Annotated in this window: 37 protein-coding genes and 1 pseudogene; 12 read left to right on the forward strand and 26 right to left on the reverse strand. The window is 63.0% G+C overall.

Translation table 11 applies throughout. The features are described 5' to 3' along the window. On the reverse strand, window positions 1-218 hold a 218-nt coding region (locus OU02_RS08960; RefSeq protein ID WP_034883251.1), incomplete at its 3' end, for a transposase-like zinc-binding domain-containing protein. A gap of 763 nt (window positions 219-981) precedes the next feature. Here OU02_RS08960 and OU02_RS09220 point away from each other — a divergent pair. Next, window positions 982-1,386 (forward strand): annotated as a pseudogene (locus OU02_RS09220) (flavodoxin); the annotation flags it as partial. Between the two features lie 137 nt (window positions 1,387-1,523). Here OU02_RS09220 and OU02_RS07565 read toward each other — a convergent pair. The 6 genes from OU02_RS07565 to OU02_RS07590 all read right to left on the reverse strand — a co-directional run bounded on the left by OU02_RS07565 (window position 1,524) and on the right by OU02_RS07590 (window position 9,759). Continuing rightward, window positions 1,524-3,017 (reverse strand): galactose-1-phosphate uridylyltransferase, encoded by a 1,494-nt coding sequence (locus OU02_RS07565; RefSeq protein WP_051918290.1) that lies wholly within the window; start codon window positions 3,015-3,017, stop codon window positions 1,524-1,526. Next, complete coding sequence (locus OU02_RS07570; protein WP_051918291.1) at window positions 3,010-4,113, reverse strand: phosphotransferase enzyme family protein; 1,104 nt, start codon at window positions 4,111-4,113, stop codon at window positions 3,010-3,012. Before OU02_RS07570 ends, OU02_RS07565 begins: the two co-directional genes overlap by 8 nt. A gap of 35 nt (window positions 4,114-4,148) precedes the next feature. Then, a complete protein-coding gene (gnpA, locus tag OU02_RS07575) occupies window positions 4,149-6,308 on the reverse strand; it encodes a 1,3-beta-galactosyl-N-acetylhexosamine phosphorylase (protein ID WP_033489685.1) in 2,160 nt (719 codons plus the stop codon). Between the two features lie 56 nt (window positions 6,309-6,364). Then, on the reverse strand, window positions 6,365-7,282 hold the full coding sequence (locus OU02_RS07580; RefSeq protein WP_033489722.1) for a carbohydrate ABC transporter permease: 918 nt from the start codon (window positions 7,280-7,282) through the stop codon (window positions 6,365-6,367). A 38-nt stretch (window positions 7,283-7,320) separates the two neighbouring features. Further along, window positions 7,321-8,187, reverse strand: coding sequence for a carbohydrate ABC transporter permease (locus OU02_RS07585; protein ID WP_238551995.1), 867 nt, complete (start codon window positions 8,185-8,187; stop codon window positions 7,321-7,323). A 246-nt stretch (window positions 8,188-8,433) separates the two neighbouring features. Continuing rightward, window positions 8,434-9,759 (reverse strand): ABC transporter substrate-binding protein, encoded by a 1,326-nt coding sequence (locus OU02_RS07590; RefSeq protein WP_080720528.1) that lies wholly within the window; start codon window positions 9,757-9,759, stop codon window positions 8,434-8,436. Between the two features lie 315 nt (window positions 9,760-10,074). On the opposite strand from OU02_RS07590, the gene OU02_RS07595 reads away from it, so the two are divergent. The 5 genes from OU02_RS07595 to OU02_RS07615 all read left to right on the forward strand — a co-directional run bounded on the left by OU02_RS07595 (window position 10,075) and on the right by OU02_RS07615 (window position 16,177). Beyond that, entirely contained in the window at window positions 10,075-11,592 is a 1,518-nt protein-coding gene (locus tag OU02_RS07595; RefSeq protein ID WP_051918293.1) for a hypothetical protein, read from the forward strand. A gap of 174 nt (window positions 11,593-11,766) precedes the next feature. Next, on the forward strand, window positions 11,767-12,915 hold the full coding sequence (locus OU02_RS07600) for an ROK family protein (RefSeq protein WP_051918294.1): 1,149 nt from the start codon (window positions 11,767-11,769) through the stop codon (window positions 12,913-12,915). Between the two features lie 46 nt (window positions 12,916-12,961). Next, window positions 12,962-13,942, forward strand: a complete 981-nt coding sequence (locus tag OU02_RS07605) for an ROK family protein (RefSeq protein WP_033489688.1) — start codon at window positions 12,962-12,964, stop codon at window positions 13,940-13,942. 74 nt (window positions 13,943-14,016) lie between these two features. Beyond that, complete coding sequence (nagB, locus tag OU02_RS07610) at window positions 14,017-14,805, forward strand: glucosamine-6-phosphate deaminase (protein ID WP_033489689.1); 789 nt, start codon at window positions 14,017-14,019, stop codon at window positions 14,803-14,805. An 82-nt stretch (window positions 14,806-14,887) separates the two neighbouring features. Beyond that, window positions 14,888-16,177, forward strand: coding sequence for an N-acetylglucosamine-6-phosphate deacetylase (locus OU02_RS07615; protein ID WP_051918295.1), 1,290 nt, complete (start codon window positions 14,888-14,890; stop codon window positions 16,175-16,177). On the opposite strand, the gene OU02_RS07620 is transcribed toward OU02_RS07615, so the two are convergent. The 13 genes from OU02_RS07620 to OU02_RS07680 form a co-directional block, all read right to left on the reverse strand. Beyond that, entirely contained in the window at window positions 16,178-18,517 is a 2,340-nt protein-coding gene (locus OU02_RS07620) for a glycoside hydrolase family 3 N-terminal domain-containing protein (RefSeq protein ID WP_033489690.1), read from the reverse strand. It abuts the gene before it with no gap. A 229-nt stretch (window positions 18,518-18,746) separates the two neighbouring features. Then, window positions 18,747-19,469 (reverse strand): HAD family hydrolase, encoded by a 723-nt coding sequence (locus OU02_RS07625; RefSeq protein ID WP_051918296.1) that lies wholly within the window; start codon window positions 19,467-19,469, stop codon window positions 18,747-18,749. A 175-nt stretch (window positions 19,470-19,644) separates the two neighbouring features. Next, window positions 19,645-20,208, reverse strand: a complete 564-nt coding sequence (locus OU02_RS07630; protein ID WP_238551998.1) for a heat shock protein transcriptional repressor HspR — start codon at window positions 20,206-20,208, stop codon at window positions 19,645-19,647. 5 nt (window positions 20,209-20,213) lie between these two features. Beyond that, window positions 20,214-21,257 carry a DnaJ C-terminal domain-containing protein gene (locus OU02_RS07635; RefSeq protein WP_033489694.1) on the reverse strand — a complete coding sequence of 348 codons (1,044 nt, stop codon included), beginning with the start codon at window positions 21,255-21,257 and terminating at the stop codon, window positions 20,214-20,216. Between the two features lie 127 nt (window positions 21,258-21,384). Then, the gene (grpE, locus tag OU02_RS07640) at window positions 21,385-22,044 is read right to left on the reverse strand and encodes a nucleotide exchange factor GrpE (protein ID WP_033489695.1); all 660 of its coding nucleotides are present in this window, start codon (window positions 22,042-22,044) and stop codon (window positions 21,385-21,387) included. Then, the gene (gene dnaK / locus OU02_RS07645) at window positions 22,044-23,906 is read right to left on the reverse strand and encodes a molecular chaperone DnaK (protein ID WP_033489696.1); all 1,863 of its coding nucleotides are present in this window, start codon (window positions 23,904-23,906) and stop codon (window positions 22,044-22,046) included. The genes grpE and dnaK overlap by 1 nt, the downstream gene beginning before the upstream one ends. A gap of 311 nt (window positions 23,907-24,217) precedes the next feature. Then, a complete protein-coding gene (locus OU02_RS07650; RefSeq protein WP_033489697.1) occupies window positions 24,218-25,258 on the reverse strand; it encodes a LacI family DNA-binding transcriptional regulator in 1,041 nt (346 codons plus the stop codon). A gap of 50 nt (window positions 25,259-25,308) precedes the next feature. Beyond that, window positions 25,309-26,076 carry a TraX family protein gene (locus tag OU02_RS07655; protein ID WP_033489698.1) on the reverse strand — a complete coding sequence of 256 codons (768 nt, stop codon included), beginning with the start codon at window positions 26,074-26,076 and terminating at the stop codon, window positions 25,309-25,311. A 40-nt stretch (window positions 26,077-26,116) separates the two neighbouring features. Then, window positions 26,117-26,890, reverse strand: coding sequence for an HAD family hydrolase (locus OU02_RS07660; RefSeq protein WP_051918297.1), 774 nt, complete (start codon window positions 26,888-26,890; stop codon window positions 26,117-26,119). Window positions 26,891-26,918: 28 nt separating this feature from the next. Then, window positions 26,919-28,970 carry a type I pullulanase gene (pulA, locus tag OU02_RS07665; protein ID WP_033489699.1) on the reverse strand — a complete coding sequence of 684 codons (2,052 nt, stop codon included), beginning with the start codon at window positions 28,968-28,970 and terminating at the stop codon, window positions 26,919-26,921. Window positions 28,971-28,972: 2 nt separating this feature from the next. Further along, window positions 28,973-29,827, reverse strand: a complete 855-nt coding sequence (locus OU02_RS07670; RefSeq protein WP_051592118.1) for a sugar ABC transporter permease — start codon at window positions 29,825-29,827, stop codon at window positions 28,973-28,975. Window positions 29,828-29,865: 38 nt separating this feature from the next. Further along, entirely contained in the window at window positions 29,866-31,269 is a 1,404-nt protein-coding gene (locus OU02_RS07675) for a carbohydrate ABC transporter permease (protein ID WP_033489700.1), read from the reverse strand. Between the two features lie 218 nt (window positions 31,270-31,487). Continuing rightward, window positions 31,488-32,753 carry an extracellular solute-binding protein gene (locus OU02_RS07680; RefSeq protein ID WP_033489702.1) on the reverse strand — a complete coding sequence of 422 codons (1,266 nt, stop codon included), beginning with the start codon at window positions 32,751-32,753 and terminating at the stop codon, window positions 31,488-31,490. A gap of 256 nt (window positions 32,754-33,009) precedes the next feature. Between OU02_RS07680 and OU02_RS07685 the strand changes: the two genes are divergently transcribed. Both OU02_RS07685 and malQ read left to right on the forward strand, forming a co-directional pair. After that, the gene (locus OU02_RS07685) at window positions 33,010-34,617 is read left to right on the forward strand and encodes an alpha-amylase family glycosyl hydrolase (protein WP_033489704.1); all 1,608 of its coding nucleotides are present in this window, start codon (window positions 33,010-33,012) and stop codon (window positions 34,615-34,617) included. A gap of 372 nt (window positions 34,618-34,989) precedes the next feature. Then, complete coding sequence (malQ, locus tag OU02_RS07690; protein WP_033489730.1) at window positions 34,990-37,200, forward strand: 4-alpha-glucanotransferase; 2,211 nt, start codon at window positions 34,990-34,992, stop codon at window positions 37,198-37,200. 356 nt (window positions 37,201-37,556) lie between these two features. Here the strand turns inward: malQ and OU02_RS07695 are convergent, their stop codons facing one another. The 3 genes from OU02_RS07695 to OU02_RS07705 form a co-directional block, all read right to left on the reverse strand. Next, entirely contained in the window at window positions 37,557-38,222 is a 666-nt protein-coding gene (locus tag OU02_RS07695) for a YesL family protein (protein ID WP_051918298.1), read from the reverse strand. A gap of 158 nt (window positions 38,223-38,380) precedes the next feature. Next, window positions 38,381-39,220, reverse strand: a complete 840-nt coding sequence (locus OU02_RS07700; RefSeq protein WP_033489705.1) for a carbohydrate ABC transporter permease — start codon at window positions 39,218-39,220, stop codon at window positions 38,381-38,383. Continuing rightward, complete coding sequence (locus tag OU02_RS07705) at window positions 39,217-40,071, reverse strand: carbohydrate ABC transporter permease (protein WP_033489707.1); 855 nt, start codon at window positions 40,069-40,071, stop codon at window positions 39,217-39,219. Before OU02_RS07705 ends, OU02_RS07700 begins: the two co-directional genes overlap by 4 nt. 326 nt (window positions 40,072-40,397) lie before the next feature. Between OU02_RS07705 and OU02_RS07710 the strand changes: the two genes are divergently transcribed. Next, on the forward strand, window positions 40,398-41,417 hold the full coding sequence (locus OU02_RS07710) for a LacI family DNA-binding transcriptional regulator (protein WP_033489709.1): 1,020 nt from the start codon (window positions 40,398-40,400) through the stop codon (window positions 41,415-41,417). A gap of 150 nt (window positions 41,418-41,567) precedes the next feature. Here OU02_RS07710 and OU02_RS07715 read toward each other — a convergent pair whose 3' ends face one another. Beyond that, complete coding sequence (locus OU02_RS07715) at window positions 41,568-42,899, reverse strand: ABC transporter substrate-binding protein (RefSeq protein WP_033489711.1); 1,332 nt, start codon at window positions 42,897-42,899, stop codon at window positions 41,568-41,570. Window positions 42,900-43,242: 343 nt separating this feature from the next. Between OU02_RS07715 and OU02_RS07720 the strand changes: the two genes are divergently transcribed. Continuing rightward, window positions 43,243-45,000, forward strand: a complete 1,758-nt coding sequence (locus OU02_RS07720) for a glycoside hydrolase family 13 protein (protein ID WP_033489712.1) — start codon at window positions 43,243-43,245, stop codon at window positions 44,998-45,000. A 25-nt stretch (window positions 45,001-45,025) separates the two neighbouring features. On the opposite strand, the gene OU02_RS07725 is transcribed toward OU02_RS07720, so the two are convergent. Then, a complete protein-coding gene (locus tag OU02_RS07725; RefSeq protein WP_033489713.1) occupies window positions 45,026-45,724 on the reverse strand; it encodes a histidine phosphatase family protein in 699 nt (232 codons plus the stop codon). 126 nt (window positions 45,725-45,850) lie between these two features. Here OU02_RS07725 and OU02_RS07730 point away from each other — a divergent pair, with 126 nt between their 5' ends. Both OU02_RS07730 and OU02_RS07735 read left to right on the forward strand, forming a co-directional pair. Continuing rightward, on the forward strand, window positions 45,851-46,234 hold the full coding sequence (locus OU02_RS07730) for a DUF4235 domain-containing protein (RefSeq protein WP_033489714.1): 384 nt from the start codon (window positions 45,851-45,853) through the stop codon (window positions 46,232-46,234). Window positions 46,235-46,347: 113 nt separating this feature from the next. Further along, on the forward strand, window positions 46,348-47,205 hold the full coding sequence (locus OU02_RS07735) for a nitroreductase family protein (RefSeq protein WP_152593170.1): 858 nt from the start codon (window positions 46,348-46,350) through the stop codon (window positions 47,203-47,205). Here OU02_RS07735 and OU02_RS07740 read toward each other — a convergent pair. Beyond that, window positions 47,130-47,381 carry a hypothetical protein gene (locus tag OU02_RS07740; protein ID WP_033489716.1) on the reverse strand — a complete coding sequence of 84 codons (252 nt, stop codon included), beginning with the start codon at window positions 47,379-47,381 and terminating at the stop codon, window positions 47,130-47,132. The two genes, OU02_RS07735 and OU02_RS07740, sit on opposite strands and share 76 nt — an antisense overlap. Window positions 47,382-47,491: the final 110 nt, after the last annotated feature.

Here is a 47,491-nt window from a genome sequence, read left to right on the forward strand (position 1 = left end):
CATCCATGCGGCGCTGGTCTCGCGCCGGGCCCCTCCTGCGTGTCGGCCGAGAGCAGCCAGTTGAGGAAGGCGCGCACGTCGTCCGCTTGCCGGTCATAGGCGCGGCTGCGGCTGGCGCCGCATCCCGTGTCTTTGCACCGCCATCGGGTCCTGCCCGCGTTGGTTTTGCCGTTCTTTTTCATCTGCCCGCCGCACCGCGGGCACCTTGGCGTCTCCATGCCACCATGGAACCGGCACTTTCGAACGCCTGTCAACCCATACGGCAGTAAGGAGGACAAGGCATTTCGGACACACATTCCGGCCGTCCTCGAAAGTGGGGGCCGGCACTTTCGAAACCACGAAACACCTTACGGGACAAAGGATGAGGCAGGATTACAGACACACATTTTGGCCTATAACCCGAATCTCAAATACCACCGACACCCCGGGATTCCGGATGATCACAGACGGCTGTCATGCTCCGCGGCCCCGAATATGACTTCTGTCTGCAAGCTCCAGAGATCTGTCATATATAACCGCCCATGCCATGACGTTCGTCTACAGACTCCAGAGATTCGTCATGCACAACCACCTCAATCACGACTTCCGTCTGTAGACCGGCGAGATTTGCCATCCTCGCCGCCCACACCATGACTTCCGTCTGGAATACGCGCACAGGATCCAACCTTCCTCGCTACGGGTAGTGCTTGTACGGATACCATCCCTCTACAATCGTTGAAAAATGGCGGATTATAGGGTGGGGTAAGCCAGAAAAGCACTACCCGTAGCGGCAACGCACAATCCGCAGCAGAGATAGATTGCGATTGCGCATATATTCTGCGCGCACATGCACATTAGTTTGCACGATGCGCGCATGAGACACTGGTCGTATGCATTGCGCATGCGGCAGATGCACTGGCGCAGAGACAAGAGACAGAGATACACAAAAACACATAGGGACACCAGGAAGGAAACCATGCAGTGGGGCAAGCGTCTTCTCACATGCGTCGCGGGCGTGGCGGCCATCATCTCGATGGCGGGGTGTGGCAGCGCCGGAAACGTCACATCACCGGCGGCACGCTGTTCGAGATTGAGCCGGCCGAATCATACACGAGCGACGACCTCAACTACAGCGACCCCGATAGCCGCGTGAGCAAGGAGCACGACGACGAATCGCTGCGCGACGTGAAGTTGAAAACGACCGACGTGTCTGATTGGAGCAGCTACACGACCGTGTACATCGGCTACCCAATCTGGTGGGGCGAAGCGGCATGGCCGGTGAACAGCTTTGTGCACGGCAATGACTTCAGCGGCAAAACCGTGATCCCGTTCTGCACATCCGTCAGCTCCCCGCTGGGGTCCAGCGCAAGCGAACTGGCGAGGCTCGCCACAACGGGCGACTGGAAGGAAGGCCAGCGGTTCAGTTCATCGGCGAACACGCAGACCGTAGAAGACTGGGTCAAGCAGCAGGCATGCCCCATTGGCGCCGTTTCGCCCGCCACACCACGTCAGCGAACAATGCAACGCAGTCGCGGCGCACCGGCTCACGCCTGCACCACGAACCCAAGGCGTTCCACAAACCGCTCAAGGCCCTCGTGGCTGGGGAACACGGCGATGTTGCCGAGAATGCGGCGGCATATCTCCCCGAGCTCCTCGCGCACGGCCGCGCGCACCGCATTGCGATCGTGCGCATCAGCGCCTGAGCGCTCAAGTGCGGCGTGCACCGCATCCCACATGAGCTCGAACCCTGCCAGATCGGCCGGAAGTTCGCTCCCGGGAACAAGCGCATCTTCCAACGCACCCAGCTGCCCAACGAGACGGCCCGGCAGCACAAACAGCCCCATCGCCTCGATCAGCCCAATCGGCTCCTGTTTGATGAAAAAATACTCAGGGTGTGCATGGAACACACCAAGCGGGTACTGGTCGCTGACCGCATTGTTGCGCAGAATGAGGCTCATCTCGTAGGCCGGGGGCTCCCCCACTGCAGACACATATCGCGCGATCGGCGCAAGCGAGGACTGCGCGCTGCCATCCGGGCCGCGCGCGGCAATGCCGAGTGCGGGGTCGTCATACGCGACCCATGCCTCACGGATGCGTTCACACACCTGCATGATGCTTTCGCGGCGGCGCGAACGCACGCGCAATGCGCTCGCCGGCCAGTCGATGATTTCGAGCACGGCATCGTCCACCTCAGGGCATGCGAAGGTCTTCCATGCGGCGGCGCGCTGCATCGGCATGATTTCACCGCCTCCCTGGTAATGGTCGTGCGCGAGCACCGACCCACCGATGCGCGGCAACGCGGCGTTGCAACCGAGGAAATAGTCCGGGAACTGGTTGACGAAATCGAGCAGGTTGCCGAACGTCGATTCGTCCACACGCATCGGCGTATGCTCTCGGTTCACGCAGATGCCGTGCTGATGGAAATAGCCGTACGGCGAGAACTGCCAGAACCACGGGCTCCCGCTGAGCTCGACTTCGACGGTGCGCAATGAGCGCTTGCCGCGCGCCGCAAGCCCCTCGTTCTCGTGGCATATCGTGCACTGCGCGAAACTGCCGTCCACACTGTTGCCGCGCGCCGCCTTGCGCATGTCTGTGAACTCCGGTTTCGCCGTGTTGATCGTCACGACGAGCCCGGCGCTGTCGAAGCGCACATTGCGACGCAACTGGGCGAGTTTGACCGATCCGTTCGCCACGCAGTAGTCGTACAGCCACCGCATCGCCTCCATATTGCCGGCGGTGGCACGCACGTCGTCGTATTCGTCCTGGATGCGCGAGGGCGCAGCGGACAGCGTACCCATGACCTCGTCGCTCGCCAGCGCGCCATCGACGATGGCCTCGCCGTCTTGACCGGCGAGCGCCACGGCTTGCGCGCGCAACGATTCGTCGGCGTCGAACAGCTCGAGCAGCCGGTTGCGCATCCAGTCGCGGTCGCGTCCGTCGAGCAGCAGGCGCTCGCGGGCGTACGCGACGAGTGCGTCGATCACATGGAACACCGCGTCGCCGTCCTCACTGTTCACGTGCCCAGTCGGTTCAATCATCGCGGTCGCCTCCATCGCTCCCCTGCATGATGCTGCGTATCGCGCTGTGCATCTGCGGCATCTGCTCGCCCATCTCGCGTGCAAGCTGCATCTGCGTGTGGGCGCGCACCAAGTTGTGCTCGGGGTAGCGTGTGGCGAAGTAGACGTCGCCGGCCAGGTAATCGCCGAGGAACCGCATGCCGCATTCGAGCGTCATCAGTTGCGCGGCCACTGGCAGCAAGTCGAGTTCACGCGCGGTCGCCGAACCGCCGACCTCGCCGAGGAACCCTTCCGCGTAGGCGCAGAACAGCGGGAGGCTGAAATGCACTTTCGACAGGTCCTGCTCGTCTTCGAGGCCCGTCGAGGCGCCGAAGCGGATCGAGTCGCCGAAGTCGAAAAGCATCGAGCCGGGCATCACGGTGTCGAGGTCGATGATCGCACGAGGCTCCCCACTGCCCGCATCCATCAGGATGTTGTTGAGCTTCGTGTCGTTGTGTGTGACGCGCAACGGCACCGACCCGTCGGCGAGCGCATCCATGATCTGCGCATAGTCACCCGCATGATCGTCGAAGAACGCGATTTCGTCGCGCACGCCCGCCGCCCGACCGAGCGGATCGGCCGCGACGGCAGTCCGGAAGTCGGCATAGCGGTGCGGGGTGTCGTGGAAGTGCGCGATCGTCTCCGCCAGCTGCGCCGCGTCGAAGTCCGCGAGCCGGCGTTGGAACGCGCCGAACGCGGCGCCCGCCCGCGCGAATATGCGCGGGTCGTCGACGAGGTTGTACGATATGGTGTCTTCGATGAACCGGTAGACACGGAATGCGCCATCGTCGGTGCTGAGCCAGTCGTGGCCATCCTTGGTCGGCACGAGTTCAAGTGTCTCCTGGTCGTGTGCGCGCAGGAATGCGGTGACGAGTTCGATGTTGCGCATCAGGCTCGGCGTATCCGGGAACACGGTGGTGTTCATCTGTTGCAGGATGTACCGCGCGCGGTCGGTCTCCACGAGGTAGGTGACGTTGATGTGTCCGTCGCCGTAGGGCGCGATCGACATGATCTTGCCGTCGAGCGCGAACCGGTCCGCGACACGCAGCAGCGCGTCTGGTGTGGTGTTTCTGTCCATATGCCTGGCCTCCTTGCCAATGCGGCATGCTGGTATTAGTTGAGTTCTTGCCATGCGATCGCGGATGGCGCCAGATCGAAGTCGTCAATGGTGCCGTCGGCGCGCTGCACGCGTGTGGACTGCGCCTGGTCGGTGTTGTTGACGACGCAGTAGGTGTGTTCGTCCGGGAAGTACGCGACTTCGCATTCGGGGTTGGTGGAGCTCCACGCCGCATACCGGTCTTCGCGGTGGCTCGCGTAGAACAGCGCGCGCTCCAGCAGACGCGCGTTCGCGGCCGAATACGGCAGGCCGGAGATGTAGACACCACGCCCACGCCCGTAGTCGTTGACGGCGAGGCGCACACGGCCGTCCTTCACGTCAAGGAGCGTCACGTCTTCATTGATCGGATATGTGTTGAGCACAGGCTCCCCGAAATCCACACCGGCGGCCTCTTCGGTGATGAAGTTCGCATCCGCGACCGGCGGCCAATATTTGTCGACCGAAAGCGTCTGGAAGCGTTCCTGATCCACGCCGAGCACATCGGCGAGCTGGAAGAAACGCCCTTGCCAATCGGTGGAGCTTGGCTGCCCGACGCCGACGAACGCGCCACCGCCACGCACCCACCGCCGGATTGTTGAGACGAGCCGCGGGTCGCGCCACACATCGCCGCCGCTGAACGACGTGTGCTCCGGTCCGGCGTTGATGATGACGTCCACGTCACTGGCGATGCCTTGTTCGAGCACGTCGTCGAAACTGATGAACCGCACATTGACGCGCATGCCGGACAGTGCCTCAAGGATGCCGTAGTAGGAATACGTCTGCTGGTTGGGCAGCGCATGCGCGACCGTGAACGCCATCCAGCTGCGCATGCGGCCCCAGCAGTTAAGGATCGCGACATTGAGCTCGCCTTCGGCAGGCTTGCCGCCGGTGCGGTCGTGGATGTCGCGGAATTCGTCGGCGATGTGGGTCACCGTGTCGACGAACTTGGGGAACTTCGCGGCGAGCGAGAGGTAGCCGCCGTATCCCATGCGCGAAATCGGCGACCGCAGGATCGCCCGGCGCGCCTTGCGCCAGTTGTCGAGCCCTTCGATGCTGGGATCGTTGCCCTCGTGGAACGTGTCGGGGAAGAAATACGGCAGGAAGCGACCCTCCGTGTACCGCACACCGGGGATGTCGGAAATCATGCGCAGCGTCGTGCCGTCGCCGACGGATCCTACGACGGCGTCGAGGCCGAGTTCACTGAATCCCTCCATGTACGGCTCGGTGCCGATCCACTGGTCGCCGAGGAACATCATCGCCTCTTTGCCGGCGGCATGCGTCTCGTCGACGAGCTTCTTGACGTTCGCGCGCACGAACGTGGACAGGAACGCGATCCAGTCGCGCTGCGCCTTGCGTGGGATGCGCCACGTGGAGTTGTAGCAGCCTTCGTCCACGAAATCCTCGGGACGCAGGCGGTAGCCATGCAGCTGCTCAAAGTCGTCGAGCGCCTGTGGGGACACCGTGCATGCGCAGCCGAACCAATCGACGATCTTCTCGCGGTGGCGCTCATCGAAGATGAGCGTGAACTGGTAGAAGAACGTCGTGAACCGCACCACGTCGGTCTGTGGATTGTCTTTGAGCCACTGTTCGAAGGTCCGGAACACGAAGTCACGCGTCGCCGGATGGTAGATGTCGAACGGGATCTCGTGCTCCTTGTCTCCCCAATCGTTCGTCAGGTGGTTGTACATCTCGACCGGATCCCAGATGATGTATGCCAGGAACGAGACCGTGTATTCGTGCATCGGCTCCGTTTCGCGGATCGTGACCGTGTCATGCGCGGCGTCGAAATCCCAGCGCCCGGGATCGATGACGTCTCCGGTCGTGCGGTCGATGACCTCCCAATACCGGTGTGAATCGGCGTCACGGTTCGGCTGCAGCTGTTCGGCATAGAACCGCTCCATCAAGTCGACAGTGACCGTCTCCGATTCGGCGAGGACGCGCTGCGTGAGCAGATAGACCTGCGGTGTTTCGTCCATATGCAGGCTGATCCACTCATTGTGGGCGCGCGTGGGGAAATACGCGCTGTAGATTTTCTTGCCGAGTTGCTCGACGGCGGCGTCGAGATGCGTGCCGTCGGAATTGCGGATGGCGTCGGCACCCCACAATTGCGCAAGACGCTTGGTCTCCTCGGCGAAGTGTTCTTCGCTCGGCAGGGTGAAACGGCCGGTCGTGGTCATGGTGACTCCTTGAAACGGATGGGGATACAGGGACGGACGGTGATGGGGATGGCGACTCAGCCCTTGACGGAGCCGGCCGCAAGGCCGGCGCGCCAGAAGCGCTGCAGCGTCAGGAAGAGGATGATGACCGGCAGCACGCCAAGCAGTGCGCCCATCATCAATGCACCACGGTCGTTGAAGACGGCGAGCGAGACCATGCCATACAGGCCAAGTGTGACCGGGTAGAGGTTTTCGCTCGACAGCATCATCAACGGCAACAGGAAGTTGTTCCACGTCGCCACGAACATGAACAGGAAGATGGTGACCATTGCCGGGGCGAGCAGGCGCAGCACGATTGTGAAGAAGATGCGGGCCTCGCTTGCGCCGTCGATGCGTGCGGCCTCAAGCAGTTCGTTGGGCACCGAGCTCTGCGCGTAGACACGGCCCAGGAAGAAGCCGAATGGCGAGACGCAGCACGGGATGATGATCGCGAGCATCGTGTTGTCGAGGTGCAGGGTGTTGAAGATCGCGTACTGCGGGATCGTCAGCAATGCCGCCGGCATGAGCATCGCGGCCATGATGATGCCGATGATGGTGCCCTTGCCGCGGAAGCTGAACTTCGCGGTCGCATAACCCGCCATGACGGAGACGATGGTGCCGATGATCGCCGAGACACCCGAGTAGAACAACGAGTTGCCCACCCAGCGCCAGAAGTTGTCGCGCGTCCAACCGAGCAGTGTGGTGTAATTGGCCGCGATCGCATCGGGCAGTTCGCTGAGCGGGACCGCGAACCACAGGCCATTCGAGCCGGTGAGCTGAGCCGGGTTCTTCGTGGAGGCGATGATCGCCCAGTAGATCGGGAACAGGAAGTAGATCAGCGCGAACACGAGGATGATGATCGTCACGATCTTCGCGATCGGCTTCGGGCGCATCGACCTCGGCAGGTCGTTCTCCATGCGCTCGCGCATGCGGTCCGCTTTCTTCTGTGCGCGCATGGGGTTGCGGAACCTGGCGCGTGTGGTGTCGATGAAGCTCATGATTCATTCACCTTCCTTTCGACGAAAGCGTAGATCATGGCGAGCAGTCCGGCGATGACCGCCATGACGATCGCGATTGCGTTGGCCGGGCCGTCGCCCTTGGGGGTGAGGAAGCCGCGGGATGTATTGAACGCCATCATCATTGGCGTGTAGGAGGAAGAGATCGCCGGGTCGGCGGTCTGCATGACCTGCGGTTCGTTGAACAGCTGGATTGTGCCGACGATCGAGAGCAGCATCGCCAGCAACGCGGCGCCACGCACGTTCGGCAGCTTGATCTTCGTGGCGATCTGCCAGCCGTTCGCGCCATCGATGCGCGCGGCCTCATACAGCTCGTGGGGGATCGCCTGGAGGGCCGAAAGGAAAATCAGCATGTTGTAGCCGGTGAACGTCCACGTGGTGATGTTGACCATCGACGCGAGCACCACATTGTTCGCGAAGAAATCGACGTTGATGCCAAGGGCCGCGAGCCCTTTGACGATCGGCGAGATCTGACCGTTGTAGAGGTAGACCCAGATGATCGAGGCGATGACGCCGGGGATTGCGTACGGCAGGAAGTAGCCGAGGCGGAATCCGCTCACATGCTTGACGATGAGCGAGTCGAGGAGCATCGCGAGCACAAGCGCGCTGATGATCATGATCGGCACCTGGATGAGCGTATAGAGCAGCACCCTGCCCATGCCGGCCCAGAAGGCGCCGGATGTGATGACGTATTTGAAATTCTCGAGCCCGACGAACTTGTTGACGAGTTCGCCGCCGCCGTAGGCTCCTCCGCCGGTGGCGACCTGCTGGAAGAAGCTCGAGTAGATCGCGTAGATGATCGGGACGATGAAGACAAGCAGGAAGAGCAACACGAACGGCAGCATGAACAGCCAGCCGGTGCGTTCCTCACGCTTGGCGGCGGGAGACAGCTTCTCCCTCACCCTCTTCTTCTTCGTCTTCGCAGTGCCGCTTTCGACGGCCTGCGCGTGGCCGACAGACTTGGTGGGCGCCACTGATGAGGTTACCGTTACCATCGCGTTGCTCCTTTGCACAAGATGATCGGGAGGGGCGAGGCGGTGCGGCTCCGCCCCTCCGTCAGGTTGTTGGAAACCGTTACGGCCATCCGCCCTTTACTGGGCGACCGACAGTCCGTAATCCTTGAGTGTGTCGACCGATGCGGTCTGTGCCACGTCGAAGATGGTCTCAACCTTCGCCTTGCCATCCGCCGCGTCCGCCGCCTTTTCCTTCATGGCGGTGCCCACCGCGGAGAAGCCGGGGATGTACGAGAAGCTCGCGAGGTTGCCGTTCGCGGCCGCGAATTCCGCCATGACGTCCTGGCCGCCGTAGAATTCGGACCAGCTTGCCGGCGTCTTCGCGCTGCCCGTCGTGGCCGCCACGACGAGGCCCTGCGAGGTCAGGTCGTCAACCTGCGTGTTGAACCAGTCGAGGAACTTCATCGCCTCGGCCTTATGCTTGATGCCTTTGAGCGCCACGACGCCCGAGCCACCGTCAGGGCCGGTCTTCTCGCCGTTGTCGAACCAATCGCCGATCTGCGCAACGCGCCAGTCGCCCTTGCCCTTGTCGGCCATCGAGTCCATGAGCAGCGGGGCCTCCCATGCGGCGCCGATCGTACCGATGAGCTCGCCCTTCTGCAGCGAGGCGTCGAACGACGGGTCCCAACGCGGGTTCGTGGTGGCCGCCTTGTCGTCGAGCAGCTGCTGGTAGACCTTCGCCACGGCCTTCGAGCCGCTCGTCTGGGTGTCCACCTTCCACGCATCGCCCTCGATCGTGTACCACGGGTCGGAAGCGCCGGCAAGGCCGGAAAGCATGTTGCCCGCCTCATCCGCCTGGAAGGACATGATGTACTTGCCTTGGGCGGCGGCCTTCTTCGCGCTTTCCAGAAGCTCGCCCTGCGTCTTCGGCACGCTGATGCCGAGCTTGTCGAACTCCGTCTTGTTGTAGTAGTAGACGAGTGGGCCGGTGTCCTGCGGCAGGCCGAAGGTCTTGCCGCCGATGGTCATGTTGCCGTAAGGCCCCTCCGCGAAGTCGCCCTTGTACTGGTCGGCCTCCGCCGTCACGTCTTCCAGAAGGCCCTTGGTGAAGAGCTCGGGGATCTCGGAGTAGCCGGCCTGTGCCAGGTCCGGCGCGTTGCCCGCCTTGACGTCGGTCTCGAGCTTCTTGATGAGGTCGGAAGCGTTGCCATTGAAATGGATCGGCTTGACCTGGATGTTCGGGTTCTCCTTGTTCCAACGCGAGACGATCTGTTCGACTGATGTCATGCCGGACTTGTCCGGAAGGCGGTGGATGTAGGTGATCTCCACCTTGCCGCCGTTCGAGACCGAGCCAGATGACGAGCTACTCGACCCGCCCGACGAGGCCCCTCCGCAGCCGGAGAGCGCCATGCACGCCGCGGCCACCGCCGCGGCACCTGCCATAAGACCTTTATTCCACTTCATGCCCCTACACTCCTTCGTGATCAGACATGTGGGCGACTCCGCCCAACTTGTTGCTTTCCTACAATCACCGCCACTTCCTCGTGGTGATGCCACCACCATACCGAGTCGTTTCTTTTTTGTCAACTTCGCTTACTTTTAAGTTCTCTGTGGGCATAACTACTTCTCAATCGTCGTGTTACCAACGATTTTCAGCTACATACGGTAATGTCACCAATCTGTCCAAATGGTGTACACTTGAACCATCCATTCCCCTAGGCCGCACCCAATGGCGGGCACAGCGGCCGCATATTCGCAAGGAACCACAAGGAAGGCCCCATGACCGACTATTTCGTCTCTTCGGCACACGGCGACGACCACGCCTGCGGCACGCGGCAGGCCGATGCGTGGCGCACACTCGCCCATGCCGCGTCCGCCCCACTGCAACCGGGCGACGCGATCCTCCTCGAACGCGGTTCGCGGTTCGCCGGGGAAGCGCTCCATCTCCAGGGAGTCTCCGGCACGGCGCAGCTGCCGGTGACGATTGGCGGCTATGGCGACCCGCAGCTGCCGCCGCCGCTCATCGCCTGTGACGGCAGCGGCCGGTGGTTCGAAGACTACCGCGCGCCGATCGGCGGCTCCCCGCACCGCAACCGCGGCACCGTCTCCACGGCGGTCCTGCTGCGCGACTGCTCGTACGTGCATGTGCACGACCTGGAGATCACGAACCAGCGCGTCGGCCGCGCCGACGAACGCGCATACAACGACATAGACGCCATGGACCGCACAGGCGTGGCCGTCATCGCCGAAAACGGCGGCACATCACGCGGCATCACACTGGAACGGCTGTTCGTGCACGACGTGCACGGCAACATCTACGACAAACACATGGCGAACGGCGGCATCTACGTCATCGCGCACCTGCCCGCCGACCCCGCGCGCGTCGACACCGACATCGCGCGCTTCGACGACGTGCGCATCGCCGGCAACACCGTGCGCGACACGAGCCGCTGGGGCATCGCCGTCGGCTACACCGCCTACCTCAACGTCATCGACAACGGCGGCAGGAACGCCGACGGCTGTTGGGACAACACCTACGACTACGGGGACGGCACGATCGACGACCGGACGATCCGCAGGTACGGCGCCACGAACGTGGTCGTGGAGGGCAATGTGGTGGAACGCGCGGGCGGCGACGCGATCACCGTCATGTACTGCGACCGGCCGGTCGTACGGCGCAACATCGCGCGCGAGGCCGCGAAGGACATCCGCAGCGACGTCTACACGGCGACGGACAACGATCGAGTGGCCGCCGCGATCTGGCCATGGCGCTGCAAAAACGCGCTGTTCGAATACAACGAGGCCTACGATACGCTCAACGCGGACCACGGCAACGGCGACGGGCAGGCATGGGACGCCGACTTCGGTGACGGCACCGAATACCGCTACAACTACTCACGCAACAACTCGGGCGGATGCATCATGTTCTGCAACGAAAAGGCCGTCCGCTCCACATTCCACCACAACGTCTCCGACCGCGACCTGATGGGCGCGATCGACATTCCGCGCAACCCGGACGCCACCGTGGCGCACAACACGTTCATCATCGCGGAGGGAGCCGATCCGCTGCGACTTGACCGCGCGGACGGCACGGCGTCCGTGGAAGACAACATCTTCATCAACGCCGGCAGCGCGCCCAAGCACACGGATTGGCATCCGGAGGGGGCGCGCATCACCTACTCGGGCAACGTCACCATCGGCTTTGCGGACCAGCCCAGCGACATCGGCGCGCAACACGGCGAACCCCCGTGCACCAATCAACGACAGGACGGTGACAATTGCGGCAGACACCCCTGATGACTTAGACAGAACAGACCGAATATCGCTGCAATACTGTCATTTTCACGCTACAGCATAATTATGTATACTTGATTGACATAATAGACACATCTTGATATCCTAGGGCTATCGGCCGGACACCACCGCTGCGTCTGACCAATTGTACGGCCTCATTCGAGACAAGGAGCCACAATGAACCCTTCGCAGCTCGAACAAATCGTGCTCAACGCCAGCACGAAAACGGTGCCTTCCGACATCCGCGCGCGCAACACGATGGCCGTATTCAACCTGCTGTTCCCCACCGCCGCCGTCTCGCGCAGCGAACTGGGCAAAACGCTTGGCCTTTCGCGCATGGCCGCCACCGAGGTGACCGGAGAGATGCTGGACAACCACATCGTCCGCGAGGTCGGCGAAGACACACGCAGCGGGCGCGGCAAGCGGTCGGTCATGCTCGCGATCGACACGGCATTCTGGCGCATCATCACCGTCGATCTGTCGCAGCAGTACGTGGTGCAGGCCGCGCTCGTCGACCTCGGCGGCCGCATCATCGAACGGACGGAAGTGCCCGTCGAGCACGGCACCGACGTCTCGGTGGACATCATCACCGGGCTCGTCAACCGGCTTATCGCAGCGTGCACACAGCCGATTCTGGGTGTGGGGGTCGCGGTCCCGGGCGTCGTGGACCACAACGGCACCGTGGTGGACGCCGTGCAGCTCGGCTGGGAGCAAGTGCCGCTGCACGACGAACTGCGTGAGGCGCTCGACATGCCGGTGCTTGTAGGCAATGCGACGAACGCCGCCCTTGTGGCGGAACGGTTCTTCGGCGAAGGCGGCGACAACTCGATGCTCATCCGCATCGGCGCCGGCGTGGGCGCGAGCCTGTGTGTCAACGGGCAGATCGTGGACGGCTCCACGTGCATGGCCGGCGAAATCGGGCATGTCGTCGTCGACCCGGAGGGCCCCGCCTGCGCATGCGGCAAACGCGGCTGTCTGGAAGCATATCTTTCGACGAACAACCTGTACGCGCAGATCGCGGGCGACCCCGCGCAACGCACCGAAATCCTCATCGGGGCAGGCCAGCTGCTCGGCCGTGTCATGGCGATGCCACTCGGGCTGCTCAATCTGCACGACGTGGCGATCGACGCACCCGCGGACATCGGCGGCGAGACCTTCATCAATGCGATGCGCGGCGAATTGAGCGCCGCGCTGAACACGCAATACATGACGATCCCGGCACTGCACCGCTGCCAAGTGGGTGCGGACGCATCGCTGCGTGGGCAGGCCATCAACGTGCTGAGACTGCTTGTGCCGTACATTCGCGAGCGCTGCGCGCGCGAGTGAGCGGCCCGCCAACCACATCACCATCAGCCACAACAAAGGAGTTGTCATGGCATATCCAACCGGCTCGCCGCCACTGCTCATCGGCATTGACGTGGGCGGCACCAAAATCGCCGGTGCCGTCATCGAAGCACCGCGCGAACACACCTTCACCGACGTGCGCGTGCTGGCGCAATCCAGCCGTCCGGCCCGGCGGGGGCCCGATGCGCTGATCGACGATGTCGCCGCGCTCGTCAACACGCTCGTCACCCAGCTGCCCCCAGGCTCCGGCACTGTGGCCGCGATCGGCATCGGCACGCCGGGGGCCGTCGATGAGACCACCGGCGATGTGAACGACATCGCGAACCTGGGCATCGGCCATGTGCCGCTCGCGAGCGCCATACGCGCGCGCTGCGGCATGCCGGTGACCGTCGAGAACGATGTCAACGCCGCAGCCGTCGGCGCCGCACGCCTTGTCGAAGACGGGAGGGCCGCCGGCGAAACGATCGCGTTCCTCAATCTCGGCACGGGGCTCGCGGCGGGCATCATCCGCGATGGCGAACTCGACCGTGGCTCCAGCAACACCGTGGGCGAGATCGGGCACATCCCGGTCGAACCGCACCGCTGGCGGTGCGCCTGCGGGCAGGTCGGCTGCCTGGAGACCGCGGGGAGCGGCGGCGCGGCCACACGGCTGTGGCCATACGCCTCGCCACCGATGCCGGCGATCCTCGAAGCGGCGCGGAACACCGGCCATCCGCACCACAAGCAGGCTGTGGAGGTGCGTGACACGATCATCGCCGCGATCGCGGATGCAATCGACGTGCTCGCCGTGACGGTCGACCCCAACATCATCATCATCGGCGGCGGCATGGCGAAGACCGGCGCGCCGCTGCTCGACGCGATCCGCGCGGAGCTGCGCAGGCGCGGCAATACGAGCGGGTTCATCAACGCGCTCAACCTGCCGGCCCGGCTACGGCTTTCGCCGACCGACCTGCCGGTCGGCGCGATAGGGGCCGCGCTCGGCGCCATGCACGTACCGGCGGCCGCATAGCGCGGCAGCCCCACCACCCCACCTATTTCCTCATTCAATTCATTGCCATACACAGCAGGCCAAGGAGCATCATCATGGCAGAAGTCATCATCGTCCGTTCGCAGCAGGAAGCCGGCGCGATCTACGCGCACTGCGTCGCGAACCTCATCGCGCGCAAGCCGGATTGCGTGCTCGGCCTCGCCACGGGGTCAAGCCCGCTCGCCGCCTACACCGAACTCGCGAAGGAGATCAAGGAACGCCATCTGGACGTGTCGCATGTGTGCGGGTTCGCGCTCGACGAATACGCCGGACTCGACCCGTCCCACCCGGAATCGTACCGTAGCGTCATCACGCGCACGGTCGTCGAGCCGCTCGGGCTCACCCCGGAACTCGTGCATGTGCCGGACGGCAACCTCGACACAATCGAGCACGCCGGGCAGCAGTACGACGCGGCGATCGAGGCGGCCGGCGGTGTGGACGTGCAGATCCTGGGCATCGGCACGGACGGCCACATCGGGTTCAACGAACCGGGGTCGTCGCTCGCGTCGGGCACACGCATCAAAACGCTCACCGAACAGACGAGGGAAGACAACGCGCGCTTCTTCGACGGCAATGTCGACAATGTGCCGACGCACTGCATCACCCAGGGCATCGGCACCATCATGAAGGCGCGGCACCTCGTGCTGCTCGCATTCGGCAGCGGCAAGGCCGAAGCGATCGCGGAGACGGTCGAAGGCGGCGTCTCGTCGTTCTGCCCGGCGAGCGCGCTGCAGCTGCACCCGCACGCGACCGTCATCGTGGACGAAAAGGCCGCGTCGAAACTGCGCAACAAGGACTATTACCGCTACGCATACGCGCACAAGCCGGCGTGGCAGGGCATCTGAACGCGTACAGGCACGCACGCGCACCACGCAGCACTCCCGCACATAGAGACGGCATAGAGACCCAGAAACCAGAAGTGACACCATGCATCACGAGCACAGACCCGAACACGATGGCGTCCCGGCCAGCCCGCAGGAACGGCAGGCGACCGCCGAGCGCATCGCACAATCATTCGAACAGCCGGCGCAGGCGTTCGGCATCGCCAATGCCACGCGTATCGACGCGCGCGGCATAAGCCCCCGCAGTTGGGCCATCAGCGAGGGCGGCGTCATCAGCGAGACCGGCACGTCGGCGCAGGCGTTCGAGGAAGCCGCCGAACGCCATGGCATACCCGAACAAAACCGCATCGACGCGCACGGCATGCTGCTGACGCCCGGCTATGTGGACATCCACGTGCACGGCGCATGGGGCATGTCGTTCGACGATGGCGCAGACGGCATCCGCACCGCGCGCGCCGGGCACATGCTCCACGGCACCACAAGGCAGGTGTGCAGCCTCATCACCAATCCGCTGGACGTGATGGAGGCCAACCTGCGCAACGTACGCGAGGCGATGCGCACACGGCCGGACGTCCTCGGCGCGCATCTCGAAGGCCCGTTCATCTCCCCGCTGCACAAAGGCGCGCACGACCTGGCGTGCCTGTGCGACCCGACCCCCGAACGTGTTGCGGCACTCGTCGAGGCGGCCGACGGCTGTCTGCGGCAGATCACCATCGCCCCGGAACTGCCACATGCCATGCGCGCGATCGACACGTTCGCGCATGAGGGCGTGGTGTGCGCCGTGGGGCACACCGACGCCGACTTCGCGACCACCGAGCGCGCGTTCGACGCCGGCGCGCGGCTCTTGACGCATCTGTTCAACGCGATGCCGGGACTGCACCACCGCGCGCCCGGGCCGATCCCGGCCGCGGTGGAGGACCGGCGCGTCTCGATCGAGCTGATCAACGACGGCTTCCATGTGCAGGACCCCGTGCTCCGCTTGGCATTGGGGTTCGCACCGCACCGCACGGTGTTGGTGACCGACGCGATGGCGGCGACCGATTGCCCTGACGGCGCCTACACACTCGGCAAGCTCGACGTACGCGTCACGGACGGCCACGCACGCCTGGTGTCGAATGGCGCGATCGCGGGTTCCACGCTGCTGCTCGAGCACGCCGTGCAACGCGCCGTGCTCGAGCTGGGCATGGCACCCGCGGATGCCGTCGAGGCCGCGACGCTCGCGCCGGCGCGCGTGTTCGGCTTCGATGGGCCGAATGCCGTCACCGGCACACCGCTTGGGCTCGTGTGCCGCGGGTACGCCGCAGACATGCTGCTGCTTGACCCGTCAAGCTGGCAGGTGCGGCATGTCTGGTGCGCCGGGCGGCGGCAGCGCTGATCACCCCTCCACAACGTTGAAGATCGTCGTGTGCAGGTCGCTGTACCGGCTGGAATGCCCGATGAGGACCTTGAACTCGCCCGGTTCCACGATTCGCTCGGCGTCGCCGTTCACAATCGTGCACGCGCTCACCGGCAGATCGAACGCGACGCGGGCCGTCTCCCCCGGCTCGAGCGTGACGCGCCGGAAGTCCTTGAGTTCCTTGTCCGCCCATGTGTATGACGTCACGATGTCGCTGATGTACAGCTGCACGATCTCCGTGCCGGCCCGCGCGCCGGTGTTCGTCAGGTCGATTTCGACATGCACCACATCGTGTGCGGTGAACTCGGAGCCGTTCGTGATGCGTGGCTCGCCGTATGCGAAGGTCGTGTACGAGAGCCCCTCGCCAAACGCGAACGCCGGGTCCTGCGTCAGGTCCGCGTAACGGTCGCCATGCTGCCCGCGAATCTCGTTGTAGAAGACCGGCAGCTGCCCGGCATGGCGCGGGAACGTGATCGGCAGACGCCCACTCGGCTCGGTCATGCCGAAGATGATCTCGGCGATCGCTCGCCCGCCCTGCATGCCTGGATTCGCCGCCCAGAGGAACGCACCGAGCCCCTCGGTGGCGGATTCGTCGACGATGACGCCATTCGTGCCGATGACGCACGGCGGCAGCACCTGCGGCTTGGAGCTGATGAGCACGACGACGAGCGGCTTGTGTGTTTCACGTGCAACACTCACCATCCGTTCGAGCAATTGGTTCTGCCCGCCGAGCAGCTCGAGCGTCGCCGTCGAACACGTCTCGCCGGTCAGTTGCACAACGTCTCCGACGACCGCGATGACGGCGTCCGCACTGCGCGCCACGACTTCCGCCTCATCAAGCAATGCCTCGTCGAGGGGCGCGGCGACGGCGATGTCGGGGCGCGGCTGCCCGTCCGGGAACAGTTCACCTTCTGGATCGGGGACCAGTTCGACGACGTTCGCGCCGCGCGCAACCACGACATCGCAACCCTCAGGCGCGAGCTCGCGTACGCCGTCGAGCACCGTCGTGACCATCTCAAGCGGCTGTCCCTCGGGCATCCACGGCACCTGCCCCGAATTGCCGGCCCAGTCTCCCAGCTGGTTCTGCGCATCATCGGCGAGCGGCCCTACGACCGCGATCCGGCGCGGCATCTCGGCATCGGTGATGGAAAGCGGCAGCACACCGTTGTTGCGTAGCAGCACAACGGATTCGCGCGCGAGCTCGAGGTTCGCCTGCATGTGCGCGTCGGTGCCGATGGTGGCCGAGATACGCTCGCGGTCCGGCAAGCGCGGGTTTTCGAACAGCCCGAGCTGGAACTTGAGTGTGAGCAAGCGCGCGACGGCGTCATCGATCAGCGACTCGTCAAGCATGCCGCTGTTCACGGCGTCGATCGCGCCTTCGTAGAATCCGGGCGTCGTCATGATCAGGTCGTTGCCTGCCTTGACGGCATCGGCGGAAGCGGTCTCATAATCGGGCTTGATGTGCTGTTCCCACACGGCGCGCCCGACGTTGTCCCAGTCGGTCACCAACGTGCCGCGGTAGTCCCATTCGCCGCGCAGCTTGTCGCTGAGCAGCCACTTGTTGAAAGTGACGGGCGTGCCGTCGATCGCCTCGTACCCGAGCATGAACGTGGCGCACCCCTCTTTCGCCACGCGCTCGAAGGGCGGCAGGAACCAGCTTTCCAACGCGCGCTTCGTCAAGTCGGCCTCGGAGGCGTCGCGCCCGCCTTGCGTATACGAATAACCGGCGAAGTGCTTCGCGCATGCGAGGATGGCGTCTTCGTCGAAAGCGTCTCCCGCCTGCGCGTGCTTCTGGTATCCCTTCACCATCGCGGACGCGAGCTCGCCGATGAGCACCGGGTCCTCGCCGAAGGTCTCGTCGATGCGACCCCAGCGCGTGTCACGCCCGATGCACAGCACCGGCGAGAAGGTCCAATGCACCCCGGTGCACGCGACTTCCTCGGCCGTGATGCGCGCGGCTTCCTCCACTTTCCGCGCGTCCCAGCTGCACGCCATGCCGAGCTGCGAGGGGAAGATCGTCGCGCCTGGCCAGAATGAGTATCCGTGGATGCAGTCGTCGCCGACGAGCAGCGGGATGCCGAGGCGCGTCTCGTTACGCACGATTTGCGCGGCACGCACCAGGTTGTCGGGTGACGTGTGCAGGATCGACCCCACATGCCGTTTGACGATGAGCTCGTCGAGCTCGCCTGTGCGCGCGTCGAGCTGCATCATCTGCCCGACCTTCTCCTCAAGGGTCATGCGGCCCAGCAGGTCGCTCACCCGCTGTGCGATGGGCAGTGCTGGATTGAGATAATCGGCATTGGATTCTCGTGAAAACATGGTTCTTCCTCATCGAAGTGTCGGCAAACGCGGTTGCTCCCGAAGTACATTGCCGAGGATAGTCCTGTTTTCGCTGTTTTCGTCAGGCATTTCGCCGTTTTTGTCATTTTTTCGACGATTTTGTGACGAAAACGGCGAAATGCCTGACGAAAACAGCGAAAACAGTGACGGCAACAGCGAACAGGGGCGTATGGGAGAAGAGAACGACTGGGGCAACGCCGCTCCCCGCTCACGCGAGCGGCGCGAGACGGTCGTACATGCGCTGCACCATGCGGTTGAGCGATTCCGGCGTGATGTCGTCGTAGTTCTCGGTCGTGGTGTACCCCGGCCCAGGCACATAGCCGCCGGCCAGATACCCTGTCACCACAACCGTCGTCATGCCGGAGGCGGCAGCGGATGTGCGCCCGCTCATCGAATCCTCGAACGCTACACAGCACGGCAGCAGCGCGTCTGGGATGCCGAGCTTCGCTGCAGCGAGCTTATACGGCGCCGGGTCGGGTTTCTTCGCCACATCGTCGTCGCCGCACACATATCCGGCGAACGCACCCTCCGGCGCCTGCGCGATGAGGTTCTCGGCGAGGTCGCGCGGCGAGGTCGTCACAAGCATCGACGGGATGCCCGCATCGCGCAGCTGCTCGAGCAGACGGCGCACGCCGGGAATCCACGGCAGCTGCTTCTTCTCTTCGTCGGTCACGTATTGGATCATGCGCCGGCCGATCTCCTCGGGCGGCAGAGGGCATCCAAGATCGGCCATCTCCTGCGCGATCTGCGGCACGGGGCGCCCAGAGCCACCCTCGGCCAGCTGCTTCGTCCAGTGGCCGCCGTATTCGTGCACGAGCCGCAGCTCGCCCTCATGCCACAGCGGCTCGGAATCGATGAGCGTGCCGTCCATGTCCCAGAACACACCCTGCAATGCCTCGAGCTTGGCAGACCCGTTTTTCCGAACACTCATACGCACCTCGTTTCGCCACTGCCACCTGCGGGTATCATCTCTGCCAACAATACCCGCTGCACTGGGCGCAGCCCGCGTGCTGTACTTACCAACGCGCCGTTCGTTGCACAAACGATGCCGGCCGGGGCTTCAACTAGCCCCGGCCGGCATCTGCGTACCATGCACAATCGATATGTCAACGGGAAACCGTGTGCCAGAGCACAACGGATTTCGATTGTGCCTCCACCGGCCGGTAGCTCGCTCCGCCGGTCAGTTCCCGCGGAGATGTCTGGAGCCGGTGTCTCCAATGCCGTGCGCGCCGGCAGCGGCGCATCTCGGTGATGCGGCCGTCCATGTCTGCCGCGAACACGCTCCCGCCGGCTTCCACGCGCAGCGCGTGGATCTGCCGGCGCAACTGGCGGTTTTCCTCCTCAAGGTTGAGGATGCGCGCGATCCCGGTCAGGTTGATGCCGTCGCGTTGGCTCATGCGCTGCGACTGGATTAGCCGGTCCACATCGCGCAGTGAGTACCGGCGCGCGCCACCGCTGGTGCGCTGCGGTACCACGAGCCCGCTGCGGTCGTACTGCCGCAGCGTCTGCGGGTGCACGGCCGCGAGTTCGGCCGCACGCCCCACGCTGAACACGGGAAGGTCGATGTCGAATCCCACGCGCGACGCCCCATCAAGGTCGGCACGACCGGCCGCAATCGCCATCGCGCACATCTCGTACAGCCTGCGTTTCTGCTGTTCCATGCGCGACACCGGCATCAGGCCTCCCGCTCGTTCGCGATGTCGGCGGCGAAATCACCGCACATCTTGTCGAACTCCTTCGCCGCATGCTTCTCATGCATGCTCGGCTTCTTCGGCACGCGAATCTGTACGCGTCCCACAAGGTCGCCCGTCTTGCGCGGCGTCTGCACGCCCTTGCCCGAGATGCGCACTTCGTCTCCGCTCGAGGCGCCGGCATGCACCTTGAAGGTGACCTGTTCTCCGTCCATGTCTTTCGCGGTGACCTTCGCGCCATCGACCGCCTCACCCACGGTGACGGGCAGGTCCATGACCAGATCGACGCCGTCCATCGTGAACTTGGGGTCTTCCGTGACGGTGACCTGCAAATACATGTCACCGGTTTTGCCGCCGTGCTTGCCGGGCTTGCCCTTGCCGGCAAGGCGGATCTTCTGGCCGTCCTTCACACCGGCCGGAACACGCGTCTTGAACTTCTTGCCGTTGGCCTTGAGCGAGACCGTGGCACCCTTGACCGCCTGGCGGAATGTCAGCGTGATCTTCGAGTTCAGGTCGCCACCGTCCTCCGGCACCGGGGTCGGGCGGTAGCCTTGATAGGCTCCCTCGCCGTAATCGTCGTATCCATAGCCACGGCCGAAGCCTTCGCCACCGCCGGCACCGCCACCGAACATCGAGAAGATGTCGTTGAGGTTCGACGCGCCGCCATTCGTGGAGAAACGGATGTGCGAGCCGTTGCCGCCGGCGCCGCCACCGAACATCGAACCGAAGATGTCGGAGAAATCGGCGCCGTCGAAGCCGCCGCCACCGGCGCCACCGGCGAAGCGGGCGCCGCCCATGCCGAACTGGCGAATCGCGTCGTACTTCTCACGCGAATCCTTGTCTTTGAGCACGTCGTACGCTTCGGAGATGTCCTTGAACTTCTCCTCGCCTTCCTTCGTCTTGTTGATGTCGGGGTGGTACTTGCGCGCAAGTTTGCGGTACGCCTTGGTGATTTCGCTTTCCGTGGCGTCTTTGGAGACACCGAGGGTCTTGTAGAAGTCTTTATTCAGCCATTCATTCTCAGCCATATTGTGCCTCCTTTCGAGGTCTTATGTTGCACTGTTGGTCGTTGTAAGTCTGTGTATACGCGAACGTGGCCGTGGACCGGAATCGAATGCGGTCCACGGCCACGCTCGCCTGCATGTGCGGCAGTCGTCACTCCTGCGGTGAGGCGACCACCACGCGCGCCGCGCGAATCACGCGGTCGCCGATGCGGTATCCCGCCTCGACCACGGTGTCCACGGTCGCTTTCTCGGCCTGCGGATCCGGCTTGTGCAGAATGGCGTCGTGGCGGGTCGGATCGAAATCCTCGCCTTTCACGCCGAACTTCTCCACGCCGAACTTCTCGAAGGCCTTGTCGATCTTCGCGGCGACAGCCTGGAACGATTCGTCCATCTCGCCACCGTGTTCGCGGATGCGGTCAATGTCGTCGAGCGCGGGCAACTCCGCCGCAAGCACATCGATGATGCCCTGCTGGCGGGCACGCTCCATGTCTTTCTTGGTGCGGTTGCGGTAGTTGATGAACTCCGCACGCTCACGCTGCAACGCCTCGAGGTATTCAGCGGCCTCTTTCTTGGCCTGGCCGAGCGGGGTCAGCTTGCCATCCTTCGAGTCCGCCTCTTCGCCCTCTTCGGGCGCGGCGGCCTCGTCGGCCGGCTGTTCCTGCCGCACGCCTTGCTCCTCGCTGGATTGCGCATCGTTGTTCGCTTCGGGCTGCGCCTCGCCGGCGCCGTCCTCAGGGGCGACCTGCCCGGCCGCGAGTTCGTCGGCGTCGGGCAGGTCGTTGAGGTAATCGTCCTTGTTGAATTCGGACATTACTTGTTGTCCTTGTCGTCGTCCACGACCTCGGCGTCCACCACGTCGTCGTCGCCACCGTTGTCGGCGGCGCCCTGGTCGCCCGCGGCAGCCGCGCCTTCGGCGCCCTGCTGCGCGTACAGCGCCTGGCCGATCTTCTGGGCCGCGGTCATGAGCTTCTCCTGGTCGGCCTTGATCTTCTCAATGTCGTCGCCCTTGAGCGCGTCCTTGAGTTCGTTGACCGCGTCGGTGACCTCCTTGGCCACGTCGTCGGCGAGCTTGTCCTTGTTGTCGTTGACGAGCTTCTCGGTCTGGTAGGCGAAGGCTTCGGCCTGGTTGCGGGTCTCGGCCTCTTCCTTGCGCTTCTTGTCGTCGGCTTCATGGGCTTCGGCGTCGCGCACCATGCGGTCGATCTCGTCCTTCGGCAGCGCGGAGCCGCCGGTGATCGTCATCGACTGTTCCTTGCCGGTGCCCTTGTCCTTCGCGGAGACGTGCACAATGCCGTTGGCGTCGATGTCGAAGGTGACCTCGATCTGCGGGACGCCACGCGGCGCCGGCGCGATGCCGGTCAGTTCGAAGGTGCCCAGCGGCTTGTTGTCACGGGCGAATTCACGCTCGCCCTGGTAGACCTGGATCAGCACGGACGGCTGGTTGTCCTCGGCGGTCGAGAAGATCTCGGAACGCTTCGCCGGGATGGCGGTGTTGCGCTCGATGAGCTTCGTCATGATGCCGCCCTTGGTCTCGATGCCCAGCGAAAGCGGGGTCACGTCGATCAGCAGCACGTCCTTGCGGTCGCCCTTGATGACGCCCGACTGCACGGCTGCGCCGATGGCCACAACCTCATCCGGGTTCACGGACTGGTTCGGTTCCTTGCCGCCGTCGAGCTCCTTGACGAGCTCCTTCACGGCGGGCATACGGGTCGAGCCACCGACCAGGATCACATGGTCAATCTGCGAGACGGAGATGCCGGCGTCGGCCAGCACGTTGTTGAACGGCGTGCGGCAGCGGTCGAGCAGATCCTTCGTCATTTCCTCGAAGTGCGCACGGGTGAGCGTCTCGTCGAGGTGCACAGGCGTGCCGTCAGGGGTCATGGCCAGGTACTGCATGTTGATTGTGGTGGACATGGACGAAGACAGTTCCTTCTTCGCCTGCTCCGAGGCTTCCTTCAGACGCTGCAGGGCGATCTTGTCCTTGCTCAGGTCGACGCCGTACTTGTTCTTGACTTCGCCGACGAGCCAGTCGATGATGCGCTGGTCCCAATCATCGCCACCAAGGTGGTTGTCGCCGCTCGTGGCCTGCACCTGGATCGTCGAGAAGCCGTCGTCGTCCTTGCCAATCTCCAGCAGCGAGACATCGAAGGTGCCGCCACCGAGGTCGAAGACCAGGATGCGTTCGTCTTCCTTGCCTTTCTCCAGACCGTAGGCCAGAGCCGCGGCGGTCGGCTCGTTGATGATACGCAGCACGTTGAGGCCTGCGATCGTGCCGGCGTCCTTGGTGGCCTGGCGCTGGGCGTCGTTGAAGTACGCAGGGCAGGTGATGACGGCGTCGGTGACCGGCTCACCCAAGTACGCTTCAGCGTCGCGCTTGAGCTTCATCAAGATCTGTGCGGAAATCTCCTGCGGCGTCCATTCCTTGCCGTCGATGTCCACGGTCCAGTCAGTGCCCATGTGGCGCTTGACCGAGCTGATGGTGCGGTCGACGTTCGTCACGGCTTGGCGCTTGGCGACTTCACCGACGAGGATTTCGCCGGACTTGCTGAAGGCCACCACCGACGGGGTGGTGCGTGATCCTTCGGCGTTCACGATAACGGTGGGCTCTCCACCTTCCAGCGTTGCGATGCAGGAATTGGTGGTACCCAAATCAATACCGACTGCGCGTCCCATACTTGTTCTCCTTTGTTAGGTTCGCTTATTCATTAACAATGCTTGCTCAAGTCCCGTCAGGCGTGCTGCCCGTGCTCTCGCGTGGGCGGCCTTCTTGGACCTTCCAAAACTTGAGCCTACATCACTCAACTATTGGATGTCAAACTTTATTCCCGCTGCGGAAAAGATTTTCTCCACAATTCCCGGAACTGCGGAATCCCAACAAAAACGCCGCCTCAACAGTCTGTTTGAGGCGGCGTTTCAGCCAATACTCAGCGTGCGTTGGTAGCCATCCGACGAAGGTGGAGCATCAGGTCCATGCGATGAGACAGCTACCGCTCGAGCGGCCTGTCCGGTTCCAAGCGGGCGTCGGTGCCACGCAGCACGAGACGCGGCTCCACGATCGAATGCGGCTCATCGAGCGGCTCGCCGTGCAGCAGCTTGAGGCCCTTCTTCGCGGCGGCCGCCCCCATCGAGAACGGATCCTGCCGCATGGTGGTCAAATCGACCGTATCGGCATACGCGCTGTCGTCGAATCCGATGATCGAATAATCGCGCGGCGAATAGTACCCGTGCCGCTGCAGTTTGATGATCAGCGGAATCGCCATCATGTCCATCTGGCAGCAGATCGCGTCGGGGAATGTCTCCTCGGAAAGCACGGCGGCGAGCGCGGCATCCGCGAAATCGCGGCCGCGCGGCACCGACAGCACCTTCCAGTCGATGTCATGCGTGCTTTCCGCAGCCTCGCACGCGCGCATGAATCCACGCCCGCGCGCGTCGATTGACGCTTCGAGCGATTCCTCGGCCACCGAGCACGTGTAGACGATCTTGTGGTGCCCCAGATTGATCATGTGCTGTGCCGCGCGGAACATGCCGGCCTCGTCGTCGATGCTGATCGAGGCGTCGAACGCGCTGCTCGACGGCGTGTTGATGCCGATAATCGGCACATGCGTGCGGCGCAGCTGTTCGACTTCGTTCGGCTCGATTGCGAATGACGCCACGAACACCGCGTCCACATTGCGCAGCACCGGTAGATTCACGAAGAACGATTCGCGGTTCTTCGCGTCGTCGATGTGTTGGAAGAGCGAGATGTCGTACCCCGCGTCGTGCAGCACCGAATTGAGTCCGGCGAAGACCTGGGCGTTGAACCAGCTCGTCACCTCCTCGTTCATCAACAGCGCCACACGGAACGTCTGCCCCGATTTGAGCGCGGTGGCGGAACGGGAGATGTTGAAGTCGAGCATCGATGCCGCTTCCATAACCCGTTCACGTGTTTTTTCGGAGACGAGCTCCGGGCGAGTGAACGCACGGGAAACCGTGGAAATCGACACGCCGGCGATATGCGCTACTTCACGAATGCCTTTCTTGTGCACGATTGCCCCCTTTGGTGGTGAAATTGGTCAGTTACGTTGGATGGTTGGAATCAGAGCGCCATGCATGCGCAGGCGAGGAGGATGGCCGGGTAGACCGCGTAGAACACCCATGGCGTCCAGAAGTGGCGGTAGCCGAGCTCTCCATTGCGGTAGTGCAGGAACGCGACGCCGAAGCCGGGGGCGATGCCCGAGACGGCGCCCAGTGTCGCGGCGGTGAGCATCATCGTGTTCTCGCGCCGGTGCAGGTAGTAATAGATGACGCAGAAGCCCAACGTGAGCGAGCCGATGTTGAGAATCGCCTGGCTTTGCCCGACGCGCAGGAGCACGTCCCACAGCAGACCGATGATCACGAGGAGCACCGAAAGCGTGACGCGCACCCCGGTCTTCAGGTCTTCCACGGCGTCGAGTAGCACCATCACCACAAGCGCCACTACAAGGCCGAACACCGGGTTCTGCGAGCGGAAGTCGAAGAGGTGGTCGGGGCCGAAGGTGACCATGTCGTACGGCACTTCGCACACGAGCGCGAGGATGAACAGGCGCATGCCGTATTTGAACCAGCTTCGGGTCCTGTCGAAGCCCGTGTACAGCAGCCACGCGTAGATCGGGATGGCCACCCACGAGATCGCCTCGCATAGCACGACCACGGTGAGCACACCCATGTCGTCGGTCGAGGGTGCGCCAAGGAACCTCGGCACGAGGGTCATGCTCGCCGCGGACAGGAACATGAGCACATCGCCGATCACTTTCAGCTTGAACGTCGAAAGGCCTTTCGGCTTCGCTTTCTTCTCTTCGAGGTACTTCGCGTATCCGTCCATCATTCACTTCCTGTAGTTATCCGGCATGCCGGGCATGGCTCCGTCACGCTTGCCCCATTCCGTTGGCTCCGGATGCTTTGGCTTCGGCCTTATGGATGTAGTCGAGCAGGCCCTGATAGTCGGCGCCTTCGAACGACGCGACGGCCTGGTCGGCGGTCTCTCCGCCCGTGTTGTCGTCGGTGTGCAGGTAGACCGCGTCGATGCCGGCCTGCGCGGCGCCAAAGATGTCGCTCGCCTCGTCATTGCCCACCATGAGTGCGCACTGGGGCTCGACTTCCTCGCGGATGAGCGCGTGGCGGAAGATTTCGACCGACGGCTTGCGTATGCCTTCGTCGCTCGAGATGAGCACATCGTCGAATATGTCGTCGAGCCCGAGCAACTTGAGTTCGGGCCAGGTGTAGCTCGCCTGCGCGTTGCTGACGAGCACGACGCGCCGCCCTTCGCCCTTGAGTGTGCGCAGCAGTTCCTTCGCCCCGGGGAACAGCCGCAGTTTCGACGTCGAGGCGCGCCGGAACGTCCATGCGACCTTGCGCGCCTGATCGAGCGTGCCGTCGACCCAGCACGCGCGGAACAGCGCGCGGTACGCGGGCAGCAGATCCGGCTCGAACCAATCGCCACGGTCGCGTCGGGCGTTCGCGCGCACGACTTCGCGCGCGAACTGCTCGCGCAACCGCTCGTTCGTCGGGTATTCCGCGCCTCCCCGGTACAGTGCGGCGCGCAGCGCGGTCCAGGCGTCTTCGGATTGCTCATCCGTGTGGATGTCCACCAAAGTGCCGTACAGATCGAACAGCACCACAGGGTAACGGTTCGCGGTCATCGTTATCAACTCCAGTCAGTGTCGCGGCTCATGCGCCGGTGTTTGGCGTGCGCTTCCAGATGGTCAGTGCGCGCGCGGGCATCGGGAACACGCCGTCCGGCCGCACCGCCGCGAGCGTCGGACGCGCGGGGTCGGCGCTCGTCGAGTCGAGCACGCACGCCCAGGCCAGCGGCTGTGCGGACTGCGCACCGGCGGGCGCGGCGGGCAGGTCGTCGTGCGCGTCGTCGGCGTATGCCTGCTCGATCGCGCGCGCCTCGAGTGCGGCGTCGTTATGCCCGGGATTGATGAGCACGGCGGTGTCGTGCACGCGGTACGCCACGGTGTCGCCGGGCGCCTCGACCGCGATATGCTCGGCGCTGAACCAGTCGGGGTTCGCGCGGCGCAGTGCGACGAGCGTGCGGTAGAAGTCGAGCAGATCCCCCATGCGCGCGGCGCGCACCCAGTCGATCTGATTGACCTCTTTGCCCGAGTCGAACGAATTGTCGTTGCCGTGTTTCGTCTTGCCGTATTCCTCGCCCGAGAGCATGAACGGCAGGCCGGCGGCGGTGTAGATGATGCCGGCGGCGAGTTTGTTCGCCTCGAGCACGCGTTCCGTCTGCTCGCCCGGCTCGGCCTCATACAGCGCCTGCAGATCGACCGCGTCGTCCGCGCCGAACATGCTCATGCTCAGTTTATCCCACAACGTCAGGTCGTCGTGTGCCGAAACATACTGCACGATCTGACCGGCGTTGCCTTCGTTCGTCTCCGGCGCGCGCCATGCGTCGGCCGCCAGCTCGATGAGCGGCTTGTTCGTGTGGGCGTCGCCGTTCACGTAGCCTTTGAGTTCGCTGTAGAACACGTGGCCTTTGATCGCGTCGCGCGTGCGGTCGCAGAAGTGGCCGATGCGCGGGTCGAGCAGGCGCAGGCCCTGCGTGTCGGCCAGGTCGGTGCCGGCGAGCGTCGTCGTCGAAGCGGCGGCCCACGGCTCGCCGTACATGATGATCTCGCGGCCGCCCGGCAGCGCGTCGAGCGATGCGCGGATCGCGTTCATCGTCGTCACGTCGATGAGGCCCATGAGGTCGAAGCGGAAGCCGTCGATGTGGTATTCGCGCGCCCAGTAGGTCACGGATTCCACAATGAACCGGCGGAACATCGCGCGCTCGGTGGCCATGTCGTCGCCGCAGCCGGAGCCGTTGGACAGCGTGCCGTCCTCATTGCGCCGCATGAAGTAGCCGGGCACAGTGCGTTCGAACCAGTTGTCGGCCGAATACATGTGGTTGTAGACCACATCCATGATCACCTTGAACCCGGCCGCGTGCAGTGCCTGGATCATGCGCTTGCATTCGGTGATGCGCACGGCGCCGTCGTACGGGTCGGTCGAGAACGAGCCTTCCGGCACGTTGTAATTGAGCGGATCGTAGCCCCAGTTGAACTGGCGGGCATCGGATTCGTCGACCGAACCGTAGTCGTAGAACGGCAGCAGCTGCACCGCGGTCACGCCAAGCCGCTTGAGATAGGCGATGCCGGTGGGGAACGTGCCGTCGCCGTCGAGCGAGGTCTGTGTGTCGGTGAACGCGAGGAACTTGCCTTGGTGTTCCTTCGGGAAACCGCCGTGCGGGTTGTTGCTGAAGGAGCCCACGTGGGCCTCCCACACCATCGTCTCGCTCAGTGGTGTGTGCGGGCGCTCGTCGCCGGCCCAGCCTTCCGGGTCGGTACGCGGCAGGTCCACGACCATGCTGCGCCGGCCGTTGATGCCGGCCGCGCGGGCCCACGGGTCGGCCGAGCGGAACGAGGCGCCGTCGGCGAAGTCGACGATGAAGTCGTAGTACACGCCGTCCAGATTGCGGTCGAACGCGGCGGTCCATGCGCCATCGTCCTGCAACTGCATGGCAACGGACTCGATGAGCCGGTCGCCGGTCTGCTGCTGCGAACCGCATGTGAACAGCCTCAGCGTCACAGCCTTCGCCGAAGGTGCCCAGAGAGCGAACTGGGTGCCGGATTCAGTGACCTCGGCACCCAGTTGGCGTTCCAGACACAGCGGGAACGGTTCTGCGACACCCGGCTCCAGTCCTTCGGACAGAGGCTCGAATGCCTGGATCATGATTAGCCCTTCACCGCGCCCGACATGGATTCTTGGTAGAAGCGCTGCATCACGATGAACAGGATTGCGATCGGGATCGAGATGAGCACCGCGGCCGCCGCGAAGCGGCCGAACCAGCTGTTGATGTACTCCTTGTCAAGCATGAGCCACAGGCCCAGCGAGGCGGTGTAGTTGTCCTGCGTGCGGGCGATGACCTTCGCCATGACGAAGTCGAGCCACGGGGTCAGGAAGCCCACGATCGCCTGGTACACGATCATCGGGCGGCACATCGGGATGATGATCTTGGTGAACACCTGCCAGCGGGTGCAGCCGTCGAGCATCGCCGCTTCGTCGAGCGAAGTCGGGATCGTGTCCATGTAGCCCTTCATCACGTAGAAGCCCGCGCCGGTGCCGGCGGAGTACACGAGGATCAGCGCCAGGATCGTCATGCCGTCGCTTGTCAGGCCCATGGCCTTGAGGATGAAGTAGATAGCGACAACAGACATGATGCCCGGGAACATGCCCAGGATCAGCACGAAGTTCATGAACGAACGGCGGCCGCGGAAGCGCATGCGGCTCATGCAATACGCCACGGAGAGCACGAAGAACACCGAGATGATGCACACGAAGACCGCGATGATGAACGTGTTCATGAACATGCGCGGGAAGTTGAGCACCTTCGTTTCGGTGAACAGGCTGATATAGCTGTCGAGCGAGAACTCCGTGGGGAAGAATGTCTCCTGGTACGGGGCCGTGTTCTTGTTGAAGCTCTCGAGGAAGATCCACACGATCGGCAGCAGCCAGATGATGCCCAGCACCGTCAGCAACACATAGGTCGCGATGTCGGCCACAATGCGGCGCTTGCGCTGGTCATGCATGAATCCTTGGCTCTGCGGTTTGATTTGAGTGTGTTTACTCACCGGAATGCCTCCTCGTTCTTGTAGGAACCGCTGCTGCGGTAGGTAATCAGCGACACGACAGCCAGAACGATGAACGTCATGATGCCGATGACGGCGCCGAGGTTGTAGTCGCTGCGATCAACCGTGAGCTTGTACAGCCATGTGATCAACAGGTCGGTCTTGCCGGCCGAGTCGCCGACCGGGATCGGGTCGCCGCGGGTCAGCAGGTAGATGACGTTGAAGTTGTTCACGTTGCCGGTGAAGGTGGTGATCAGGTACGGGGTGAGCACGAAGATGATGTACGGCATCGTGATCCTGACGAAAATCTGCCACCAGTTCGCGCCGTCGATCTTGGCCGCCTCATAGAGCTCGGCCGGGATGTTCTGCAGGATACCAGTGACCTGCATGATCGTGTACGGGATGCCGACCCACAGGTTGATCACGATGACCGTGACGCGGGCCCATGTGGTGTCGGTGAAGAACGGCATCGGGCCGTTGATCCAGCCCCACTGCTCGAGGATGCGGTTCACCGCGCCCTGCGGCTGCAGCATCTGGTGCATGACGAGCAGCGAGACGAACTGCGGCACGGCGATCGACATCGAGAAGACCGCACGCCAGAAGCCCTTGCCGCGCGTTGTGTTGCGCTGGATGATCATCGCCAGGAACAGGCCGAAGAAGAAGTTCAGGAAGGTCGCGAAGAACGCCCAGACCAGGGTCCATGTGAGGACCGAGAGGAACAGGCGGCCGGAGATGATGCTGCCAGAGTTCGAGAACACGGCCTTGAAGTTCTGCAGACCGACCCAATCGAAGAGGACCAAGTGGTTGTGGTCGTAGCTCGTGAACGCCATCGAGATCATGAAGATCAGCGGCAGCACGGTGAAGATCAGGATGCCGGCCACTGGCAGGGCGAGCAGCAGGATGTTCGCCTTCGAGTCGAACAGCGTGTGGATGTCGTCCATGAACGACGGCGCGCGGCCGTTCTTGCCGCCGAGGCACTGCGCCTTGTAGGCGGAGCGGATCGCGAGCGACCACCACAGCAGGAACAGCAGGCAGATCACAAGCGTGCAGACGCCGTACAGCAGGATGGTGACCGAGTTGTCACCGGGGGTGTGCACGAGCTTGGCGCCCACCCATTCGGTGGATTCCTTGCGCCAGCCGAGCGACGGCAGCATCGACAGGTTGTGTGCACCCGAGAAAATCATGAATAGGATAAAGCCGACTTCGCCCGCAAGGAACAGCAGACCTTTGACGTACTGCTTATGGACGATGTTGCCCAGACCGAAAACCAGAATCGACAGCTTGGTGAAGATGTCGCCTTTTTCGAGCGCCGCCTTGAGCGTATATGGCGAGGGGGCCACATACTCCGCGCCCAGTTTCCGGCGGCGTTTGAGTTCTCGTTGTGAAAGGGTGACTGTACTCATCCCCTACCGCCTCTCTTCTTGTACTAACAGATGGTTGGTGCCTGCGGTTCCGGCGGCATTGCACTGGAACGGGCGTTCGCGCGGCTGTGCGGCAAGCGCCCGGGGCACGTTGTGGTGACTCCGAACATGATGTGTGCGGAAGGCTCAGAGTCTCAAACCTTCCGCACACTTGAGTTATTGCTGACTAGTATTCACCAAGGTGAACGCCCGGCTCAGAATCATTCAGCGCTCTGAGCGGCAACGTCCTTCTCGACGCTGTCGATGAAGGCCTGGGTCTTCTCCTTGTAGTTGTCAGCGTTGGTTTCCTTGCTGACGAGCGACTTGCCGAAGGTCTCGGCCGGGGTCCACCAAGCGTTCATGGCGGCGATCGTCGGCTGTACAACGGAGGTCTCGGCCAGGGTCTTCTGCTGGGCGGCGACGGCCGGGTCTTCCTTCATGCCTTCAAGATCGGTGAGGGTCTTGTCGGTCGGGATGATCTGACGCATCTCCCAGTGCTTCTTCTGGGCCTCGGTGGAGCCGAGGAACGCGGCGAACGCGGAAGCGGCCTCAGGGCTCTTGGCGTTCGGGTTGAAGGCGACGGCCTTGGAACCGGCGAGGGACTTCATCTGGTAGTCCTTGCCGTCGGCCTTGAAGGTCGGCATGGCGGCGGCGCCGTAGTTGTCGCCCAGGCCTTCCTTGACCTTGGCGGCGTCCCAGGAGCCCGAGAAGTAGGCGTCGACGGCGCCCGAGGTCAGGTTCGACAGGCCGGCGGTGCCATCGTCGTTGGTGAAGTTCGGGTTGGCAACCAGGTCAACGAGGTACTTCGAGACGGCATCGGCGTTTTCGAACTTGATGCCGGCCTTGGCATCGTTGCCGTTCTCACCGAACATGGTCATGCCGGCGCCCAGATAGAAGGCCGGGATGTACCAGGAATTCTGCAGCTGGTAGCTGACCTTGCCCTTGGAGAGCATGGTGTCGAGCGACTTGATGTCGTCCTCGGTGAACTTGGACTTGTTGTAGAACATGAAGTAGGTGTTGCCGGTGTACGGAACGCCGTAGATCTTGCCATCGGTGCCGGTGACGGAATCGACGATCGTCTGGTCGTTCTGCTCCTTGACCTGGGCGGCCACAGTGTCGTTCACCGGGGCGATTGCGTTGGCTTCCTGCAGGGTGCCAAGCTGGTCGTTCGCGAACATGAAGACGTCGGCGGCGGCAGACGGGTCGGTCTGCACGGTCTTGGCCGCGTCGCCTTCGGAGACCACGGAGTTCTTCCAAGTCACCTTGTACTCAGGGTGAGCCTTCTCGAAGGCCGCTTCCATATCCTTGAGCCAGTCGGCGTCCTCCTGCGGGGACCACACGCTCAGGTTCACGGACTGGGTCTCAGCCGGGGCGCTCGAGGAAGCGCCGCCGTTGCTGTTGTTGTCATTGCCACCGCAAGCCGCCATCGGGATGAGCATAGCCGCAGCAGCGGTGATCCCAACCGCCTTCTTCCAATTGATCATCATTGACCTTTCCTTTCCATCAATGCAATCGCATTTTGTCAATCCTCAACGCCACGCGGACATGCCTCGAACGGCGGCTTTCATGAAAAAGCCCCCACGGTGAAACACGCCAGGCGATGATGCTGTTCATCTCCAATCCGCGCAACGCTTCAGTGGTCTATACTGTATACCACACCTGCAAACGTTGTCAAAATTGTCCACCATGTGAGTGTCACTTTTTCGACAAATGAAACACGTTTGCACCGTTAAGGAGCGACTCATGAATCAACCACAACACACCCCCGCGTCTTGGCTTTCTCACGCGGCATTCTATCAGGTGTTCCCCGCAAGTTTCGCCGATTCCGACAATGACGGCATCGGCGACATCCAAGGCATCACCGAACACCTCGACTATATACAAGAACTGGGTTGCAACGCGCTGTGGATCAATCCCTGCTTCGCCTCGCCGTTCCGCGACGCCGGCTATGACATCAGCGATTACACGCGTGTCGCCGAACGCTACGGCACCAATGAAGACCTCGAGAACCTGTTCGCCGCGGCGCACGCGCGTGGCATGCATGTGCTGCTCGACCTCGTACCGGGCCACACGAGCAACGAGCATCCTTGGTTCATCGCGAGCGGCCAAGACAAACCGAACCTCTACACCGACCGCTACATCTGGACCGACACGTGGATCTCCGGCGGCGACGGGCTGCCGTTCATCGGCGGAGAAATGCCACGCAATGGCGCATACATCGTCAATTTCTTCGCATTCCAGCCCGCGCTCAACTACGGTTTCGCGCATCCTTCACGCCCATGGCAGAACGCCGCGCTCTCCGACCCTGCAATCAATACATGCGATGCCATGCTCGACGTGATGCGCTTCTGGCTGTCGCGTGGCGCGGACGGCTTCCGCGTGGACATGGCGGACAGTCTGGTCAAGGGAGACGACGCGGGCAAGCCGGCCACAATCGCCACATGGCGGTACATGTTCGGCCAGATCCGCGGGGAGTTCCCGCAGGCCGCGTTCGTGGCGGAGTGGGGCCGCCCCGAAGAATCGCTGCAGGCCGGATTCGACATGGACTTCTACCTCGACTGGCGCTGGGACGGCGTGCCGAACGGCTACAACCTGCTGCTGCGCAACACCGACACGCCGCTTGTGCACGACGGCGACAAGAGCTACTTCAACGCAGACAGCGGCGCGAGCATCCGCCCGTTCCTCGCCGAATACGAGCCGCGCCTGCGCGAAGCCGAGCGCGCGCACGGCTATTTCAACCTGATCACGTGCAATCACGACACCGCGCGCGTGGCGCCGCGCCTGAGCCCGCGCGAAATCAAGCTCGCCTATGCGACGATGCTGCTGATGCCGGGCGTCCCGTTCATCTATTACGGCGACGAGATCGGCATGCGCTACCGCGACCTGCCCACGCACGAAGGCGCCTACACGCGCACCGGCAGCCGCACACCGATGCAGTGGGACGCCTCGGTGAACGCCGGCTTCTCCGGCGCCTCGGCCAACGCGCTCTACCTGCCGGTCGATGGAGCCAAAGACGCACCGACCGTGGCGGACCAGATGGACGACGGCGATTCGCTGTGGCACACCGTGCACGCGGCGCTCCAGACGCGCCACGCCACGCCGGCCTTCCACCCGGACGCCGCATTCGAGACGCTGTTCGCGGCGGACGACAAGCGGTCCTTCGTCTTCAAGCGCAGCGCCGAAGGCGTCAGCGCAATCGTCGCCGTCAATCCGGGCCGCGAGACGGAGATCATTGAGCTGCCGGCCGGCGACGGTTCCGACGCGCGCACGATTACGCTGGAGGTGGGCGAACCCGCCCTTGACGGCACCACGCTCACACTGCCCCCGCAGTCCTTCGCCGTGCTGCAGTAGGTCCAGCCAACCGCACAAACCCATCCCAGCCCGCGTGCACCACCCGCGCATGCGGGCTTTTGCATGCACCGGCATGGGTCTGGCGCCTGCAATCGACCGCCGGGCCCATGCAGTGCGCCCCGTTCCACACCTCCACACAACGCTTTGGCTCTTGCAAACGTGGGAGAACGCAACGCGCCCAGAACACAGTCAGATTTCACTGTTGCCTTGCTTTTCCAGCTTGTTTGCTCGTGTCAACTATTTTGCAAACGCTTTCACAATGCGGTATACTGAAGCACAATCAGACGCGCGCGGAGCCAACGATGGACCACCGCGCACGCCAACCACCCTCTATGTTGACTACTTGCGTATTGCAGGGGAAAGAGAGCAATGATGGCCGAAGCCAACGCCGCACAGCAGGGGAACGCGCTCAAGGCGTCCGACAATCCCAGGGAAAGCGCAGAGCGTCTCGCCCGCCCGCTCATCCGCCTCGCCAATGCATGGGGCATCTCCACCTCGTACATCGACCAGCTGGGCACCTATGTGGAAATCCGCGACGAAGTGCTCGTCACCGTGCTGCAGGCGCTCGGCGTGGATGCCTCCACCGACGAGGCGATCACGACGGCGCTCGAAGACCGCCGGAAGTACGAGCACGAACTGCTGGCTCCCCCCACCATCGTCAAGTTCCTGGGCACCCCCAAGTCGGTGCAGCTGCACGTCTTCGGCACCGACCCGCGCGTCACGCTCATACTCGAAGACGGCTCCGAGTTCACCGGTGAATTCGGCGAGCTGGCGTTCCAGGCGGAGAGCGACGACGTGAACGTCTACACGCTCAGCCTCAACGACGACATCCCGGCCGGCTACCACACGCTCACGTTCACCGACCGCAAGCGCACCATCTCGTGCGCGCTGCTGTGCGCCCCCGCGCGCATCCCCGTGCCGCAGGCAGTGCAGGACCAGCAGCGCTGGGGCTGGATGGCGCAGATGTACTCGGTGCGTTCCGCCGGGTCGTGGGGCGTCGGCGACTACGGCGACCTGCGCATGCTCGCCTCCGACGCGGCCGCCAAATCTGGCGCCGACTTCATGCTCATCAATCCGATCCACGCGAGCGCGCCAATCACCCCGCTCGAGCCCTCCCCGTACCTGCCCGAGTCGCGCCGATTCCTGAACGTCACCTACATCCGCCCGCAGGACATCCCGGAATTCGAGGAGCTGGGTGAGCGGGATTTGGCCACTGTGCGCGACCTGCATGACCGCGTGGCGGTGAACAACACGAACCCGGACCCGATCGACATCAACGCGGCATGGGATGCCAAGCGCACGGCGCTCGAGATCATCTTCCGCCAGAAGCGCTCCGCCGAGCGCGAGGCGGCGTTCGCGGAGTTCCGCCGTGCAGCGGGCGACGACCTGCGCGCGTTCGCCTTGTGGTGCGTCGCGTTCGAGGTGTGGGGCGCACCGTGGGAGGAAGGCGTGGACTGGTTCTCCACCACGAACCGGGACAGCCCTGAGATCGCGCAACTCGAGCAGGACCATGCCGACCTGTACGAGTTCGCGTGCTGGCTGCAGTGGATCGCCGCCGAGCAGGTGTCGGCCGCGCAGCAGGCCGCGAAAGACAGCGGCATGGCGCTCGGCCTCATGCAGGACATGGCCGTGGGCGTGCACACCTACGGTTCGGACGTGTGGTGGAGCCCCGAACGTTTCGCCGTCGGCACGGTGACCGTGGGCTGCCCGCCGGACTTCTACAACCAGCAGGGCCAGGACTGGGGCCAGCCGCCGTTCGACCCGAACTACATGGAGTCGACCGGCTACACCGTCTACCGCGACATGGTGCACAACATGTTCGCGCATGCCGGCGCGATCCGCATCGACCATGTGCTCGGCCTGTTCCGCCTGTGGTGGATTCCCGCCGGCGAAGGCCCGCGCGGCGGCGCGTATGTGCGCTACAACTATGAGGCGATGCTCGCCGTGCTGACGCTCGAGGCCTCGCGTGTCAACGGCATGGTCATCGGCGAAGACCTTGGCACGGTGCCGAAGTACGTGTCGAGGGTGCTCGCCGACCACGGCGTGCTCGGCACCGTCGTCGAATGGTTCGCGCGCATCGACGATTCCCCCACCGCCGGCGACCCATACGCCATGCCGAGCACTTACCGCGAATATGCGCTGGCCTCGGTCACGACGCACGACCTGCCTCCGACCGCCGGCTATCTGCAGTACGAGCACGTCAAGCTGCGCGAGCGGCTGCATCTGCTCAGCGAACCGGTCGACGCGTTCATGGCCTCGGCGAAGGCCGAACAGCGCGCCATGCTCGACGTGCTCATCGAAGGCGGCTGGCTCAACGCCGAGGCCGCGCAGGATGTGCCGGGGCATATCGAAGAGATCGTCGAGGCGATGCACGCGATGCTCAAGGATGCCCCTTCGCTGCTGCTGCAGGCCGCGCTTGTGGACGGTGTGGGCGAAACCCGCACGCAGAACCAGCCGGGCACGTCCGATCAGTACCCGAACTGGCGCATCCCGCTGTGCGACGAGCACGGCAAGGTCGTGCCGACCGACGAGGTGTTTGATTCGCCGCGCGTGATGGCGCTGTCGAAGATCATGAACCGCTGATTCGCCGCGTGTGATAGCGCCGGCGACAATCACAAACCACTGATTTGCCGGTACCCCATATGCAAATGGCCTCCCCCTCAAGGGGAGGCCATTTGCATTGCTGTGCCATCTTCGTCGCCATACGCCTACCATGCCTACCATGTCTTCCGCTCCTCACCTCATCCCCTGTTTTCGCTGTTTTGGTCACGCATTTCGCCGTTTTGGTCATAAAAACATTGGAAAAATGACGAAAACGGCGAAAACAGTGACGGGAACGGCGAAAAGCGCGAGATACGGCTGGATGCGAGTGGCTAGCGGCTGGTGGCTAATGGCGGACGGCTAGTGGCTGTCGGCGGGGCTGGCTCCGGACTAGGCGGTCACTCGCCGTCGTGGCGGTGGTCCTTGACGCTCCATGCGTCTTCCTGCACATGCGTCGAGAACGCCTGCCCCGTGTATTTACGCAATACATATTCCTGGATCGGCACATGCAGCGAAAGCATCGACCCGTACCCGAGCACGACGAGGAGGAACAGCAGCTGCGGCAGTTTGAACCACAGGTAGATGAACAGGCCGAAGTAGACAGCGTCGACTGCGGCGAGCGCAAGGGTCGCGGGGAAATAGCTGACGCCGAAGATGTACGCGTTCGCCATCGTGCGCGCGGGCGGGTTATCGAAGCGCGCCTGCAGTGCGAACACCCATTCGAAGCCGATGACCCACAAGATCGTGAGCGCGATCTTCGGGATGAGCAGCGGCGTGATCTGCAGCACGACCCAGCTGTAGGCCAGTCCGGCGCCTACGAGCAGGTAGACGACCCACAGGATCGTCGCGCGCGCGAAGTCCTCCTTGAATGCGGCGAAGTAGTTGCGCGTCACATGGCCTTGCCCGATGAGCATCTTGCGCGTCGCCGTCTGCCCCGCGGACAATGCGGCGCCGATCGTGACGATGGGGAGGCTCGTCACCAGCATGAGGATGTTGATGACAATCGCGTCGGTGAGGTTGTTCCATGCCTGCATGAATTTGGAATCCGGGGAAAGCCAGTTCATTTCGCTCCTGCTTGTCTCGCGTGCTCGGTTCGAGCTTAGTGCGGGTAGCTGATTTCCGGCCGCCGCACCACATAGGCCGGAGGCCGGATGCCTCGGCGCTCCTGAAAGGGACCGCCGTGGCATCCGGCCTCCGGTTGTGTTGATTGATGGTGGAAAGATCAGCCCTTGACCGCGCCGGCCATGACACCTTTGACTATGTACTTCTGGCACAGGATGTAGAAGAGGATGATCGGGATGATCGCAAGCACGAGGCAGCCCATCATGGCGCCCATGTCGACGGAGCCGTAGCCGCCCTTGAGGTACTGGATCGCAACCGAGATCGTCTTGTACTTGTTGAGGTCAAGCGTCAGGTACGGCAGCAGGTAGTCGTTCCACACCCACATGGCTTCGAGGATGGCCACGGAGATGATCGACGGCTTCATGATCGGCACGACGATCTGGAAGAAGATGCGCGGCACGGAGGCGCCGTCGATCATCGCCGATTCCTCGAGCGACTCCGGGATGCCCTTGACCACGCCGGTGAAGATGAACACGGCGAGGCCGGCGCCGAAGCCCAGGTACACGAGGCACAAACCCCACGGGGTGTTGAGGCCCAGACGGTCAGCGAGCCACGAGAGCGTGAACATGAGCATCTGGAACGGCACGATCATGTTGAACAGGAACAGCGTGTAGAGCGCCTTGGCGGCCCAGTTGTTCACGCGCACGATCCACCATGCGCACATCGAGGTGCACAGCAGGATCAGCACCACCGAACCGACGGTGATCAGCACTGTCCAACCGAAGCTCGCGAAGAAGTTCGTGGTTTCGATGCCGCGCACGTAGTTGTCGAATCCGACAAAGGCGTCACCAGCCGGGAACGAGAACGCGTTGTCGCTGATGTAGGTCTTCGACTTGAAGGAGTTCATGACCACCAGGAAGATCGGGAAGACCCACGCAAGGGAGATCATGGAGAAGAATACGGTCCACAAGGCACCGTGCTTTACTTTTTCGCCGTTCACGCTGTGACCTCCTTGGACGTCGTGAGCTTGTTCTGCAGCAGGGCCACCACTGCCACCAGGATGAAGAACAGCACCGCCTTCGCCTGGCCGACGCCCTCGAATCCGGTACGGGCGTAGAACGTGTTGGTGATATTGAGCGCAAGGCCTTCGGACAGGCGCGAGGGGGCGCCGTTGGTCAATGCGAGGTTCTGGTCGTAGAGCTTGAATCCGTTGGTGACGGTCAGGAACGAGCACACGGTGATGCTCGGCATCATGAGTGGGATGATGATCCTGAACATGGTCTGCGTGCCGCTCGCGCCGTCGACCGACGCCGCTTCGAGCACGTCGGTGGGCAGCGACTGCATGCCGGCGATGTAGATGATCATCATGTAACCGATCTGCTGCCAGCACACGAGGATGACGAGACCCCAGAAGCCGTACTTCTGGTCATAGGTGAGTGAACGCTGCCAGTGGGCGAGCACGCCGTTGAGCAGCAGCATCCAGATGTAGCCCAAGATAATGCCGCCGATGAGGTTCGGCATGAAGAACACCGAGCGGAACAGGTTGGATCCGCGAATCGACTTGGTCAACAGGTATGCGATGGCGAATGCGACCACATTGATGACGATTGTGGTCACAATCGTCAACAGCGTCGAAAACAGCAGCGAGTGCAGGAACGTCTTGTCCTGCAGCGCCTTTGCATAGTTTGTGAAGCCGACGAATTCCGCATCGGTGACGGTGCTGAACTTGCAGAAGCTCAGGTAGATGCCGTAGATGAACGGCACCACGAAACCGATGATGAATGCGGCGAATGTCGGAAGCACAAATAACGCCCACCAACGGCGTATCGCCTTACCGGCCATACTGATCATAGTACGCCCACTTTCCTCGTTCTTTCCGTGCATACTTCCGTGTATGCGATCATGGCGTGCCGGCGTATGACTTCTGAGTCATTGGCATGCAAGCCCACCGGTGCAGATGACAGTACAACCATAACAATTCATGGCCGTGCTGTCAAACGTTTACATTTATGGTGTTTCAAATATGGAACTGCCGAATTTTCCTAGCAGGGAGAATGGCGCACAAGCGCTGAAAGTTCGCCATTCTAACTTATATGTGCTATACTGAAAACGTTTGTGAAAAAGCATATTGCACAAACGTTTTCATTGCATTCACTTCAACGACGAAGAGGGACGGTATGAGCACGAGCATTCAGGATGTGGCGCGCGCGGCCAACGTCTCCATCTCCACGGTATCGCGTTCCTTCACGCGGCCCGAGTTGGTGTCCAAAGCCACGCGAGAAAAAGTCCTGCACATCGCCGAGGAGCTCAATTTCTCCACGTCGCGCTCGGCCGTGGCGCTCAAAACGGGGCGCGCCCTGCGCGTGGCCCTGTTGGTGAGCGACCATATACGCCTGTGGTTCAGCGCCTCGGTGATCGAGGGGCTCAATCAGGTGCTGCACGAAGAAGGCTACGACATCTCGATATTCCAAATCTCGAGCATCGAGGAGCGCAAGGAGTTCTTCGAGATGCTGCCGGTGCGGCGCAACGCCGACGCGGTCATCGTCGTGTCGTTCGACATCGACAACACCGAGATCGCCCAGCTCAACTCCGCCGCCGTGCCGATTGTCGGCATCAATTCGGTACTGCCGCAGGAACGCGGCTTTTCTGCGTCGATCAACATCGACGACGTGCAGGGGTCTATCCTCGCGGCGCGACACCTCATCTCGCTCGGGCACCGAGACATCGCCTATGTGCGCACCGACCGCGACGTCTCGCTGCACTTCAGCGTGCAGCAGCGCTTCGACGCGTTCATGGAGTGCTGCGCGCATTCCGGCATCGCGCCGCAGGTCATCACGGCGCCCGAAGGCCCCACGCGCATCAGCCAGGTGGTCACCGAGCTGCTGAGCATGGACCGCATGCCCACGGCGATTGCATGCCAGGAAGACGGCATCGCGATTCCGCTGATCTTCCAGCTCATGCGCAACGGCTATTCGATTCCCGGCGAGATTTCGGTCATCGGGTTCGACAACAGCGTCTACGCGGCAGACATCGGCCTGACCACAATCAGCCAAGACCCGGTGGAGCTCGCGCATATCGCCGCACGCCTGACGCTGCAGCTGATCGACGGACAGACGCCGCGCGACCCGTTCCTCCTTGAGCCCGCGCAGCTCATTGTGCGCTCAAGCACCGGCCCGTGCCCCAAGACGCACGCATAACGCGGCGCCGCGCCCACAATCGAACAACGCTGAGGGCCCCATCAATCCGAAGATTGGTGGGGCCCTCAGCGTGATAGAAAAGAAGGATCCTAGAGAAGTCTAGAGGCTGTGGCCGGTTCCGGGGAACCCGGCCACAGCGGGGGCGCCGACTCAGTGGGCGGCGTCGTATTCAGTCTTCCAGTTGTTCACGAAGGCGTCCACAACGGCGTTCCAGTCGCCGGTACCCTGCGCGTAGTTGAGCATGGCCTGGCCGAGGACGTTCTTGTACTCCTCCGACGGCATCATCGAGAAGTCCCATGCGACCTGGGTCAGTGCGGTGTTCTGGATGCTCTTGTTGGCGTCCTGGATGAGCGGGTTGTCGGTCTTGACGTCGTTGAAGGTCTTGAACGGAGTGGTGAAGCCCATTTCTTCGCTCAGGGCCTTCTTGCCCTTGTCGGAGCTGATGACCCACTTGAGGAACTCAAGCGAGGCCTTCTGGTTGGCGTCGGAGGCCTTGGAGTTGATGCACCAGTAGTTCTCGGAGCCGGTGGCCAAGCCTTCGGTCTTGTCGTCGACACCGATGTAGATCGGGAGCATGCCCAGGGAATCGGCCTTCATGCCGGCCTTCTGCAGATCGCTCCAGGCCCAGGTGCCGTTCTGGTAGAACGCGGCCTTGCCCAGCGCGAACTCCGAGTTCGCGTCATCGCCGGTCTTCGAGCTCAGCTGGGTCTTCGCAGTGGTCGAATCGGTGATGTACAGGTCGAAGATGTTCTTGAAGTTGTCCATGTACATGTCCTTGATGGACGCCGGCGGAGCGGTGATGTTGTCCTTCTTGAACTGGTAGTACAGCGGGATGTTGGCCAGGTGGGTCTTGAAACGCCAGTCGGAGCTGGAATCGAAGCCGGCGGAGGTGAAGGCGCCTTCGATGCCAAGGTCCTTCTTCTTGGCCTGCATGTCGTCAGCCACGGCCTTGAGCTTGTCGAAGGAGTTGAGCTCGTCGGCGCTCTTGATCTTCGCGCCGTCCATCGCCATGTACTTGTTGAGCAGGTTCTTGTTGTAGATGATGCCATAGGACTCGATGACGTACGGGACGCCAACGATCTGGCCGTCATCACCCTTGAGGGCGAGCGACTGGTCGTTCATCTCCTTGTAGATGTCGGAGTCGGTCAGGTCGGCCGTGTAGCCCTTCCAGTTCTGGTAGCCCACCGGGCCGTTCACCTGGAAGATCGTGGGGGCTTCGCTCTTGGCGAGTTCGGACTTGAGCTGCTGCTCATAGGTGCCCGAGGCTGCCGTCTGCACCTTGACCTGCACACCGGTCTCGTCGGTGTACGCCTTGGCCAAGGCGGTCCACTGGTCCGCCGCTTCCGGCTTAAAGTTCAGGAAGTAGACGCTTCCCTTGCCATTGTCTCCCGAAGAGCCGGATCCACCGCCACATGCGGCGAGCGGGACGGCCATTGCCGCAACGGCAAGCATACCTACAGCTGTCTTCATCGTACGATTCATCTTCGAACCTTTCTCTGTACGCCCTGGGGACGCCGCACTGGTGTGCGTGTCAAAGAAGCTACTTTCCTCAACAACTTCTTTCGTAGACCATTGTGCACCAACTTGGCAAAAAATGCAAACGTAGGCACGCCGAACTGCATGAAAGCTCCACATTTTTCACTGGTGCGTCTGAAGATATGACCTATTTTCAATATGTTTGTTATGATTGCACTCGTATGAAAGCGTTTGCCAACGCGCCTCTATGCACGCTCCACCGGCACTGAACCAAGCCGTTCGAGCCGCTTCGACGACGGACAGACACGAGCCGGCCGGCCGCACCGCCGACCCCGTGGAAAGGACCAGCATGACCCTCAACAATACGCATGACGATTGGTGGAAGCAAGCCGTCGTCTACCAAGTGTACCCCCGCAGTTTCCGCGATGCGAACGGCGACGGGCTCGGCGACATCGCCGGCATCACGAGCCGCATTCCATACCTGCGCCAGCTTGGCGTGGACGCACTGTGGCTTTCGCCGTTCTACCCCTCCGAACTCGCCGACGGCGGCTACGACGTGATCGACTACCGCAACGTGGACCCGCGCCTCGGCACGCTCGACGATTTCGACGCGATGGTGGCCGCTGCGCACAGCGCCGGCCTCAAAGTGGTTGTGGACATTGTGCCCAACCACACGTCGAACATGCACCCGTGGTTCCAGGAGGCGCTGGCGAGCGCACCGGGCTCCCCCGCGCGTGACCGCTACATCTTCCGTGACGGCGAGGGCGCGCATGGCGAACTGCCGCCGAACAACTGGCAGTCGCTCTTCGGCGGCCCCGCATGGGAGGCCGCTGGCGACGGCCAGTGGTACTTGCACCTGTTCACGAAGGAGCAGCCCGACCTCAATTGGAAGAATCCCGACGTACATGAGGATTTCCGTACCACGCTGCGTTTCTGGTCCGACCGTGGCGTCGATGGGTTCCGCATCGACGTGGCCCATGGCTTGGCGAAGGATCTCGACAGCGAGCCGCTCAAAGATCTGGAGCGTTTCCCGGTCGGAGGCGATCCGGTTCCGGGCCACCCGCTGTGGGACCGTCCGAAAGTGCACGAGATCTACCGCGAGTGGAACAAGGTGTTCAATGAATACGACCCGCCGCGCTTCGCGGTCGGCGAGGCGTGGGTTCCCGCCGAGCACCAGCATCTCTACGCGTCCAAGGACGAGCTCGGCCAGGTCTTCAATTTCGAGTTCGCCAAGGCCAACTGGTTCGCCGACGACTTCCGCCTCGCCATCGAGGAGGGCCTAGCCTCGGCCGACGAATCGAAATCCACGACCACATGGGTCATGAGCAACCACGACGTGCCACGCCATGTGAGCCGCTACGGCCTGCCGCAGGTGCACACGCGCGGCTACCACGAGCTGCCGAATGACTGGCTGCTGCGCAACGGCACCACCTACATCGAGGACCGCGAGCTCGGCACGCGCCGCGCCCGTGCCGCGATCCTCATGGAGTTGGGATTGCCCGGATCGGTGTACGTGTATCAGGGCGAGGAGCTTGGCCTGCCCGAAGTCGCCACAATCCCGTGGGATCATCTCGAGGACCCGGTCGCGTTCAACACCGACCACAGCGACGCGGCGAAGGGCCGCGACGGCTGCCGCGTGCCGCTGCCGTGGAGTGCCCAGGACATGCCGCAGCCCGCGCCATGGGACCCCGAGTTCGGCACCGGCGCCTCGTTCGGCTTCTCCGAGCATGCCGGCGGACGCGCGAGCGCCGATCCGCATCTGCCGCAGCCGCTGTGGTACGCCGACTACGCCGCCGACGTGGAGGACACCGACCCCGCTTCGATGCTCAATCTGTATCGGCGCGCCATGCACTGGCGGCAGGAGCATCTGACACCCACCGGTGACACGTCGCTCACATGGCTCGGCCCGCAGTCCTTCGCCGACTGTGGCGACGACGTGGTGGCATATGCACGCCCGCTCGCCGACGACAGCGGCGACCGCTTCGCGTGCATCGTCAATTTCGGCGCCGCGTCCATCGAGCTGCCGCACGGCGATGTGATGATGCGCTCCATCCCGTTCGATGGCTATCAGCTGCCGGCTGACGCGGCGGTGTGGATGCGCATCTGACGGCGCTACGCATGGATCATGTGGTTCAGCAGTTCCACTGCTGGATCACATGATCCCCCTTGTACAGGCTCAGCACACTGATGTGCGCGGTGTCGAGCTTGAGATTGCGCCCGAACGTTGGCTCCACACCGAGCCACTGCGTCGTCAGGATGCGCAGAATATGCGCATGCGCCACGCACAGCACATCACGCCCCGCCTGCAGCGCGGGCATCGCGCGCTCGATGACGAGCCGCGTGCGCGCTGCGGCGTCTTCAAGGCGTTCGCCGGGCCCGTTGATGATGTGCATCTCCTCGCCATCTGGGAAAACTTCGATCCGCTCGCCGCCGAGCGCGGCGTCGAGAACGGCCGGCCCATGCTCCCACACGTTCCAGTCGTAGCCAAGCGCGTCAAACAGCTGGCTGCGCGTACGGCCTTCCGCACGTCCGTAATCCCACTCCTCGAGGTCTGCGGTGACCTCGTGTTCGGTGAATCCGGCGAGTTCGGCCGTCGTCATCGCACGCCGCAGATCGCTCGTATACACGTCGCGCGGCTCGAACCCGCGCGGGAACATCGCGCGCAGGCGTTTGCCCGCCGCACGCGCCTGTTCGCGGCCGGTCCCGGTCAGCGGAATATCGGTGCGGCCGGTGTACTGGCCCGATTCACTCCACAGCGTCTGGCCGTGGCGCAGCAACACCAAGTCGCCGAAGGCCTGGGTCGCGCTGTTCTGTATGGTCGTCTGTTCCATGGGTACTACTGTAGGCGCATGTGCGCCGCAAGAACAGCGCGCCATCACATCCGCGTGCCGCCGCACCATTTCCGTTTTGCGCGCTATCGCCGTTGCTGTCGGCGCGCATACCCTACACTGGGACCTATGAGTGAACACAACAACATGCACGACCTCAACGAGACGGCCGACAGGACCGTCGCGGCGATCAACAAGGTCGACACCAAGGTCACCGAGATGCGCCAGCGGCGCATGGCCGACCCCGACACGTTGGGCGACAAAGCGCTCAAGATGATCATCCCCAGCCTCGCTGGTCTCGTGGGGGGCAAGCTCTTCCAAATGGTGTGGAACAGTGTCATGGCACGTGTGCATCCCAGTCCGGACGACGATGCGAAGGACCAGCAGCAGGGCCTGATGATGAGCGTGTTGTTCGCTGCGGCGTCGGCGGCGTTCGGCACACTGCTGACGCGCCTTTCGGACAAGGGCGCCAATTCGCTCGTGCACCACATGCAGATCAAACGCGACCGCTGACCGCTGCACAAACTAGATACCGCGCCCGTATTCGCCCAGTACGGGCGCGAGGCATGTTCACACATGGGGTGAATCCGCTTCCGTTGTTCTGGCACCGTCGCCATACTGGAACCATGACTGAATACATGCATAATCCCACGGTCGACGTATTGCTCGACCGCCGTTCCATCCGCGCGTTCCAACAGGAATCCATCGACCCGCAGATCCTGACCACAATCGAGGCGGCGGCACAGCATGCCGCTTCGAGCCAATATCTCAACGACTGGTCCGCGATCCGCATCCTCGACCACACGCTCAAGCAGCAGATCGCCGAAGTCGGCCGACAGCCGTATATCGCCGACGCCGCCGCACTGTATGTGTTTGTGCTTGACGAATACCGCAATGCCGTCATCGCGCGCAACAGCGGCGTGGCGGTCGATTCCGACGAATTCACGCTCAACCACAGCTACCGCTTCAGCCAAGCCCAGAACGACGCCGTGCTCGCGCTGCACGCGATGGAGACCGCGGCGGAATCACTCGGTCTGGGTTGTGTGATCCTCGGCTCGATCCTCAACGATGTGCCGCGATTGATCGAACTGATGAAGCTGCCGGAATACACGTACCCGGTGCTCGGCCTGGCGATCGGCAAGCCGGCGCAGCAGCCGAACCTGAAGCCGCGCCTGCCGCGTTCGGTGCAGTTCTTCGACAATGCATACAACAGCGATCCGAAACTCATGCTGCAGCGCATGAGCGAATTCAATGAAGAGGTGCACCAGTACTACGACCTGCGTGATGCCGCGCACCCGGTGCCGACATATGATGCGCAGATCGCGCAGAAAGCCGTCGATCAAGGTGTGCTGGAGCGTGGGCTCGGCCATGCGCGCGCAGGGGTTCGACATCGAACGCTAGCCGCGCATCAGCGGTGCCGTGGTTTGAATCCGCGTTTGCGTGAATGCGGCTTGCGTTGCAGCGCGCGCTGTGTACGCATGTAGTTGATCTGCGGATCGCGGTGCGTGAGGTGCCATGTGCCGCAGAATTCACACCGGTAGACCCACAGTTCCACACCGCGCTCCAAACGACTTTGCTCGGCCGCCTGGAGCGCGGTGATCTTGTCTTTGTACATGATCTTCTGCGATGGCTCGCAGCGCTTCGGCGTGAAATAATGCATGCGTCAATCCTTAGCACGCGTGGGGTGTATGTGGTTGGGTATGGGTGGACCCCGGTTGGTTGGTTGCCTTCCGGGGTCCTCAAGTGTGGTGCGGCGGTGTGCTACTCTCC

Source organism: Bifidobacterium pseudolongum subsp. pseudolongum DSM 20099, assembly GCF_000771225.1.
In the GTDB taxonomy this organism is placed as follows: domain Bacteria; phylum Actinomycetota; class Actinomycetes; order Actinomycetales; family Bifidobacteriaceae; genus Bifidobacterium; species Bifidobacterium pseudolongum.

Excerpts from the sequence above, each read along its gene's own strand:
- OU02_RS07730 (WP_033489714.1), top strand. The coding sequence starts at position 45,851 with ATGAGTGAACACAACAACATGCACGACCTCAACGAGACGGCCGACAGG.
- gnpA (WP_033489685.1), bottom strand. The coding sequence starts at position 6,308 with ATGACCACGACCGGCCGTTTCACCCTGCCGAGCGAAGAACACTTCGCC.
- OU02_RS07615 (WP_051918295.1), top strand. The coding sequence starts at position 14,888 with ATGCATCACGAGCACAGACCCGAACACGATGGCGTCCCGGCCAGCCCG.
- OU02_RS07695 (WP_051918298.1), bottom strand. The coding sequence starts at position 38,222 with ATGAACTGGCTTTCCCCGGATTCCAAATTCATGCAGGCATGGAACAAC.
- OU02_RS07710 (WP_033489709.1), top strand. The coding sequence starts at position 40,398 with ATGAGCACGAGCATTCAGGATGTGGCGCGCGCGGCCAACGTCTCCATC.
- OU02_RS07570 (WP_051918291.1), bottom strand. The coding sequence starts at position 4,113 with ATGGACAGAAACACCACACCAGACGCGCTGCTGCGTGTCGCGGACCGG.
- OU02_RS07705 (WP_033489707.1), bottom strand. The coding sequence starts at position 40,071 with ATGATCAGTATGGCCGGTAAGGCGATACGCCGTTGGTGGGCGTTATTT.
- OU02_RS07715 (WP_033489711.1), bottom strand. The coding sequence starts at position 42,899 with ATGAATCGTACGATGAAGACAGCTGTAGGTATGCTTGCCGTTGCGGCA.
- OU02_RS07620 (WP_033489690.1), bottom strand. The coding sequence starts at position 18,517 with ATGTTTTCACGAGAATCCAATGCCGATTATCTCAATCCAGCACTGCCC.
- OU02_RS07680 (WP_033489702.1), bottom strand. The coding sequence starts at position 32,753 with ATGATGATCAATTGGAAGAAGGCGGTTGGGATCACCGCTGCTGCGGCT.
- OU02_RS07655 (WP_033489698.1), bottom strand. The coding sequence starts at position 26,076 with ATGATGGACGGATACGCGAAGTACCTCGAAGAGAAGAAAGCGAAGCCG.
- dnaK (WP_033489696.1), bottom strand. The coding sequence starts at position 23,906 with ATGGGACGCGCAGTCGGTATTGATTTGGGTACCACCAATTCCTGCATC.
- OU02_RS07565 (WP_051918290.1), bottom strand. The coding sequence starts at position 3,017 with ATGATTGAACCGACTGGGCACGTGAACAGTGAGGACGGCGACGCGGTG.
- OU02_RS07660 (WP_051918297.1), bottom strand. The coding sequence starts at position 26,890 with ATGACCGCGAACCGTTACCCTGTGGTGCTGTTCGATCTGTACGGCACT.
- OU02_RS07600 (WP_051918294.1), top strand. The coding sequence starts at position 11,767 with ATGAACCCTTCGCAGCTCGAACAAATCGTGCTCAACGCCAGCACGAAA.
- OU02_RS07685 (WP_033489704.1), top strand. The coding sequence starts at position 33,010 with ATGAATCAACCACAACACACCCCCGCGTCTTGGCTTTCTCACGCGGCA.
- nagB (WP_033489689.1), top strand. The coding sequence starts at position 14,017 with ATGGCAGAAGTCATCATCGTCCGTTCGCAGCAGGAAGCCGGCGCGATC.
- malQ (WP_033489730.1), top strand. The coding sequence starts at position 34,990 with ATGGCCGAAGCCAACGCCGCACAGCAGGGGAACGCGCTCAAGGCGTCC.
- pulA (WP_033489699.1), bottom strand. The coding sequence starts at position 28,970 with ATGATCCAGGCATTCGAGCCTCTGTCCGAAGGACTGGAGCCGGGTGTC.
- OU02_RS07735 (WP_152593170.1), top strand. The coding sequence starts at position 46,348 with ATGACTGAATACATGCATAATCCCACGGTCGACGTATTGCTCGACCGC.
- OU02_RS07675 (WP_033489700.1), bottom strand. The coding sequence starts at position 31,269 with ATGAGTACAGTCACCCTTTCACAACGAGAACTCAAACGCCGCCGGAAA.
- OU02_RS07740 (WP_033489716.1), bottom strand. The coding sequence starts at position 47,381 with ATGCATTATTTCACGCCGAAGCGCTGCGAGCCATCGCAGAAGATCATG.
- OU02_RS07625 (WP_051918296.1), bottom strand. The coding sequence starts at position 19,469 with ATGAGTGTTCGGAAAAACGGGTCTGCCAAGCTCGAGGCATTGCAGGGT.
- OU02_RS07595 (WP_051918293.1), top strand. The coding sequence starts at position 10,075 with ATGACCGACTATTTCGTCTCTTCGGCACACGGCGACGACCACGCCTGC.
- OU02_RS07670 (WP_051592118.1), bottom strand. The coding sequence starts at position 29,827 with ATGCATGACCAGCGCAAGCGCCGCATTGTGGCCGACATCGCGACCTAT.
- grpE (WP_033489695.1), bottom strand. The coding sequence starts at position 22,044 with ATGTCCGAATTCAACAAGGACGATTACCTCAACGACCTGCCCGACGCC.
- OU02_RS07605 (WP_033489688.1), top strand. The coding sequence starts at position 12,962 with ATGGCATATCCAACCGGCTCGCCGCCACTGCTCATCGGCATTGACGTG.
- OU02_RS07585 (WP_238551995.1), bottom strand. The coding sequence starts at position 8,187 with ATGCTGCCGTTCGTGTTGCTCTTCCTGCTTGTCTTCATCGTCCCGATC.
- OU02_RS07725 (WP_033489713.1), bottom strand. The coding sequence starts at position 45,724 with ATGGAACAGACGACCATACAGAACAGCGCGACCCAGGCCTTCGGCGAC.
- OU02_RS07590 (WP_080720528.1), bottom strand. The coding sequence starts at position 9,759 with ATGAAGTGGAATAAAGGTCTTATGGCAGGTGCCGCGGCGGTGGCCGCG.
- OU02_RS07720 (WP_033489712.1), top strand. The coding sequence starts at position 43,243 with ATGACCCTCAACAATACGCATGACGATTGGTGGAAGCAAGCCGTCGTC.
- OU02_RS07580 (WP_033489722.1), bottom strand. The coding sequence starts at position 7,282 with ATGCGCGCACAGAAGAAAGCGGACCGCATGCGCGAGCGCATGGAGAAC.
- OU02_RS07635 (WP_033489694.1), bottom strand. The coding sequence starts at position 21,257 with ATGGCTGAGAATGAATGGCTGAATAAAGACTTCTACAAGACCCTCGGT.